This is a genomic window from Polaromonas potterensis (assembly GCF_033446725.1).
Lineage (GTDB): Bacteria > Pseudomonadota > Gammaproteobacteria > Burkholderiales > Burkholderiaceae_C > Polaromonas.
Window position 1 is genome coordinate 54,874 of sequence record NZ_JAWQLX010000003.1, and the last position, 56,223, is coordinate 111,096.

General features: G+C 63.2%; 54 protein-coding genes, 2 tRNA genes, 1 pseudogene and 1 riboswitch (2 of these 58 cut by a window edge). Of the genes and pseudogenes, 15 read left to right on the top strand and 42 right to left on the bottom strand.

Annotation, left to right across the window (positions count from 1 at the left end; all coding sequences use genetic code 11):
• Positions 1–23 carry the start of a Dabb family protein gene (locus tag R6254_RS06355; RefSeq protein WP_318405315.1) on the bottom strand. The gene continues 331 nt to the left of window position 1, outside the view, so only the first 23 of its 354 coding nucleotides appear in the window; its start codon is at positions 21–23; the stop codon falls past the left edge of the window.
• A 31-nt stretch (positions 24–54) separates the two neighbouring features.
• Positions 55–891 carry an intradiol ring-cleavage dioxygenase gene (locus tag R6254_RS06360; protein ID WP_318405317.1) on the bottom strand — a complete coding sequence of 279 codons (837 nt, stop codon included), beginning with the start codon at positions 889–891 and terminating at the stop codon, positions 55–57.
• Positions 892–1,143: 252 nt separating this feature from the next.
• Here R6254_RS06360 and R6254_RS06365 point away from each other — a divergent pair, with 252 nt between their 5' ends.
• Both R6254_RS06365 and R6254_RS06370 read left to right on the top strand, forming a co-directional pair.
• Positions 1,144–2,073: a LysR family transcriptional regulator gene (locus tag R6254_RS06365; RefSeq protein ID WP_318405319.1), complete on the top strand. Its 930-nt coding sequence runs from the start codon at positions 1,144–1,146 to the stop codon at positions 2,071–2,073.
• 1 nt (position 2,074) lies between these two features.
• Positions 2,075–3,781, top strand: a complete 1,707-nt coding sequence (locus tag R6254_RS06370) for an FAD-dependent oxidoreductase (protein ID WP_318405321.1) — start codon at positions 2,075–2,077, stop codon at positions 3,779–3,781.
• Between the two features lie 32 nt (positions 3,782–3,813).
• On the opposite strand, the gene R6254_RS06375 is transcribed toward R6254_RS06370, so the two are convergent.
• The 14 genes and pseudogenes from R6254_RS06375 to R6254_RS06440 form a co-directional block, all read right to left on the bottom strand.
• Positions 3,814–4,446, bottom strand: coding sequence for a tRNA-uridine aminocarboxypropyltransferase (locus R6254_RS06375; protein WP_318405322.1), 633 nt, complete (start codon positions 4,444–4,446; stop codon positions 3,814–3,816).
• Positions 4,447–4,453: 7 nt separating this feature from the next.
• Positions 4,454–5,062, bottom strand: a complete 609-nt coding sequence (locus R6254_RS06380) for a hypothetical protein (protein WP_318405324.1) — start codon at positions 5,060–5,062, stop codon at positions 4,454–4,456.
• A 55-nt stretch (positions 5,063–5,117) separates the two neighbouring features.
• A complete protein-coding gene (locus tag R6254_RS06385) occupies positions 5,118–6,179 on the bottom strand; it encodes a maleylacetate reductase (RefSeq protein ID WP_318405326.1) in 1,062 nt (353 codons plus the stop codon).
• An 8-nt stretch (positions 6,180–6,187) separates the two neighbouring features.
• Entirely contained in the window at positions 6,188–6,445 is a 258-nt protein-coding gene (locus R6254_RS06390; RefSeq protein WP_318405328.1) for an NAD-binding protein, read from the bottom strand.
• A gap of 202 nt (positions 6,446–6,647) precedes the next feature.
• Positions 6,648–7,064, bottom strand: a pseudogene (locus R6254_RS06395) (prephenate dehydrogenase/arogenate dehydrogenase family protein); the annotation flags it as partial.
• Positions 7,064–8,020 carry a Bug family tripartite tricarboxylate transporter substrate binding protein gene (locus tag R6254_RS06400; protein ID WP_318405330.1) on the bottom strand — a complete coding sequence of 319 codons (957 nt, stop codon included), beginning with the start codon at positions 8,018–8,020 and terminating at the stop codon, positions 7,064–7,066. The pseudogene R6254_RS06395 and the gene R6254_RS06400, both read right to left, overlap by 1 nt.
• A 66-nt stretch (positions 8,021–8,086) precedes the next feature.
• Positions 8,087–9,430 (bottom strand): amidohydrolase family protein, encoded by a 1,344-nt coding sequence (locus R6254_RS06405; RefSeq protein WP_318405332.1) that lies wholly within the window; start codon positions 9,428–9,430, stop codon positions 8,087–8,089.
• A 114-nt stretch (positions 9,431–9,544) separates the two neighbouring features.
• Positions 9,545–10,528 carry an NAD(P)-dependent oxidoreductase gene (locus R6254_RS06410; RefSeq protein ID WP_318405334.1) on the bottom strand — a complete coding sequence of 328 codons (984 nt, stop codon included), beginning with the start codon at positions 10,526–10,528 and terminating at the stop codon, positions 9,545–9,547.
• Positions 10,529–10,703: 175 nt separating this feature from the next.
• Entirely contained in the window at positions 10,704–11,714 is a 1,011-nt protein-coding gene (locus tag R6254_RS06415) for a Bug family tripartite tricarboxylate transporter substrate binding protein (protein WP_318405336.1), read from the bottom strand.
• A 114-nt stretch (positions 11,715–11,828) separates the two neighbouring features.
• Positions 11,829–12,557 carry an SDR family NAD(P)-dependent oxidoreductase gene (locus R6254_RS06420; RefSeq protein ID WP_318405337.1) on the bottom strand — a complete coding sequence of 243 codons (729 nt, stop codon included), beginning with the start codon at positions 12,555–12,557 and terminating at the stop codon, positions 11,829–11,831.
• A 42-nt stretch (positions 12,558–12,599) separates the two neighbouring features.
• Positions 12,600–13,583, bottom strand: coding sequence for a Bug family tripartite tricarboxylate transporter substrate binding protein (locus R6254_RS06425; protein ID WP_318405339.1), 984 nt, complete (start codon positions 13,581–13,583; stop codon positions 12,600–12,602).
• 117 nt (positions 13,584–13,700) lie between these two features.
• A complete protein-coding gene (pcaF, locus tag R6254_RS06430; RefSeq protein ID WP_318405340.1) occupies positions 13,701–14,906 on the bottom strand; it encodes a 3-oxoadipyl-CoA thiolase in 1,206 nt (401 codons plus the stop codon).
• Between the two features lie 71 nt (positions 14,907–14,977).
• Positions 14,978–15,619 carry a 3-oxoacid CoA-transferase subunit B gene (locus tag R6254_RS06435; RefSeq protein WP_318405341.1) on the bottom strand — a complete coding sequence of 214 codons (642 nt, stop codon included), beginning with the start codon at positions 15,617–15,619 and terminating at the stop codon, positions 14,978–14,980.
• 1 nt (position 15,620) lies between these two features.
• Entirely contained in the window at positions 15,621–16,337 is a 717-nt protein-coding gene (locus tag R6254_RS06440) for a 3-oxoacid CoA-transferase subunit A (protein WP_318405342.1), read from the bottom strand.
• Between the two features lie 92 nt (positions 16,338–16,429).
• Here R6254_RS06440 and R6254_RS06445 point away from each other — a divergent pair, with 92 nt between their 5' ends.
• Complete coding sequence (locus R6254_RS06445; RefSeq protein ID WP_318405343.1) at positions 16,430–17,245, top strand: IclR family transcriptional regulator; 816 nt, start codon at positions 16,430–16,432, stop codon at positions 17,243–17,245.
• Between the two features lie 110 nt (positions 17,246–17,355).
• Here R6254_RS06445 and R6254_RS06450 read toward each other — a convergent pair whose 3' ends face one another.
• Positions 17,356–17,577 carry a hypothetical protein gene (locus R6254_RS06450; protein ID WP_318405344.1) on the bottom strand — a complete coding sequence of 74 codons (222 nt, stop codon included), beginning with the start codon at positions 17,575–17,577 and terminating at the stop codon, positions 17,356–17,358.
• Between the two features lie 178 nt (positions 17,578–17,755).
• Here R6254_RS06450 and R6254_RS06455 point away from each other — a divergent pair, with 178 nt between their 5' ends.
• Positions 17,756–18,190, top strand: a complete 435-nt coding sequence (locus R6254_RS06455; protein WP_318405345.1) for a DUF1841 family protein — start codon at positions 17,756–17,758, stop codon at positions 18,188–18,190.
• A gap of 75 nt (positions 18,191–18,265) precedes the next feature.
• Here the strand turns inward: R6254_RS06455 and R6254_RS06460 are convergent, their stop codons facing one another.
• Positions 18,266–18,940 carry a c-type cytochrome gene (locus tag R6254_RS06460; protein ID WP_318405346.1) on the bottom strand — a complete coding sequence of 225 codons (675 nt, stop codon included), beginning with the start codon at positions 18,938–18,940 and terminating at the stop codon, positions 18,266–18,268.
• Between the two features lie 134 nt (positions 18,941–19,074).
• On the opposite strand from R6254_RS06460, the gene R6254_RS06465 reads away from it, so the two are divergent.
• The 6 genes from R6254_RS06465 (at position 19,075) to R6254_RS06490 (ending at position 27,934) form a co-directional block, all read left to right on the top strand.
• Positions 19,075–19,917, top strand: a complete 843-nt coding sequence (locus R6254_RS06465) for an AAA family ATPase (RefSeq protein WP_318405347.1) — start codon at positions 19,075–19,077, stop codon at positions 19,915–19,917.
• A gap of 4 nt (positions 19,918–19,921) precedes the next feature.
• Complete coding sequence (locus tag R6254_RS06470) at positions 19,922–20,161, top strand: hypothetical protein (protein WP_318405348.1); 240 nt, start codon at positions 19,922–19,924, stop codon at positions 20,159–20,161.
• Positions 20,158–20,754 (top strand): GNAT family N-acetyltransferase, encoded by a 597-nt coding sequence (locus R6254_RS06475; protein ID WP_318405349.1) that lies wholly within the window; start codon positions 20,158–20,160, stop codon positions 20,752–20,754. Before R6254_RS06470 ends, R6254_RS06475 begins: the two co-directional genes overlap by 4 nt.
• Positions 20,755–20,855: 101 nt before the next feature.
• Positions 20,856–22,070, top strand: a complete 1,215-nt coding sequence (locus R6254_RS06480; protein WP_318405350.1) for a vWA domain-containing protein — start codon at positions 20,856–20,858, stop codon at positions 22,068–22,070.
• Between the two features lie 20 nt (positions 22,071–22,090).
• The gene (locus R6254_RS06485; RefSeq protein ID WP_318405352.1) at positions 22,091–24,061 is read left to right on the top strand and encodes an autotransporter assembly complex protein TamA; all 1,971 of its coding nucleotides are present in this window, start codon (positions 22,091–22,093) and stop codon (positions 24,059–24,061) included.
• Complete coding sequence (locus R6254_RS06490) at positions 24,062–27,934, top strand: translocation/assembly module TamB domain-containing protein (RefSeq protein ID WP_318405354.1); 3,873 nt, start codon at positions 24,062–24,064, stop codon at positions 27,932–27,934. It abuts the gene before it with no gap.
• An 82-nt stretch (positions 27,935–28,016) separates the two neighbouring features.
• On the opposite strand, the gene R6254_RS06495 is transcribed toward R6254_RS06490, so the two are convergent.
• The 9 genes from R6254_RS06495 to R6254_RS06535 form a co-directional block, all read right to left on the bottom strand.
• Positions 28,017–28,092 (bottom strand) — tRNA-Arg (locus R6254_RS06495).
• A 235-nt stretch (positions 28,093–28,327) separates the two neighbouring features.
• Positions 28,328–29,221 (bottom strand): RNA polymerase sigma factor SigJ, encoded by an 894-nt coding sequence (sigJ, locus tag R6254_RS06500; protein ID WP_318405356.1) that lies wholly within the window; start codon positions 29,219–29,221, stop codon positions 28,328–28,330.
• Positions 29,222–29,225: 4 nt separating this feature from the next.
• Positions 29,226–29,660: a carboxymuconolactone decarboxylase family protein gene (locus R6254_RS06505; protein ID WP_318405358.1), complete on the bottom strand. Its 435-nt coding sequence runs from the start codon at positions 29,658–29,660 to the stop codon at positions 29,226–29,228.
• A 228-nt stretch (positions 29,661–29,888) separates the two neighbouring features.
• Positions 29,889–30,656 carry a 3-oxoacyl-ACP reductase gene (locus R6254_RS06510; protein WP_318405359.1) on the bottom strand — a complete coding sequence of 256 codons (768 nt, stop codon included), beginning with the start codon at positions 30,654–30,656 and terminating at the stop codon, positions 29,889–29,891.
• Between the two features lie 17 nt (positions 30,657–30,673).
• Positions 30,674–31,654, bottom strand: a complete 981-nt coding sequence (locus tag R6254_RS06515; RefSeq protein WP_412103119.1) for an ABC transporter substrate-binding protein — start codon at positions 31,652–31,654, stop codon at positions 30,674–30,676.
• Positions 31,651–32,430, bottom strand: a complete 780-nt coding sequence (locus R6254_RS06520) for an ABC transporter permease (RefSeq protein ID WP_318405360.1) — start codon at positions 32,428–32,430, stop codon at positions 31,651–31,653. The genes R6254_RS06515 and R6254_RS06520 overlap by 4 nt, the downstream gene beginning before the upstream one ends.
• Positions 32,424–33,173, bottom strand: a complete 750-nt coding sequence (locus R6254_RS06525) for an ABC transporter ATP-binding protein (RefSeq protein WP_318405361.1) — start codon at positions 33,171–33,173, stop codon at positions 32,424–32,426. The genes R6254_RS06520 and R6254_RS06525 overlap by 7 nt, the downstream gene beginning before the upstream one ends.
• A 7-nt stretch (positions 33,174–33,180) precedes the next feature.
• Positions 33,181–34,635 carry an acyl-CoA reductase gene (locus R6254_RS06530; protein ID WP_318405362.1) on the bottom strand — a complete coding sequence of 485 codons (1,455 nt, stop codon included), beginning with the start codon at positions 34,633–34,635 and terminating at the stop codon, positions 33,181–33,183.
• Positions 34,632–35,714, bottom strand: coding sequence for a LuxE/PaaK family acyltransferase (locus R6254_RS06535; RefSeq protein WP_318405363.1), 1,083 nt, complete (start codon positions 35,712–35,714; stop codon positions 34,632–34,634). The genes R6254_RS06530 and R6254_RS06535 overlap by 4 nt, the downstream gene beginning before the upstream one ends.
• A gap of 62 nt (positions 35,715–35,776) precedes the next feature.
• Positions 35,777–35,893, bottom strand: a riboswitch (TPP riboswitch).
• Positions 35,894–36,003: 110 nt separating this feature from the next.
• Here R6254_RS06535 and R6254_RS06540 point away from each other — a divergent pair.
• Positions 36,004–36,156: a hypothetical protein gene (locus R6254_RS06540; RefSeq protein ID WP_318405364.1), complete on the top strand. Its 153-nt coding sequence runs from the start codon at positions 36,004–36,006 to the stop codon at positions 36,154–36,156.
• An 8-nt stretch (positions 36,157–36,164) separates the two neighbouring features.
• On the opposite strand, the gene R6254_RS06545 is transcribed toward R6254_RS06540, so the two are convergent.
• The 6 genes from R6254_RS06545 to R6254_RS06570 form a co-directional block, all read right to left on the bottom strand.
• The gene (locus R6254_RS06545) at positions 36,165–37,964 is read right to left on the bottom strand and encodes an AMP-dependent synthetase/ligase (RefSeq protein WP_318405366.1); all 1,800 of its coding nucleotides are present in this window, start codon (positions 37,962–37,964) and stop codon (positions 36,165–36,167) included.
• Entirely contained in the window at positions 37,961–38,779 is an 819-nt protein-coding gene (locus tag R6254_RS06550; RefSeq protein ID WP_318405367.1) for an ABC transporter ATP-binding protein, read from the bottom strand. Before R6254_RS06550 ends, R6254_RS06545 begins: the two co-directional genes overlap by 4 nt.
• A gap of 6 nt (positions 38,780–38,785) precedes the next feature.
• Positions 38,786–39,967 carry an ABC transporter substrate-binding protein gene (locus R6254_RS06555; protein ID WP_318405368.1) on the bottom strand — a complete coding sequence of 394 codons (1,182 nt, stop codon included), beginning with the start codon at positions 39,965–39,967 and terminating at the stop codon, positions 38,786–38,788.
• A 46-nt stretch (positions 39,968–40,013) separates the two neighbouring features.
• Entirely contained in the window at positions 40,014–41,051 is a 1,038-nt protein-coding gene (locus R6254_RS06560) for a branched-chain amino acid ABC transporter permease (RefSeq protein WP_318405370.1), read from the bottom strand.
• A 90-nt stretch (positions 41,052–41,141) separates the two neighbouring features.
• Positions 41,142–42,020, bottom strand: a complete 879-nt coding sequence (locus tag R6254_RS06565; protein WP_318405372.1) for a branched-chain amino acid ABC transporter permease — start codon at positions 42,018–42,020, stop codon at positions 41,142–41,144.
• Positions 42,020–42,865, bottom strand: coding sequence for an ABC transporter ATP-binding protein (locus tag R6254_RS06570; protein WP_318405374.1), 846 nt, complete (start codon positions 42,863–42,865; stop codon positions 42,020–42,022). The genes R6254_RS06565 and R6254_RS06570 overlap by 1 nt, the downstream gene beginning before the upstream one ends.
• A 134-nt stretch (positions 42,866–42,999) precedes the next feature.
• Here R6254_RS06570 and R6254_RS06575 point away from each other — a divergent pair, with 134 nt between their 5' ends.
• On the top strand, positions 43,000–43,668 hold the full coding sequence (locus R6254_RS06575; protein WP_318405376.1) for a TetR/AcrR family transcriptional regulator: 669 nt from the start codon (positions 43,000–43,002) through the stop codon (positions 43,666–43,668).
• Positions 43,669–43,735: 67 nt separating this feature from the next.
• Here the strand turns inward: R6254_RS06575 and R6254_RS06580 are convergent, their stop codons facing one another.
• Together R6254_RS06580 and cysM are read right to left on the bottom strand one after the other, a co-directional pair.
• Positions 43,736–44,266: an NUDIX hydrolase gene (locus R6254_RS06580; protein WP_318405378.1), complete on the bottom strand. Its 531-nt coding sequence runs from the start codon at positions 44,264–44,266 to the stop codon at positions 43,736–43,738.
• An 87-nt stretch (positions 44,267–44,353) separates the two neighbouring features.
• Positions 44,354–45,256 (bottom strand): cysteine synthase CysM, encoded by a 903-nt coding sequence (gene cysM / locus R6254_RS06585; RefSeq protein ID WP_318405379.1) that lies wholly within the window; start codon positions 45,254–45,256, stop codon positions 44,354–44,356.
• A gap of 39 nt (positions 45,257–45,295) precedes the next feature.
• Here cysM and R6254_RS06590 point away from each other — a divergent pair.
• A tRNA-Leu gene (locus R6254_RS06590) sits at positions 45,296–45,380 on the top strand.
• 44 nt (positions 45,381–45,424) lie between these two features.
• Positions 45,425–46,618 carry a multidrug effflux MFS transporter gene (locus R6254_RS06595; RefSeq protein WP_318405380.1) on the top strand — a complete coding sequence of 398 codons (1,194 nt, stop codon included), beginning with the start codon at positions 45,425–45,427 and terminating at the stop codon, positions 46,616–46,618.
• A 20-nt stretch (positions 46,619–46,638) separates the two neighbouring features.
• Here R6254_RS06595 and R6254_RS06600 read toward each other — a convergent pair whose 3' ends face one another.
• Genes R6254_RS06600 through R6254_RS06630 form a run of 7 tightly spaced genes read right to left on the bottom strand, consistent with a single transcriptional unit; the run spans position 46,639 to position 55,224 of the window.
• Positions 46,639–48,120 carry an N-acyl-D-amino-acid deacylase family protein gene (locus R6254_RS06600; protein WP_318405382.1) on the bottom strand — a complete coding sequence of 494 codons (1,482 nt, stop codon included), beginning with the start codon at positions 48,118–48,120 and terminating at the stop codon, positions 46,639–46,641.
• Between the two features lie 48 nt (positions 48,121–48,168).
• Positions 48,169–49,173 carry an ABC transporter ATP-binding protein gene (locus tag R6254_RS06605; protein ID WP_318405384.1) on the bottom strand — a complete coding sequence of 335 codons (1,005 nt, stop codon included), beginning with the start codon at positions 49,171–49,173 and terminating at the stop codon, positions 48,169–48,171.
• A complete protein-coding gene (locus R6254_RS06610) occupies positions 49,170–50,195 on the bottom strand; it encodes an ABC transporter ATP-binding protein (RefSeq protein ID WP_412103120.1) in 1,026 nt (341 codons plus the stop codon). Before R6254_RS06610 ends, R6254_RS06605 begins: the two co-directional genes overlap by 4 nt.
• A gap of 23 nt (positions 50,196–50,218) precedes the next feature.
• Positions 50,219–51,115 carry an ABC transporter permease gene (locus tag R6254_RS06615; RefSeq protein WP_318405388.1) on the bottom strand — a complete coding sequence of 299 codons (897 nt, stop codon included), beginning with the start codon at positions 51,113–51,115 and terminating at the stop codon, positions 50,219–50,221.
• Positions 51,116–51,138: 23 nt separating this feature from the next.
• Entirely contained in the window at positions 51,139–52,074 is a 936-nt protein-coding gene (locus R6254_RS06620) for an ABC transporter permease (RefSeq protein WP_318405390.1), read from the bottom strand.
• Between the two features lie 49 nt (positions 52,075–52,123).
• Positions 52,124–53,713 (bottom strand): ABC transporter substrate-binding protein, encoded by a 1,590-nt coding sequence (locus tag R6254_RS06625; RefSeq protein ID WP_318405391.1) that lies wholly within the window; start codon positions 53,711–53,713, stop codon positions 52,124–52,126.
• A 44-nt stretch (positions 53,714–53,757) separates the two neighbouring features.
• On the bottom strand, positions 53,758–55,224 hold the full coding sequence (locus R6254_RS06630; protein WP_318405392.1) for a M81 family metallopeptidase: 1,467 nt from the start codon (positions 55,222–55,224) through the stop codon (positions 53,758–53,760).
• Positions 55,225–55,435: 211 nt separating this feature from the next.
• On the opposite strand from R6254_RS06630, the gene R6254_RS06635 reads away from it, so the two are divergent.
• Positions 55,436–56,223 carry the 5' portion of a LysR family transcriptional regulator gene (locus R6254_RS06635; RefSeq protein WP_318405394.1) on the top strand. Its footprint extends 112 nt past the window's final position, so only the first 788 of its 900 coding nucleotides appear in the window; the start codon lies at positions 55,436–55,438; the stop codon falls past the right edge of the window.

The following is a 56,223-nucleotide window of genomic DNA, read 5'->3' on the forward strand; positions in this document are numbered from 1 at the left end:
CACATGACGATGTGTTTGATCATGCGGCGCACCCGGCTGGTACCAAGCCCGGGCTCACTGCTTCGTGTCCGGGTTGAGGACAAAGTCGAAGTCGAGGTGATAAACCCCGTCGGCTTGTTTCACCCAGTCGGCCACCAGCGACTGGCGCACACCAAACACGGCGTCAGAGTCCAGGTAGTTGTCGCCGTTGCGAAACACATGCGTGACCAGCGTTTCATAACCCGGGGCCTTGATCATGAAATGCAGGTGCGCCGGCCGCCAGGGATGGCGATTCGTGGCACGCAACATGTCGCCCACCGGCCCATCGGCGGGAATGGGATAAGCCTCGGCCACGATGGTCTTGAAGTGAAAGCTGCCGTCGGCGCCCGACGCCAGCACACCACGCGCCTGGTGTTTTTTCAGCTCGGGGTATTGCACGTCGTAGTTGCCCTCGGCATCGGCCTGCCAGACCTCGATCACGGCACCGGCCACGGCCTCGCCGTCCAGGCCCAACACCCGGCCCCGCACCAGGCAGGGCTCGCCGGCCGCGCCGTTGGCCACGTCCGCGCCGTGGTCGTAGTGCGGCGCACCGTCGACGTGAAAGGGGCCAAACACTGTGGCCTCGGTGCAGCCTTGGGGTTTGTCGTTGTTCATGGTGACGGTCAGCATGGACAGGCCCAAGGTGTCGCTGAGCAGGATAAATTCCTGGCGTTTGTCGTCACATTTCTGGCCGGTGGCGGTCAGAAACTCAATGCCGGCCAGCCACTCGGCCTCGGTCAGTTTGACCTCGCGCGCAAACGCATGCAGGTGTTGCACCAGGCTGGTCATGAGTTCTTTCAGGCGCGCATCGGGCGTGCCGGCAAAACGCGCAATCACGGCCTGGGTGATGGTGTCCTGGTTCAGGTTGCGCATGCGCAGGCCTTTAGCCGAGCCGCCTCAAAGAAGGCTGATGCTCCCTCGGGGGGCAGCGCACCAATGTGAGCGTGGGGGTCCATACATTCCTTCGGGTTAGCTCTCTTGGCTGCAAATATAGGTGGCGGCGACAATTTGGAAAAGCGCGCTGGCGCAAATGACTTTTCCACGCGGTGGAAAAAAGAAGGCCAGCACCGCGCCACAATGCGGGCAGCCAACAACACATCGCATCAAGCATGCAGGAGACCGGGCGTGGATCGCTGGACTGAAATCGAACTGTTTGTGCAGGTGGCGGAAACCGGCAGCCTGAGCCGTGCCGCCGAAAGCCTGGATCTCTCGAACGCGGCCGCAAGCCGCCATTTGTCGGCGCTGGAAGAACGCCTGGGCGCGCGGTTGGTGGAGCGCAACACCCGCCGGCTCTACCTCACCGACACCGGCCAGGAGTTTTTCAGCCGCGCCAAAGGCATACTCGCCGATCTGAAAGACGCGGAGTCCGCGGTCAATGCCACGGCGCTGAACCCGACTGGCATGTTGCGCATCACGGCCTCCTTGTCGTTTTCACTGCACCACGTGGCGCCGCTGCTGCGCGAATACACGCAGCGTTACCCCAATGTGACCGTGCACATCGAGGCCGCCAACCGCTACCTGGACATCATTGACAACAACATCGATGTGGCGATACGCACGCGCGAGATCGAGCCCGACTCCAACATCACCATACGCCGCCTGGCCGAAACCCGACGTATCCTGGCGGCGTCGCCGCGTTATTTTGCGCAGCACGGTTTCCCAAAAACGCTGGAAGACCTGCAGCGCCACAAGCTGCTGATCTACACCTACGCCAACAACCCGAACGAGTTACGTTTCACACGTGATGGCGAAACCACCACGGTCACGGTCAAGGGTTTGCTGGAATCCAACGACGGCCAGATCCTGCGCACTGCGGCCCTGGACGGGTTGGGCATTCTGGTGCAGCCCAGCTACATCGTCTACAACGACATCGTGGCCGGCCGCCTGGTGCCGGTACTCGATGAATGGGACTTGCCGCGCCTGACCATCAACCTGGCTTATCCCAGCCGCAAACACCTGTCCGCCAAGGTGCGCACCTTCATCGACTTCGTCGCCGAACATTTCGAGAAGATGAACTACGAGCGCAAATGGACCGGGCGCTTCGGCGTTTACTGAGATGGCGGAGATTCTTCAGACCGACGTGCTGATCGCTGGCGGCGGCCCTTGCGGCCTGATGCTGGCCAATGAGCTGGGCCGGCGCGGCGTGTCCTGCCTGCTGCTGGACCCCAAGCCCGGCACGGCCTTCAACCCGCAGGCCAATGCCACGCAGGCGCGCACCATGGAGCATTTCCGGCGACTCGGTTTTGCGCAGGACATTCGCGCCCAGGGCCTGCCGGCCGATCACCCCACGGACATCGCCTACTTCACGCGTTATGTCGGCCATGAGCTGGCGCGCCTGCCCCTGCCCACCGCCGCGCAAGCCACCGAAAAAATCCGGCACCTGGGCGGCTCCTGGAGTGCGGCCGAGCTGCCGCACCGCATCTCGCAGAAATACGTGGAGGCCACACTGCGCCAGCAGGCCGAGCGCCTGCCCGGCATCGATATGCGTTATGGCTGGGCCCTAGAAAGTTTTGACGATGTCGGCACCCACGTGTTGGCGCAGGTGCGCGCCCAGGGGGCGACCGCGCCCACTGCCGTCCGCGCCCGCTACCTCGTGGGGGCCGACGGGGCGCGCAGCCTGGTCCGCAACACGCTGGGCATTGCCTGGGATGGCGCCAGCGGCATCAAGCGCGAGTTCATGGGCGGCAAGATGTTTGCCGTCTACCTGCGCGCGCCGGGCTTTTACGGCGCCCTGCCACACGCGCCGGCCTGGATGTACGTGTCCGTCAACGCGCAGCGCCGCGCCTTCATGGCCTCGGTCGATGGCCAGTCCGAGTTTGCCTTTCACGCCGCCGTGCATGCCGGCGAGGACGCCGAGGCCTGGACCGCCGATGACGCGCAGCGGATTTTCAACGAGGCCATGGGCACCGACCTGCCCATAGCGGTCCTGTCGGTCGGCACCTGGACCGCCGGGCATTCACTGGTGGCCCAGCATTTCCAGCGCGGGCGGGTCTTCATCGGCGGCGACGCGGCCCATTTGTTCACGCCCACCGGCGGGCTCGGCTACAACACGGCGGTGGAAGACGCCGTCAACCTCGGCTGGAAACTCGCCGCCGTGGTCCATGGCGCCGCCCCGCCGCAGCTGCTGGACAGCTACGAACTGGAGCGCCAGCCGCTGGCCATCCGAAACACCGCCTATGCGCAGCGTTTTGCCGACTCGGTCGGCATGTTCAACGCCTCGCCCCTGCTGGAGCACGACGATGCTGCCGGCCAGGCCGAACGCGAGCGCGCCGCCGACTACCTCAACCGCCATGTGCGGCTGGAGTTCAACATTCCCGGCGTGACTTTTGGCGGGCGTTACGACGACTCGCCGCTGATCGTCAAGGACGGCAGCACGCCGCCGCCGGATCAAGCCAGCAGCTACGTGCCCACGGCCAGCCCCGGCGGGCGGGCGCCGCACGCTTGGCTGGACGACGGCGCGTCGCTGTACGACCGCTTCAACTTCGAGTGGACCTTGCTGGTCCTGGGTGCTGATACGCCCGACACCCAGGCTTTTGTCGCCGGCGCGGCCGAGCTGGGGCTGGACCTGAAATTGCTGACGCAGTCGGCCCCTCCCCTGCGGGCCTTGTACGAAGCGCCGCTGGTCCTGATCCGCCCGGACCAGATCGTCGCCTGGCGCGGCAGCAATGCCGACCAGGCCAGGCAGGTGCTGGCCCAGGCGAGCGGCCACCCGGTGCACCAGGCGCCAGCAGTCCAGGCGCCGGATTCGCTACACCTTTCATAGCTGACTGCGCCCGTCCTTATTGGGCTAGAGGCCTATTTTCCTTGAAGATCCGGTCCGCACCGGTAGCTCAACTGCTGCGCCACAAAACCGTCAAACGCGGCCAGCAGCGGCTGGAATTTTTCCGCATCCCCCTCCAGTTGCGCCAGCGCGGCGCAAGTAGCTTCCAGCGTGGAGAGCTGATCCGGCGCATGGGCGCGGCGGATCCGGTAACTGGACGCCGGCATGTCCCGCAGCGAGAGGCGCGGCAGTTGTTGCAACAGCGGGTTGAGGTACAAGATCTTGCGGCTTTTGCGCCAGGTGCCATCCAGCACGATCAGGCGCAGTTTCGCAGGATCAGACAAACACGCCGGATCCAGCATCGGCGGCGTCGGCAGACCCAGCGCCTGCTCGTTCGCGATCTCCGGGTAGAGCAGCAGCTGGTGTTTCGGGCTGTCCGCCAGCAGTTGCGGGTCAAACACCTCACCCGTCAGCAGCTGGCTGTTCGGCAGGCTCAGCTGCAGCAGGCGCGCTGTGCCTTTGGTGTTGTCCACCTCCAGCGGATGTTGCAGGATCAAGACCTCGACCTGAAGCGCCAACGGCGTGATCCATGGGCAGATGCAGGCACTTTGCGGGCGCAGGCAGGCCGCGCAGTGCTGCCTTTTGTGAGTGGCGGCTGAAGTTGCCACCACGTGTTCAGGCGCCGACGAGGGCGCCATAAGCCTGGCGGGTCTCGGGGTCCACGGACGCCAGCAGCTGCGCATACGCGGTTTTGTGCCGGGCCAGCATACGTGCGGAGGCCACGGTTTTGGAGCGGCAGTACCAGTGGCAGGTGTGTTGCATCAAAAACAACTCGGCCGACACGGTGAAGGCCTTGTTTTTGGGCGAGCGCTGCGCCTCGTTTTTCACCGCGCGGTGGATGCCCTGGGCGTGAATCGCCAGGGCCTGGCGCAAATCGAAGGTGGCGGCGGGAAACAGCTTGTCGGCAAAAGGAATGGCCACAGCCAGTTTGCTCACACGGGTGCTGTCGGCATCCACTTTGGAAAAATCGGCCACAAAACGATCAAACTGGTCACACAAGGCCTGCTCGGAAGTAGCCAGCAGATTCCAGATTTGTGTCTGGCGCTCAGCGTCTTTTTCCCCCAGCGCGCGCAGATAACCGTCGGTCAGGCTTTCCATCAGTTTTTCGATCTGGTGTTGGCCCAGGTGGCTGCCCAGCAAGGCAATACGCCGGCCCTGGTCTTTGGATTTGAGTCGAAAAACAGCAAAGGCTGCCAGTACCAGCAGCAGAAAAATAATATCCATCACTACATTCAAGGGTCGATTGTTAAGGCCCAAGTGTAGTGGTCACCCGCCCGCCTTAAACCTTCGGCCGTGCGCCCTCAAACGCATCCTGCAGCAACTGGCGTATCGCCGTCCGCTCCAGCGGGCGCGGATTGGGGTACTGGTTTTGCATGGCCATGTCGCAGGCCTTGTCCAGGTCGGCCTCTTTCATGCCGATATCACGCAAGGCCACCGGTGCCCCGTTGTCTTTGGCCAGGTCAAACACCGCTTGCGCCGCGCTCTTGCCGCCCAGTGCGGCGGCAATGGCCTGCATGGCCTGGGGCGCCGCGGCCGCGTTGTAGGCCAGTACATGCGGCAGCACCACGGTATGGGTTTCGGCATGTGGCAGGTTGAAGCTGCCGCCCAGCGTGTGGCACAACTTGTGGTGCAAGGCCATGCCGACATTGCTCATCACGATGCCGCAGAGCCAGGCGCCGTACAGGGCGCTGCTTCGGGCATCGATGTCGCTCGCTACGGTTTTGATAGCTGGCAGCGCCCGCGCCATGGCGGTAATCCCCTCTTTGGCCATCAAATCCATGATGGGGTTGCTGTCCACCCCGTACAGGCCTTCGGCGGCATGGGCAATCGCGTTGATGCCGCTGGTGACACTCATGCGCACCGGCAGGCTCAGGGTCAGTTCGGGGTCGTAAATCACGGTGCGCGGCAACACCCGGATGTCCTTGCCGGTTTTTTTGAGACCGGCTTCGGTGATGCCATACACCGTGGTCATCTCCGAGCCGGCATAGGTCGTGGGAATGGCCAGAATGGGCAGGCCCGAGTCCAGCGCAATGGCTTTGCCCAGCCCGGTGGTGGAGCCGCCACCGATGGCAACCGCGCAATCGGCACCCAAGCGGCGGGCCAGTTCCCGCGCTTCCCGCGCGGTTTCCATCGGCACATGCATGACCGCGCGGTCAAACACCCCGACAGCACGCGGCCCCAACAGGTCGGCAATCATTTCGGCCGAGGCACGCTGCTCGGGGGTGGACAAAACCAGCGCCTTGCACGCGCCCAGCGTGTCAATCTCGCGGCCCAGGTGCTGCAGGCTGCCGGCGCCAAACACAACCCGACCCGCCTGGCCGTTGTAGATAAAGTTTTTCATGGCTTCACTTATAAATCAGTTGCCAAACCGGCGCTGCGCTCGACAGTTTTGATGATGGCCGCATAGTCTTGCTGGCCATCACCCTGGGCCAGGGCCGCAACCATCAGTTGTTGTGTCAGCGCGGTTTGTGCCAGCGGCACCTGCACGGCTTCGCCCGCACCCAGAATCAGATCCAGATCCTTGATCATCTGCACCACCGTGAAGGTCGGTGTGAAGTCGCGCGCGCTGAGCTGCACGGCCTTGGCCTGGACGATGGGTGAGGCCACCGCACTGGCCCCCAACCTGCCACATGTCCTGCCAGTTGAGTCCGCCCTTTCGCCCCAGGCTCAGGGCTTCTGCCAGCATGGCGCTGGTCTGCGCAATCATCAGGTTGACCACCAGTTTCATCAAGCGCGCCTGTTCGGCCTCACCCAGGTAAAACTGCTGCGGCCCGAACAGCCGGAGCAAGGGCAGCACCGCGTCATACGCGACACGCGGCCCCGAGACCATCACCGTGAGTTGCGCCGCCTCGGCCATCTTGTTGTTGCCGGACACCGTGCTGCGCAGATACAACACACCGGCCGCCGCCAGCACCTGGCCGGCTTCGGCAGAAACCGCTTGCGAGACCGTGCTGGTGTCCACATAAACCGCACCGCGTCGGACGGTGCGCGCCACCTGGGCCGCCACCTGGCGCAGGGCCGCGTCGTCGGGCAGCGAAGACAAGACCACGTCGGCACGTCCCAGGGCGGCATCCACATCGTCCGCGACCGACAGGCCTTGCCGGCGCGCAAGCTGCAGGCGTTCTTCGCTGGGGTCGCTGACCGTCACCGCATGGCCGGCCGCCTGCAGATGTTGGGCCATGGGCAAGCCCATCTTGCCCACGCCGACGACATGCACCACGGTCATCACTGGCCCTTGAGATTGGCCGCCTTGGCAATCCGCGCGGCGGCCTCGACTTCGGTCTTGATGAAGGCATTAAAGGCCTCGACCGACATCGGGAAGGGGTCGGCGCCCAGCTTGTTCATACGCTCCTTGACCTCGGGGTTGGCCATGGCCTTGATCGCTTCTTCGTGCAGGCGTTTGACCACGGGTGCGGGCGTGGTGCTGGCCACAATCATGCCGACCCAGAAGGTGTAGTCCGACCCCGGCACGCCGGCCTCGACCGTGGTTGGCACCTGCGGCAGGGACGGCGAACGATTCGGCGTGCTGACCGCCAGCGCCTGCAGCTTGCCGTCTTTCACCAGCGGCAGGGCCGAGGCCAGCGGTGCAAAAAACCAGTCGTTGCTGCCGCCTATGACATTGGTCATGGCCTCGGGCGTGCCTTTGTAAGGCACATGCAGGGCGTCAATGCCGGCCTGGAGACGGAATTTTTCCGCGTTGAGGTGGGTCGCGCTGCCCACACCGGCCGACGCGTAGTTGAGCTGGCCCGGCTTGGCCTTGGCGGCCGCCACCAGATCGGCCAGGGACTTCCAGCCTTTGGCCGGATTCACCACCAAGACGTTGGGCAGAGCCGCCAGCGGCGTGATGCCGGTCAGGTCCTTGAGGGTGTCGTAACCGATGGTGCTGTAAATCGCCGGGTTGAGCGCATGGCCCGAGGAATGCACCAGCACGGTGTAGCCGTCGGCCTCCCCCTTGGCGACCTGGCCAGCCGCAATGGTGCCGCCGGCACCCGGCTTGTTTTCGATCACGATGGGCTGGCCCATGCTTTTGCTCATGGTGTCGGCGATGCTGCGGGCTATCAGGTCGGTGCCACTGCCGGCCGTGAAAGGCACGAGAAACTTGATGGGTTTGCTGGGATAGCCCTGGGCCAGCGCGCCGCCCATGGCCAGCAGGCTGAGAACGAGAAGCGTGAAGCGTTTCATGGTGTTGTCTCCTGGGTTTAAGATAAAAACGGGTCTCCGCCCTTTAGATACAAGCGCAATCAGCTATTACTTTGATAGCGACAACGCTTTCGCGATTTTTTGTCCCGACGCCTGCAAGGCCGCCAGTTGCGGCGCCAAGTCCACGCCCAGCAACTGGCCGTGACGTTTTTTCCACTGCCCGGCCACCATCACGCTGTCGATGTTGGCCAGCGAGGTTTGCATCACCACCGAGTTGACCGGGTCATGCACCGGCTGCATGTTGAGGTCGCTCGCCCGTATCAGCACCAGGTCGGCCTGTTTGCCGGCCGCCAGCGAACCGATGCGGTGCGACTGCTGAAGCATGCGGGCGCCTTCGACCGTGACCCAGGACAGCGCTTCACGTGTCGTGATGGTTGAGGTCGGTGGAATCGTGCCGTGGGTTTCGCGGTAGGCGACGTTGTCCAGCGAGCGCTGTATGCCCAGCGCCACACGCGCCTGCGACAACATGTCGCCGCTGAGCACACTTTCCAGATCTACCCCCAGCGACGGTGCGCGGCCAAAGGCGCGCAGGCGGCCGGTCAGCGGGTGGCCGTGGCCCTGGCTCATTTCGCTTTCGGCCGCGGCGGAAAAACTCATGCCCAATTCGCAAAACCGCTTGAGCTGCACATCATTCAGCGCGTGACCGTGCACGATGTTGATGTGCGCACCCAGCAGGCCGGCGGCCTCCAGTTTTTCCCAGCCGTCGGGGGTACGCGCCGGCCCGCCGCCCTGGTGCAAGGAGGCAATCAGGCCCAGGTCTTTGGCCATGGCGAAGTCGTGCAGCGCGACCTCCAGCGTTGAATAATGCGGCCCCAGCACGGCCGCCTGCACACTCAGCAGCGGCTGGCCTTGCTGGGCCTTGAGCAGGCGTTCGATCTCGGCGCGAGGATGCGGCACTTCCCAGAACGGTGCCTGCCCTGGCTGCGGATCGGGCTTGGGCGTGCCGTGAAAAAAAGCCGCACGGATGCCGGAGGCCAGCAGGCCCGCAATCGCCGCGTCGTTGTGGGACGGTGTCGGGTTGTTGTGGCACCAGTCGGCCAGCGTGGTCGTGCCGCAATTGAGCTGGTTCAGCGAGCCCACCAAGGTGGCGATGTAGAGGTCATCCGGTGTGAACACCGTGGCCAGGCCGGCGTGCATTTTCTGAAAATACTCCAGCAAGGTCCAGTTGGCGGCCAAGCCGCGCAAGGCGGTTTGCCAGGTGTGCATGTGGGCATTGATCAGGCCCGGGATGATGATGTGACCCGTCGCGTCCACCAGCTGCGCATCATCGGCCTGGATGCGCGGCGCAATCTCGGTCAGGCTGTCACCCGTGACCAGGATGTCGCCCTGGGGCAGATCGCCCAGGGCATCCATGGTGACGATAGTAGCGCCGCGGATCAGGGTACGAGACATATCAAGACACTCCGCGCCAGATCGACGACATTGGTTTCGCCGCCGGGCCGCCCCAAGGCGAAACACGGCCCCCTCGGGGGGCAGGGAGCCACACGCAGTGGGCGACCGTGGGGGTCATGACTCCAATCCGTCACTCATCTTGACGTTTTCGGGCTTGAGTTCCAGGCCCGCATCCTTGGCGGTCTCCAGCAGCAACACCGCAAAGTCGATGTCCTCATGGCCACGCCCCACCATGCGTGCGACCGACTCGCGTGTGGCGGCGGCGGCCGGCATGGCCACGCCGTGCGCCCGCGCCGCACCCAGCCCCAGGTCCATGTCTTTCAGCAGCAGTTTGGGCGTGAAAGTGACCTGGTCGAAACTCAGGTTGGTGAGCATGGGTGTCTTGTACTTGGTGTACATGGAGCCCAGCACCGAGTCGTTGATGCTTTCCAGAAAGATATGGCGCGGGATGCCGGCTTTTTCGGCCAGCACCGTGATCTCGCAGAGGTTCTGGATGATCACGCCGAACATGGTGTTGTGGGCAATTTTCCAGATGCGTGCCAACTCGCCCTCACCCACCCACATGACCTTGCGGGCCATGGCCTGCAGATAAGGCTCGACTTCCGTGTACAGCGCCTTGGGGCCCGAAGCCACCTGCAGCAACTTGCCGGCCTTGGCCACCTTGGCATTGCCCGACACCGGCGAACACAGGTAACCGACACCCATGGCCTCCAGCCGCGCGCGGATGTCGGCCGAACCTTCCTGCGAGATCGACGAGCTGTCCACGACAATTTTCGGTTTGGCCGTGCCCGCCACCAGACCGCCCTCGCCGAACAGGACCTGCTTCAGATCGTCGGTGGTGGAGACCATGGTGAACACGATGTCGCAGCTGGCCAGGTCCTGCTTGCTGCCGACGATGGTGGCGCCATATTCGGCCAGCGGTGCGGCTTTGGACGCCGTGCGGTTCCACACACTCACTTCGTTGCCGGCCTTGATCAGGCGTTTGGCCATGGCCTCGCCCATGCGACCCAGCCCTATCCATCCGATGCGCTTGCTCATTGTGTTTTCCTTGTTCCTGTTGACGCCGGCCAGTGTGCAGCAGGGCCTGCCGGGGTTCAAGGAATCCAGCGGAAATCAGTTTTCCCTTTCGTGGAAAAAAGCGCCAAAAGAAAAGCCGCACCTTGTGCGGCTTGGGAGGGCGCTCAGGCGAGGAGAGGATGCGCTTGTTCGGACCGGGCGCAAGAATGCCGCAAGGCACTCTAGAAACCGGCGACGGCCCGGTGTTGCGTCAGTCTCAGTCCACGCTGGCGCCGGACTCGCGCACCACCTTGCCCCACTTCACAGCTTCCTTCTGGATGAAGGCGGAGAACTGCTCGGGCGTTTCGCTGTAGACCTCGGCGCCTTGCTCGTTGATTTTCTTCTTGACGTCGGCCTTGGCCAGCACCTTGACGATGGCGGTGTTCAGCTTGGCCACCACGGCCGGTGGTGTACCCGCGGGCGCGAACAGGCCAAACCACGAGGTCGCCTCGTAACCAGGCACGCCGGCTTCAGCGATGGTTGGCACATCAGGCAGCTCGGGCGACCGTTTGGCGGTGGTGACGGCGAGCGGCACCAGCTTGCCCGAACGCACATGCTGAATGGCCGAAGGCATGTTATCGAACATGATGGCGATCTGGTTGCCCAGCAGGTCGGTCACGGCCGGCGCGCTGCCCTTGTAAGGCACATGCTGCATGTCGACTTTGGCCATGGTCTTGAACAGCTCACCCGACAGGTGGATGGAGCTGCCGCTGCCCGAAGAGCCAAAGTTGAGTGTCCCCGGATTGGCCTTGGCGTAGGCGATCAGTTCCTTCACGTTCTTGAAGGGCTGCTTGGGGTTGGCCACCAACAAGTTAGGCACATTGGCCACGCGGGTCAGGGGTGCAAAGTCCTTGATTGGATCGAAGGGCATTTTTTTATACAGTGCCGCATTGATCGCGTGTGTACCGACCGTGCCCATGAACAGGGTGTAGCCGTCAGCTGGCGCGCGGGCCGCGGCCTGCCCGCCAATGTTGCCGCCCGCGCCAGCGCGGTTGTCGACGATGACGGACTGGCCCAGCTCTGTCGTCAAGGCCTGGCTCACGATACGCGCCAGGATATCGGTGGTGCCGCCTGCGGAGAAAGGCACAACCATGGTGATGATCTTGCTCGGGTAAGCCGCTTGTGCGGCGGCGGGCATGCTGGCCAACAAGCCGGTGCCCAGGGCCACGGCGGCGCTCAGGCTGCGCAGCGCAAATTGACGGCGACCAGAATTGGAAATGCGGGACATGGAGAAGTCTTTCTAGAGAAGGAGAGCGAAAGTCCCGGTCATGCGCCAACGGCTGATCTTGTGGATCGCAGGGTCGAAGCCGGGAAGGGAAAAGCCCCATCAGGAGCGAAAAAATCAGATAGTCGCCACACCCAAGGTGGTGCCACCGCACACATAAAGCACCTGGCCGGTCACAAAACCGTTGTCGGGCGACAAGAAGAACAGTGCCGCGCGCGCCACGTCTTCTACCGTGCCCATGCGCCCCACCGCAATGCTGTCCAGGATGCGCTGCGTTTGCGGCGCTCCCTCGGGGTTGCTCTTGCGGAACAGTTCGGTGGCAATCGGCCCGGGGCCAATGGCGTTGACGGTGATGCCGTCACGCCCCAGCTCCATGGCCAGGGTGCGCGTCATGCCTATCATGCCGGCCTTGGTGGCGGAGTAAACGATGCGGTCCGCCTTGCCCAGAGCGGCGCGTGAGGACATGTTGACGATGCGGCCCTGGCCCGAGGCGCGCAGGCTGGGCAGAAAGGCTTGCGTCAGCAGCATGGGCGCGCGCAGGTGCAGGCCAACCACGTCGTCCAGCGTAGCCGTCGTGGCGGTGTCTATGGTGCCGGGGCGGGTGGCGCCGGCGTTGTTGACCAGCGCCGTCACATGGTGCTTCGCTGCGATCTCGGCGGCGGCATCGCGCGTGGATGCTTCCTGGGTCAGGTCGGCCTGATAGGAGATGAGCTTCGGGTGGCTCCAGTCCGGCAGCACGTAGTCGAGGTTGACCACGCGGCGGCCTTGCGCCAGCAGCGCCTCGGCGATGGCGCGGCCAATACCGGAACTGGCACCCGTCACCACGGTCACTTCTTGCTTATTCATTGATTCTTTCTACTCTATGCATCACAACTAACGCCGCACGCCTCATTCAACCGTGGCGCCCGATAGCTTCACGATCTCGGCCCACTTGGCGCTTTCTTTCCTGATCAGGCCAGCATAGTCGGCGGGGCCACCGAGCATCGGAACCGCACCTTCGACGCCAAGCTTGGACTGAAATTCGACGCTCGCGGCGACCTTGAGAATCTGGCTGGACAACTCTTTAACCAGGGCATCGGGCGTGTTGTACGGCGCCAGCAGGCCGTAAGTCAGCGTGCTTTCGAATCCACCGAGGCCGGCAATGCCTGACTCGGCGATGGTGGGCACATCCGGCATGGAAGGCGCCCGTTTGCTTCCCGTCACCGCCACCGCCCGCAGGCGGCCGCTCTTGACCAGGGCGAGTGCCGGTGGAATGACGCTGAACATCATCTGTACCTGGCCGCCCACCAGGTCCGTCAGGCCTGGCGCGGTGCCCTTGTAGGGAATATGGTTGATTTTCACGTCGCTCTTTTGTTCAAACAGCTCGCCCGTCAGATGCCCTCCGGTGCCGCTGCCACTGGACGCGTAATTGAGGCTGCCTGGCTTCGATTTGGCTAAAGCCACCAGGTCGGCCACCGTTTTGACGCTTGACGAGGCCGGAACCACCAGCACCAGCGCTGACGACGCAAACATGGCAACAGGCGCCAAATCCTTTTGCGGGTCGTATTTGAGACCCTTGTACAGCGCCGGATTGATAGACACCGTGCCGGAATGCCCCAGCAACAGCGTCGCACCATCCGCCGCACTGCGCACCACCTGCTCGGTGCCCAGGTTACCGCCTGCGCCCGGCTTGTTCTCCACGATGATGCTCTGGTTACGCAACTCGCCCAGGCTCTTGGCCATCTGGCGGGCAAAGACATCATTGCCCCCACCGGGTGCAAAAGGCACGACGATTTTGAGGGGTTTGATGTTTTGAGCCCAAACGGGAACACAGACCGACGCGAGCGCGGCCAGCAACAGCTTGCGGCGTGATGCAAAGGTGTTGAAAAGCATGACTGTCTTCTTATCCATATGAAATCTGTAAATCAAATAGACCTCTAGCGCCCGTTCGACGGGCGCAGAAAGCTATTAATTCAATAGCAACCCAATCGCTGCCCATTGGCAAATCGATCAGATCCGCTCCAGAATCAGCGCAATGCCCTGGCCCACGCCTATACACATGGTGCACAAGGCGTAGCGGCCGCCGGTGGCGTGCAGGCGGTTGACGGCGGTGGTGACCAGACGCGCACCGCTGGCACCCAGCGGATGGCCTAGCGCAATCGCACCGCCCCAGGCGTTGACCCGGGCATCGTCGTCCTTCAGACCCAGCGCGCGCAACACAGCCAGGCCTTGCGCCGCAAAGGCTTCGTTGAGCTCGATCACGTCGAGCTGGTCCAGCGTGAGGCCGGTTTGCGCCAGCACCTTGAGCGTGGCGGGCGTGGGGCCAAAACCCATGATGCGCGGCGCCACGCCGGCCGTGGCCATGCCAACCACGCGGGCACGTGGTGTCAAGCCGTATTTGGCGGCACTGACTGCGTCGGCCAGCAGCAAGGCGCAAGCGCCGTCGTTCACGCCCGAGGCGTTGCCGGCGGTCACCGTGCCATCGGGGCGTACCACGCCTTTCAATTTGGCCAGCGCTTCCAGGCTGGTTTCGCGTGGGTGCTCGTCCTTGTCGACGACGATGGCGTCGCCCTTTTTCTGGGGAATCGTCACGCCCACAATTTCGCGCGCCAGGTGACCGGCTTTTTGCGCGGCCACGGCATTGAGCTGGCTGGCCAGCGCCATGCGGTCCTGGGCTTCGCGTTCGATCTTGAAGTCGGTGGCGACGTTTTCGGCGGTTTCAGGCATGGAGTCCACGCCGTACTGGGCCTTCATCAGCTTGTTCACAAAGCGCCAGCCAATGGTGGTGTCATACACGGCGTTGTTGCGGCTGAAGGCCGACTCGGCCTTTGGCATCACAAACGGAGCGCGGCTCATGCTTTCGACGCCGCCGGCGATCATCAGGCCGGCTTCGCCGGACTTGATGGCACGCGTCGCCGTGCCCACGGCATCCAGGCCGGAACCACACAGGCGGTTCAGGGTGGCGCCGGGCACCTCAATCGGCAGGCCGGCGAGCAAGGCGGACATGCGCGCCACGTTGCGGTTGTCTTCGCCGGCCTGGTTGGCGCAGCCATAAATCACATCGGTGACGGCCGCCCAGTCCACATTCGGGTTGCGCTGCATCAGCGCCCGGATAGGCACCGCGCCCAGGTCGTCGGCGCGCACGCTGCTGAGCGCGCCACCGTAACGGCCGAAGGGGGTACGGATGGCATCGCAGATAAAAGCTTGTGTGGTCATGATTGAAATTCCAGAGTCTGTGTTGGCCTGGCTCAGGCACAACGCAGGGGTGTTGAAGATATCTAAACGCCTTACACGGCGACAGGCAGGCCAAGCAGCTTTTCCAGCTCAGCGTGTTCCAGGCCGTCGACCTTGTCGATGAGCCTGAGGCCGTCCGGCGTGCATTCCAGCGTGGCCAGCTCGGAGTAGATGCGCTTGACGCAGGCGATGCCGGTGAGCGGATAGCTGCACTGCGCCACCACTTTGCTTTCGCCTTTTTTGGTCAGCAAGTCCATCATGACCCAGGTCTGCTTGGCGCCTATGGCCAGATCCATGGCGCCGCCCACGGCGGGAATCGCGCCGGGCTCGCCGGTGCTCCAGTTGGCCAGGTCACCGGTGCTTGAGACCTGGAAGGCGCCCAGCACACAAATGTCCAGGTGGCCGCCGCGCATCATGGCAAAGCTGTCGGCATGGTGGAAAAAAGCCCCGCCCTTGAGCAAGGTCACCGGCTGCTTGCCGGCATTGATCAGGTCGTAGTCTTCTTCACCTTCGGCCGGTGCCGGGCCCATGCCCAAAATGCCATTTTCACTGTGCAACACGACCTCGAGGCCGGCAGGAATGTGGTTGGCCACCAAGGTCGGCATGCCTATGCCCAGGTTGACGATCGCGCCGTCGTGAATGTCTTGCGCCACGCGGGCGGCCAGTTGGTCTTTGCTGCGTTTTTGGTAAGTCATGTCATGCGGCCTGTTTGATGCCGCCAGCCTGCGTGGCCACACGGTCAATTTTCACAATCTGGTGGACAAAAATGCCAGGAGTCACGATGTTCTCCGGATTCAGCGCGCCGAGTTCCACAATCTCATGCACGGTGGCCACGGTCTTTTTCGCGGCGGTGGCCATCACCGGGCCAAAGTTGCGCGCCGCCATGCGGTAAGTCAGATTGCCCCAGCGGTCGCCCTGCTCGGCCTTGATGAGTGCTAGGTCGGCGTAAATCGGCATCTCCAGCACATAATGCTTGCCCTTGATTTCACGGGTTTCCTTGGCCGAACCATCGGCGTTTTTGGCCAGTTCCGTGCCATAACCGGTGGGCGAGAAAAATGCGCCTATGCCGGCGCCCGCGGCGCGAATACGCTCGGCCAGATTGCCTTGTGGCACCAGCTCCAGCTCCAGTTGGCCGCTGCGGTACAGGGCGTCAAAAATCTGGCTGTCAACCTGCCGCGGAAAACTGCAGATCACCTTGCGCACGCGGCCGGTCTTGAGCAGCGCCGCCAGGCCCACCTCGCCGTTACCGGCGTTGTTATTGACCACCGTCAGGTCTTTGGCGCCCTGCGCTATCAGCCCATCAATCAATTCACTGGGAATGCCGGAGGTGCCAAAGCCCCCAATCAGCACGGTGGAACCGTCTTTCACGTCCGCCAACGCATCGGCAATCGAGCGGGCAATCTTGTTGATCATGAAGCTGTCTCCGCAATAAGGATCAAAAAAAGAAATTTGTTCTTATGTAGAACAAATGTTCGTATAATGAATTTTAGGAGATTTTCCCCACCATGGCAATCGCAGCATCGCCCCGGAGTCCTGACCAGCAACCCGGCCCCACGCCGGGTGACAGTTATGTCCAGTCTTTTGCGCGTGGGCTGGAGGTGATCCGCTCCTTCAGCGCCCAGTCGCCCCAACAAACGCTGAGCGAAGTGGCGGCGCGCAGCGGGCTGACACGTGCCGGCGCGCGGCGCATTTTGCTGACCCTGCAGACACTGGGTTACGTGGACAGCGACGGCAAGTATTTTTCACTGACGCCGCGCATTCTGGACCTGGGTTTTGCCTATCTGTCGTCCATGCCCATCTGGAACCTGGCCGAGCCGGTGATGGAAAACCTGGCTGAAGCGGTCAGGGAGTCATGTTCGGCCGCGGTGCTGGATGGCACGGACATTGTGTATGTGCTGCGTGTGTCCACCCACAAGATCATGAGCATCACGTTAGGTGTCGGCTCGCGCTTGCCGGCTTATTGCACGTCCCTGGGTCGGGTCTTGCTGGCCGCCATGCCGGAAGAACAAGCCATGGCCCGCCTGAAAGCCTCCCGGCCCGAAGCGCTGACCCGGCACACGGTCACCGACCTGGACGCGTTGCGCCAGAAACTTGCGCAAACCCGCAAGCAGGGCTGGTGCCTGGTCAACCAGGAACTGGAAGAAGGCCTGGTATCCATGGCTGCACCGATTCAGGATAGGCTGGGACGCACGGTGGCGGCGCTGAACATCAGTGGCCAGGCCAACCGGACCAGCGCCAAGGTCATGCAGGACACCATGTTGCCGCAATTGCTGGCCGCGGCGCAGACCATCTCGCGCCTGCTCAGCGTTCAGCGAAACTGAGTCAGTCGCCCCCACGCTGGCCACTGCGTGCTGCGCTGCCCCCCGAGGGGGTGCATTTTTCCTTGGGGCGGCCCTGCGGAAAAACCTCCCCACGCTTGCTGCCCGTGAAATCAGGGCTTGCGGCCGCCCATCACCAGCGCCACGGCGCCCAGCAAGACCGCACCCATGCTCAGCCATTGCGGAATTGTGATCGACTGCTTTTCCTTGACGGTCAATTCAATCGGGCCAATCTTGGCTGCCGTGGTGTCTTTGGTGAAACTGAAGCCGCCGGTGAAAAAGCCGGCCAGCCCGAGCACGATTAAAACAACGCCTGTGATTCTGATTGGATTCATGAAGGTCTCCTCGCCGGGTGATGAAATGGACCGGCGCACGCTTGCCGGGATCGCGCTGCCGTGGACGTAATCTACGCGATGGCCCGCCCAAAGCGCGTAGGACATGGCCGCCTGCCGCGTTCCCGTGCATGAAACACCACACCACCATCGGACATAGACCCCGTGCTACGCTTACCGCATGTTCACACCTTCGCAAGCCGATGTTCGCCGGTTTTTCTGCTCTGTTTATGCCAAAGCCAGCTCAGGACAGGCGCTGGAAGCTATTGAAATCATAGCGAGTCAATGGATAGAAGAACATCCCGAATACCATGCCGACTTCGCCGATGCCGACGCAGCGCTGGAAAAAATGTACGACGTGGAGGCCGGCAAAACCAATCCGTTTTTGCACATTTCCATGCACCTGTCGATCAGCGAGCAGTGTTCTATCGACCAGCCGCGCGGCATCCGGCAGGCGGTCGAGTTGCTGACCGCACGGCGCAACTCGCTGCACGAGGCGCACCACGAAACCATGGACTGCCTGGGCCAGATGGTCTGGGAAAGCCAGCGCGCCGGTCGCCCGCCCGACGGCGCGGCCTATATCGACTGCGTGCAGCGCCACGCCACGCGGGACTGAGGCGGCTTGCCGCATGCGTTTGACCCATGAAAAAAGCCGCTGAATCAGCGGCTTTTTTGATGATGCGGCGGGGACTCAGCGCTTCAACCGGAACTCGCTCTGTGGCACAACCTTCAGGTCGCCTTCCACGGACGACAGGTACTTGGCCAACTGCTTGAGTTCGGCATTGCTGTACTGCTTGACCATGCCCGCCATGATGGCGTTGCCGCGACCCACTTTGGGGTTGTTCTCGAACTTGTAGGACTTCAGCGCCACAAACAGGTAGTCCGCATGCTGACCACCCAGTTTGGGGTAGCTGGGGTCAATCGGCTTGCTGAAATCGGCACCATGGCAGGACGCGCAATTGGCCTTGTTCAGCAAGGCAGCCACTTCAGGGCTGGGCGTTTTGGCGGTTCTGGCCACCGGGGCGGCATCTTGCGCCAAGCCGTGCTGGCTGTAATAAGCGGCCAGATCAGCGATGTCCTGGTCGTTCAGAGAATCGGCGATGCCGCGCATCGACGGGTGCTTGCGCTCACCCTTTTGATAAGCATGCAGGGCGGCAGAAATGTATTTGTCGCTTTGGCCCGAAATCATCGGCACCTTGTAGACCTCGGGGAAGCTGGCCTGGTAGCCCTTGATGCCATGGCAACCGATACACATGGCATTTTTTGCCTCGCCGGCCTTGGCATCACCCTTGATGTCTTGGGAATGGGCTGCAACCGTCACAAATGAGACAGCAACGGCAAATATCGTGGTGAACAGCTTATTCATTTTGCGCGCACAATCAGGTGAAAATTTGTTATATAAAACAGCCATCGATTATATCTGGGCCTGCTGCGGCAAAGTCCTGACCCCGCTCAATCACCGCAGATTCGCTTCTTCCCAAGCTCACTTCGCCATCCACCATGAAATTCCAAGGCTCCAAAAACTACGTCGCCACCCAGGATTTGATGCTTGCCGTCAATGCCTCCGCCACTCTCAAAAAGCCTCTGCTGGTCAAGGGCGAGCCCGGTACCGGCAAGACCATGCTGGCCGAGGAAGTGGCCGAAGCGCTGAAGCTGCCACTGTTGCAATGGCACATCAAATCCACCACCAAGGCGCAGCAAGGCCTGTATGAATACGACGCGGTGTCGCGCCTGCGCGACTCGCAACTCGGCGACGCCAAAGTCAAGGACATCCACAACTACATCATCAAAGGTGTGCTCTGGCAGGCCTTCACGGCCGATGAGCCGGTGGCGCTGCTGATTGACGAGATCGACAAGGCCGACATTGAATTCCCCAACGACTTGCTGCGCGAGATCGACCGGATGGAGTTTTACTGCTACGAGACCCGCGAGCTGATCAAGGCCAAACACCGGCCGCTGGTGTTCATCACCTCGAACAACGAAAAAGAACTGCCTGACGCGTTTTTGCGCCGCTGCTTCTTCCACTACATCAAGTTCCCCGATGCCGACACGATGAAACAAATCGTGGACGTGCATTTCCCCGGTCTGAAAAAAGAGTTGCTGGCCGCGGCCATGAAAACCTTTTACGACGTGCGCAACCTACCCGGCCTGAAGAAAAAACCGTCTACCAGTGAACTGCTGGACTGGCTCAAGCTGCTGGTGGCCGAAGACATCCCACTCGAAGCTTTGCAAAGCAAGGAAGACAAGGTGGCCGTGCCGCCGCTGGTCGGCGCGCTACTCAAAAACGAGCAGGACGTCACCTTGTTTGAAAAACTGGTGTTCATGCAGCGCCACAACCGCTAAAGCCATGGCTGCCGACACCCCCAAACTCCTGCTTGAAGGCCTGTCCGATGCTGTCGGTTTTGTCGGCGGGGCCTTGATCGGCTTCTGGCTGGGCCGTTTTTTCGGCTTCGATATTTTTGCGTCCGGTTATGGCAACAGCACCATCGCAGGCATCGTTTTGGTGGGCCTGGGCGGCGGCCTCGGTCTGCAAATAGCGCGGCGCTGGCGCCGTGCGCAAGAAAAAAAGCGGAGCAAAGACGCATGAGTTTTGTCCAAGCAGTCACACTTTCCGACCGGGGCGTGGAGCTGGTGCCCCTGGCGCTGCAACACGAAGCCGGCCTGCGCGCCGCGGCCGCTGACGGCGAGTTGTGGAATCTGCGCATCACCTCCGTGCCCGAGCCGGAACAGACACGCACCTACATCGAAGACGCCCTCGAGGGCCGTGAAGCCGGCCACCGTTTTGCCTTCGCCGTGCGCGACCAAGCCAGCGGCACCGTGCTGGGAACCAGCAGCTACCACGACATCTTGCCGGCCGTGAAACGTGTCGAGATTGGCTACACCTGGTACGCCGCCCGTTGCCAGCGCACCCATGTCAACACCACCTGCAAACTCCTGCTGCTGACGCATGCTTTTGAGACTCTGGGCAGCCACGTGGTCGGCTGGCGCACCGACAACTTCAACCACGCCTCACAACGCGCCATCGAACGCCTGGGCGCCAAAAAAGATGGCGTGATCCGCGGCAACGCCTTGCGGCGCGACGGCACCATTCGTGACACGGTGATGTACAGCCTGCGTTCCGGCGAATGGCCGGAGGTCAAGGCGCAGCTGCTGTATATGCTCGACAAGCCCCGCAAGTAATATGGCCCCCACGCTTTTCACTTCGTGTAATACGCTGCCCCTAAAGGGGGCTGTTTTCCCTTGGGGCGGCCCGGCGGAAAAACTCAGCGGAAAATAACACCATGCTGATCGACTTTTTCTACACACTGCGTTCCGCCAAGCTGCCGGTCTCCGTCAAGGAATACCTGATGCTGCTCGAAGCGCTGCAGGCCGGTGTGGTCGGGCCCAACAGCGGCAAGCTGGACGGCGAGATGGGCGAAGGCGCCTACAAGATCGACGATTTCTACTACCTGAGCCGCACGGTGCTGGTGAAGGACGAAAAACACTACGACAAGTTCGACCGCGCCTTTGCGGCCTACTTCAAGGGTGTGGAGATGATTGCCGACTTCACCAAGGACATTCCGCTGGAGTGGCTGCGGAAAAATCTGGAGTTGGAGCTCAGCCCCGAAGACAAGGCCAAGATCGAAAAGATGGGCTGGGACGAGCTCATGGAAACGCTGAAAAAGCGGTTTGAAGAGCAAAAAGAACGCCACGAAGGCGGCAGCAAGTGGATAGGCACGGGCGGCACCTCGCCGTTTGGCGCCAACGGCTTCAACCCGCAAGGCATACGCATAGGCCAGGAAAAAAGCCGCAACAAAAGCGCGGTCAAGGTCTGGGACCAGCGTGCCTACAAAGACTACGACGACACGCAGGAGTTGGGCACGCGCAACATCAAGGTGGCGCTGCGCCGCCTGCGCAAGTTTGCCCGTGAAGGCCATGTCGAAGAACTGGACCTGGACGACACCATCAAGTCCACCGCGGCCAATGCCGGCTGGCTCGACATCAAGATGGTGCCGGAGCGCCACAACAACGTCAAAGTGCTGCTGCTGATGGACGTGGGCGGCACCATGGACGAACACATCAGCCGCGTCGAAGAGTTGTTCTCGGCCACCAAGACCGAGTTCAAACACATCGAGTTTTATTACTTCCACAACTGTGTTTATGACTTCATGTGGAAGAACAACCGCCGCCGTTTCAGCGAAAAGTTTCCGACCTGGGACATCATTCGCAAATACAACAAGGATTACAAGCTGATCTTTGTCGGCGACGCGACCATGAGCCCCTATGAAATCCTGCAGCCGGGCGGCAGTGTCGAATACAACAACGAGGAAGCTGGCGCGGAATGGATGCAGCGGCTGACCAACGCCTTCCCGAAATTCGTCTGGATCAACCCCGAGCCGCAAGGCGTCTGGCAATACCGCCAGAGCATCAGCGTGATCCAGCAACTGGTCAACCAGCGCATGTACCCGCTGACCATCAAGGGACTTGAAGAGGCGATGCGCCTGCTGTCGAAGTAGCGCTCAAGTAAACTGGAAAGGTGACCCCTTCCAGCATTTACCGCGCCTGGAGAGCGGCAGGCGCGGCATCGATTGCCGCTCTCGCCCTTTTCCTCCTGGCTTCTGCCGCCGCAGCGCAAACAGTCGCGCCTGCCCCGCCGGTGACCGCCACCACGCTCGCCCCTTCTGGTGCAGCCCAGACCGCACCGCCCCCCGAGCCGCCACCCGCCAGCGTGACCCTGCCGCCCACACCGGAAGGATCGGTCGGGCCGACCGACGCCGGCAGCGACGTCACGGCCTTCGATATCCGCATCGAGGCGCCGCCCGAGTTGCAAGGCATGCTGGAGCGCCACCTCCAGCTGCAGCGCTACCGCGCGGTCACCGACCTCGACGACGCCGAGCTGGCCCGACTGGTGGTGCTGGCGGAAGGTGACGTGCGCAACCTGGTCGGCACCCTGGGTTACTTCAGCCCCGACATCCGCATCACCCGCAGCGCGCCAGCCAACCAGCGGCCAACCATCGTGGTGACGGTTGTGCCCGGCGAAGCCACCCAGATCGCCAAGGTCGGCATGGCCTTCATGGGCGACATTGGCGATTCCCCGGACCCGCAGGCGCAATCCCAGCGCACATCCATCGAGCGCAACTGGCGCCTGCCGGTCGGTCGGCGTTTCACGCAGGACGCCTGGGACAGCGCAAAAACCCAGGCCCTGCGCGAACTGGTGGCCAAGCGTTATCCGGCGGGCGACATTTCCTACAGCCTGGCCGACGTGGATGCGCCCGCGCGCAGCGCCCAATTGAGCCTGACACTCAACTCGGGGCCACTCTACCGTTTGGGGCCGCTGCAGGTCAGCGGCGTCGAGCGTTACGACCCGTTGCTGGTGCAGCGCCTGGCGCAGCTCACACCCGGCGACGTCTACGACCAACGCCAGCTGACGGACGCGCAGCAACGCCTGGCCGCCAGCGGCTACTTTGACTCTGTCTCTATTTTTGTGGACCCCAAGAGCGACCCCGCCGCCGCCCCCGTACAGGTGCAGGTGCGTGAAGCCAAGTTGCAAAAAATCGTTCTCGGTGTGGGTCTGACCACCGACAGCGGGCCACGCGCCTCCATAGAACACACCCACAACAATGTGTCGGGCCTCAACTGGCGCGCCACGACCAAACTCCAGCTGGAGCGCAAATCGCCGTTTGCGCAAACCGAGTGGACCACCATTCCCGACGCAGACAACTGGCGCTGGGTGGCCCTGGGCCGCGCCGAACGGCTGGACGACGGCGCCCTCATCACACGGGCGCAGCGCCTGCGCGTCGGGCGGGCGCAAAACACCCAGAACATCGACCGCAACTTCTACCTGCAATACGACCGCGCGAGCATCCAGGGCAGCGGCGTCAACTCAACGACCGACGTGGGCACTGGCGACGGCTCGGCAATCACCGCCAACTTCGCCTGGGCCGGCCGTTATTTCGACAGCCTGCCGTTTCCGCGCCGAGGTTATGGCATCGGGATCGAGTTCGGCGCCGGCACCACCCTGGGCACGCACCGCTACCCCTTCACGCGCACCAACGCGCGCTGGATGGGCATTTTGCCGCTGCAGCGCGACCGCATTGCGCTACGCGCCGAAGTTGGTGCCGTGTTGGCCAGCGATGAGGCGCGTGTTCCGGCCACGCAGCTCTTTCGCACGGGCGGCGACACCACTGTGCGTGGTTATGGTCTGCGTGACATCGGCATCACCCTGCCCGGCGGGGTGGTTGGACCGGGGCGCTACATGGCCGTGGCGAGCGCCGAATGGCAACGCCCCATCATGAAAGACGGACTGCCCACCGACTGGGAAAACACCGTGTTCATCGACGCCGGCAACGTCGCCGACAAGGCCGCCGACCTGCGCAACCAGGTCGCGGTCGGTGTGGGTACCGGCGTGCGCTGGAAAAGCCCCATCGGTCCCCTGCAAATCGACCTGGCCTACGGCGTCCGTCCCAAAAAATTCCGGCTGCACATGAACGTGGGGTTTGTGTTCTAAATGAAAAAGCCTCCTCCCCTCGCCACAACCCGCGCAAGCGACCCGCCACGCCGCCCGCGTTGGCGTCGTGCCATCCTCGCGGTTCTGGGCACCGTGGTGCTGGTGCCGGCCGGCTTGCTGGGCGCCGCCTGGTGGTGGTCGGGTACCGAAGGCTCGCTCGCCACTGCCCTGGCTTGGGCCGCCCGCTCGCAGCCTCTGGTTGTTGAACAGGTCAGCGGCGCGCTGCGCACAGGCGGTCGCGTGGGCCGTCTGCACTGGCAGGACACCGCCGGCTTGCGCGTGACGGCCACCGACGTCGTGCTGGCCTGGCATGCGCGATCGCTGTTGTCGGGACGCCTGACGCTGGCACGTTTTTCGGCCGCCTTGCTGCGTATTGACGACCAGCGTCCAGCCACGGCACCGTCCGGGCCGCCGCCGTCGTTGCGTCTTCCCCTGCCCATCACACTCGATACGTTTTCCGCCGACCGCATCGAATGGGTCGGCCCGCCGGCGGTGGAGGTCATCGGTCTGCGCGGGCGTTATGCCTACAGCGGCAGCGAACACCAGTTGGACCTGGCCAACGTGCAAGTGGCTGGCGGCCGCTACCAGGGCCGGGTTCGCATCGCGTCTAGCGGCGACATGGCCGTTGACGCCCAACTGTCCGGTGCGCTGGAAGCCGACGTGCCCGGCAGCACCACCCGCCTGCCCCTGGCCCTGGAGGCCACGGCCAAAGGCCCGCTGGCCGAGCTGCAGGTGGCGGCCGCACTCCGCATCGACGGCGCCGCCGCGCCAGGACTGCGGCCCGAGGCCCAGGCCACGGCACGCGTGATGCCCTGGGCGGTGCAGCCGTTGCCAGAGGCCCAAGCCACGTTTCGCGACCTCAATGCCGCCATGTTCTGGCCCGACGCACCCCGCACACAACTGACCGGCAACGCCAGCGTGAAACCCGGCAGCACCGACACCTGGCAAATCACCGCCGCTCTGCGCAATGCCCTGCCCGGCCCCTGGGACCAGCAGCAGCTGCCGTTGGCGCAGTTGCAGGCGAGCGGCGAATGGCGTGGCAGCCAGGTCTTGCTGCAGTCCCTCGACGCGCAACTGGGCGGCGGCCGCTTGCAGGCCAGCGGGCAATGGATGGCAGGCACGTCGTCGGCCACAGCGGCCAGTGGCTGGAAAGTGGATGCCAACTTTCAGGGTATCAACGCGGCAGCGCTCCATACACAGTTGGCCCCGCAAGCTGTCACCGGTACGGCCGCGGCAAGCAGCAACGGCGACGCTATCATTTTCGACACCAAGCTGCAGGCCGCTGCCGACACCCGCCCCCAAAACAAGCCCCTCGCGCAGCTGCGCCTGCGTGACCTGCTGGCCCGAGGCACCTGGCATCCCCGGCAAGCGGGCGGCACGCTGGATCTCGCAGCATTGCAACTGCGCACCACCGATGCCGAGCTCAATGCCTCCGGCCAGTTCCAGCCCAAGGCGCAGGGCGGCAAGGGTCAGCTGAAGTTCACCGCCCCCGGCCTGCAGGCCAGCGTACAAGGCGAGTTGCACCCCACCCGCGGCGCTGGCCAGCTGACCCTGCAGGCAGGCGACGCCAACCAGGCCTTGCGCTGGCTGCGCACCCTGCCCGGCCTGGGTGCGATGCTGAAAACAGCCGATACGCAAGGCCAGGGGGACGTGCGCGTGGACTGGCAAGGCGGCTGGAAGGATCCCCAACTCAACGCAAAACTGACGCTGCCCTCGCTGGACTGGGCCAACACGGCAGCCGGCAGCACGCCAGCACCTGCGCTGAAACTACGCGCCGTACAGGCCAGTCTCAACGGGCGCCTGAGCCAGGCCCAGTTAGCGCTGCAGGGACGCGCCGAAAGTGGTACACGGCGTTTCGGATTAAGCCTGGCGGCTGAAGGTGGTGCGGCGGGCGCAGCGCGCAACTCACCTTGGTCGGTCACGGCCTGGCAGGCGCTGGTCAAACAACTCAAGCTGTCGGTGGAAGACCCGGCGCTGGGCGCTGGCGCCTGGCGCATCGAGTCTCAGCGCGACTTCACACTGCGCGCTTCGGCGGCAACCTTCGAGGCCGGCGCCGGACAAGCCTTGCTGATCGCCCCCACGTCCGCTGGCAGCGCAGCGCCCTCACAAGCCGTGCTGGCCTGGCAACCGGCGCGCTGGCGCCCCGGCGAAATCACCACCGCCGGCACGCTCAAGGGTTTGCCGCTGGCCTGGATCGAATTACTCGCCGGCCCGCAACTGGCGGGCGCGGGCCTGGCCGGCAACCTGGTGTTTGACGGCGAGTGGGACGCTTTGATCGGCCCGACCCTGCGCCTCAACGCCGTGCTGGCACGCAGCAGCGGCGACCTCACCGTCCAGGCCGAAGACGGCCAGGGCACGGCCAGCCGTGTGGCGGCCGGCATTCGCGATGCACGCCTGACGCTGCGCAGCGAAGGCGAGGCCGTGACCCTGGCCTTGCGCTGGGACAGCGAACGTGCCGGCAACGCCGAAGGCCAGTTGCGCACCCGCTTGCAGCGAGCGGCGCCGCCCACGGCCAAAGCGCCACCAGGCCAGGGCGGCTGGACCTGGCCCGCCGACGCACCCCTCAACGGCCAGTTGCGCGCCCAGTTACCGCGCATAGGCGCGTGGTCGGTGCTGGCGCCGCCGGGCTGGCGCTTGCGCGGCTCACTGGGTACCAGCCTGACGTTTTCCGGCACACGCAGCGCGCCGCATTTGGCGGGCGAGCTACGCGCCGACGACCTGGCGCTGCGCTCGGTGGTCGACGGCATCGAATTCGGCAACGGCCGGCTGCGCGCCACGCTGGACGGCACCCGCATGCGCATCAGCGAGTTCACGCTGCAAGGTGCGGGCGACAAAGGCACGGGTGGCCTGCTCACCGCGCAGGGCGAGGCCGGCTGGGTCAACGGCAAGCCGCTGGTGACACTCAGCGCCCGGCTCGACAAGCTGCGCGCCAGCATACGCACCGACAGGCAGCTGACGGCGTCGGGCCAGTTGCAGACCCGCCTCAACGACCAACTGATGGAAGTCACCGGCGCCTTGCGTGTGGACCAGGCGCGTATCCTGCTGCCCGACGAAGGCCGGCCCGAGCTGGGCAGCGACGTGCTGGTGCGTAATGTCGGTGGCGCCGCTTTGGGCAAACAGGCCCCCGCCCAAGCCGCCCCCACCGCCGAAGCCCGCCCGGACCCGCGCAAAGTGAGAATCGCGGTGGACCTGGACCTGGGCAACGACTTCCGCATCGAGGGCAAAGGCCTGGACACCCGCGTGCGCGGCACCCTGGCGCTGTCCGGTGAATCGCTCACCGCGCCGCGGCTGGTCGGCACCGTGCGCACCGTCGGCGGACAATACCGCGCCTATGGCCAGCGCCTTGACGTCGAGCAGGGCGTGCTGCGATTTACCGGCCCCATCGACAACCCCGCGCTGGACATTCTGGCTGTGCGACCCAACATGACACAGCGTGTGGGTGTGCAGATCATTGGCACCGCCCTGCTGCCCACCGTGCGCCTGTACGCCCAGCCCGAGATGTCCGATTCGGAAAAATTGTCCTGGCTGGTGCTAGGCCACGCCGGCGCCAGCGGCGGCGCTGAAGCCGCCTTGCTGCAACAGGCGGCGCTTGCCCTGCTCGGCAGCAAAAGCGGCAGCCCCTCCGGTGGGCTGGCCAGCGCGTTCGGGCTGGACGAATTGTCCTTCGGCAGCGGTGAAAACAGCGCCAGCGGCGGCGCCATCACCCTGGGCAAACGCTTCTCGCGCAACTTCTACGCCGCTTACGAACGCAGCCTGTCGGGCGCCTTCGGCACGCTGTTCGTGTTTTACGACCTGTCCAAACGTTTTACCGTGCGGGCACAAGCGGGCGACCAAGCGGCGGTGGACCTGATCTACACCTTCTCTTACGACTGAAGGGCTTGGCTAGCGAGGGAGTGATTCAAGCGCCAACCTGCCTAAGGGCTAAACCGTGTGGCTGATCGCGTTGAATAAAAGATGGTGCCCTTGGCAGGAATCGGACCTGCGACCTATCCCTTAGGAGGGGATCGCTCTATCCACTGAGCTACAAAGGCAGACGCGTAGTTTACCAAGGCGGGCGACGGGGTGCGGCCCCCATGCACATGCGCCTGGCTCGTCCAGGTCGCGAAATCCGAAACCGCACGGGCGGAGCCGCTTTCTGGTCATCAGCGGGCCCCTAAAAATAGCTATCTTTTTAATAGCTGCTTACGCCTGCCACATAAGGGCCGGAGGCCTGAAAAACCTGCAAAACGGCGTTTCCGGCTCGCGTCCCGCCGCAGCGTGGCATCCTCATGACAAGACCTCCGGCCCGAAGGCCAGCCCGTCGAGCTTGTCGGGATTGCGCATGATGTAGATATTCGTGGCCTGGCCTTCGTCGTTGTAGGCGAAGGTAATGGCCGTTACGATCTCGCCGTTCATGCGCAGCTGTATGGCGCGGCCGCCATTGATCTCGCAGGGCTGCCATTCGTAGGCGGCCCAGTAACGGCCCAGCTGACCGGCGATGAGGGCGAGCACGCTGCCCTTGCCCTGTATGACGCCCTCGATGGACGCAACCTTGCCGCCACTGTCGGCGCAGAGGGCAATGTCTTCAGAAAGCAGGTTGGCCAGGGAGTCCGTGCTGCCGGCGGTGATGGCTTCGCGAAAAGCGTCCAGCAGGCCGTTCTGCACCTGCGGTGCGGTGACGTGCCGTACCTTGTCCTGCGCGATGCTGGCATGGGCACGCGAGACCAGCTTGCGGCATGCGGCCTCTTCGATACCCAGCATGCCGGCCACCTCCGGGTAAGGCGTGTCGAAAATCTCGCGCAGCAGGTAGGCCGCACGTTCTTTGGGCGTCAGGCGCTCCAGCAACAGCAGGAAAGCGGTGTTGAGCGACGAGACCAGCAACGCGTGCGTTTCGGGCGTATCGCCGATGCTGGTCTGGATCGGCTCGGGCAACCAGGTGCCGATGTAGTCGACGCGGCTGCGCTGCGCGTCCCGCAGCATGTCGATGCAGTGCCGCGTGCAGAGGGTGGTGAGCCAGGCGGCCGGCGTGTCTATGGCCGCGTGGTCAGCGCCCTGCCACTTCAGGAAGGTGTCCTGTACAGCGTCTTCCGCATCGGCGCGCGAGCCCAGGATGCGGTAGGCCAAGCCAAACAGGTGGCGGCGCCGTTCCTCAAAGATGGTCGTGGTGTCAGCGCCGGGCATGGGTTCAGTGTCCTGAAATCTGGATGCGGTTCCAGAGGTTGATCATGGCAATGGTACTGGTCAAAACGCTGATCTCCTTGTCGCTGAAAACAGCGCGCAGCCGGGCACGCAGCGGGGCGTAGTCGGTTTTGGGGTCCAGCACGGTCAAGGCCTCGGTCCAGGCCAGAGCGGCTTTCTCGGCCTCACTGAAGTCGCTGACATGCGTCCAGACAACCAGCCGGTCCAGCCTGTCGTTGCTTTCCCCGTCTTGCCGGGCTTCGCGTGTATGCATCTTGACGCAAAACGCGCAGCCGTTGATCTGCGATGCCCGTAAATGAACCAGGTGGTGAATGGTCTTGCTGAAACCGTGGCGGTCCACGGTCTCACGCACGTTGATCAGGGACTGAAAGACATCGGGAATGGTGAGGTCGTGGCGGACGGGGGCTGTGGTCGTGCTCATGGTGTTTCCTTTAAAAGTTGGAGGTGACACCGTATTGACGATTCAGCTTGGCCATTTGTGACGCGTGCCCCCCAAAAAACCTGAATCAACCCTGATTCAGGCCCTGGGAGTACGGCAGCTTGCGCTGTTTGACCCGGCTCGGGCACGATCAGTCGCTATATATTTAATAGCTTCTTGCGCCCGCCCGATATGGGATAGAGCCTCAAAAGGCTTGTAAATACCAGCCCCTCACCGCATCACCAGGCCACCATCCACAAACAGCGTCTGCCCGGTCATGAAGCCGCTCCAGTCGGAGGCGAGGAACAAGACCGGTCCGGCCACGTCCTCGGGCGTGGCGATGCGGCGCAGCGGGGTCTGGGCGATGAGCATGTCCCTGACTTCTTCCTTGGTCTGCTGACTGGCCGCCGTGGGGTAGACCAGGCCGGGGGCCACGCAGTTGACGCGTATGCCCAGCGGGCCCAGTTCGGCCGCCAGGTTGCGGCTGAAGCCGATCAGCGCGGACTTGGCGGTGGTGTAGTCGTGGTAGGGCACGCTGGGGCGTTCCACCAAGTCACTGGCCAGGTTGATGATGGCGCCCTGGCTGCGTTTTTTGAAATGTGGCAGCACCGCCTGACAGACATTGAAGGTGGCGCGCACGGCGCCGTCCAACTGCTGCTGGTAATCCGCCCAGTCCAACTCCCAGAACAGCTTGCGCTGCTCGGGATCAAAGCTGTAGGCCGCAAAGGCGTTGTTGACCAACACGTCGATGCGGCCGGTCTCGGCCAGCACCTGCGCCACCAGGGTGTTGACGGCAGCGGCGTCGCTGACATCCGCCTGCAGCGCCCAGGCGTCACCGCCCAGTTGTTGGCAGTCGGCCACCACAGCCTCGGCTGCGGCTGCGTTCTGCAGGTAATTGACAACCACCAATGCGCCTTCGGCAGCGAAGGCCCGCGCGATGGCAGCACCTATGCCCCGGCCGGCGCCGGTGACCAGCACAACTTTGCCTTTGAATTTCATGGTGTGGCCCGTCCTGCTTATTTTGGCGGTAGCAGGTCTTGCATGATCACGTCCGAGGCCTTGACGTCGCGCTGGATCAAGCCCAGCTTTTTGTAGCTGTCGGCGGCTTTCTGAAACATGGCCATGTCCAAGGCCCCCAGGCCACGCGCCTGCGTGGTGGCCGACACGCTGGCGAGGTTGCGCAGTTGAATCACCTCGCGGTTGATCGCCGGGTTCTTGCCGTCGATGGCGCGCTTGGCAGCCAGTGCCGCAGCCTCGTCGGGGTTGGCGATCATCCAGGCCATGCTGTCGCGGTAGCCGGCCAGGAACCGTTTGAGCACGTCTTTTTTGGCCTGGTATGTCGCCTCCGTCACCACAAACAGGTCGCTCGAAATATTCAAATGATCACGCACCGCCATGACATGGACCTCACCCAGGCCTTTTTGCCGGCCGACCAGCAGGCCGGTGTCGGTGGCGGCGGTGGCATCGACCTGGCCCTGCATCAGCGGCGCGAAGTTGAGCAGGCCGGTCACCACGATGGTGACGTCGGCTTCGGTCAGGCCGGCTTGTTGCAGCAGCACCAGCAGGTTTTGCCGCGTACCGCTGGACAGGCTGTAGACACCGATCTTCTTGCCTTTGAGGTCGGCCGGTTGGGTGATGTTGCTGCCTTTGAGCGAGACCACGTTGAACACGTTTTGCGGGTAAATGTCATAAATCGCGCGCAGCTTCTCGCCCTTGTCCAGCGCGGCAAAAAAGGAGCCCGGGTCGGTAAAGGCCACGGTGGCCTGGCCGGTCAGCATGTTGCGGATCGCGTCGCCGCCGCCGGCGCCCGGCACGTAGCCGAGGTCTATGCCTTTGGCCTTGAAGAAACCCTTGTCTTCCTCGACCAGCAGGTTGGTGATCTCGGTGATGGGCTGGCTCCAGCCGGCCACGACAACTTTGTCGGCGGCCTGTGCCATGCCGCAGGCCAGCAAAGCCGTGGCGGCCGCGGCGCGAAGAAGAGAGGTGATGCGCTTCATGTTTGAGTCCTTGTCTGATTTTTTAAATGAGGCCAGAGCAGCAACCGCTCCAGGCCGATGGCCAATTGATAAACGAGCAAACCCAGCACGGTGATGAGCAGCAGCACGGCAAACATCAGGGGTGTGTCCATCATTCCCTGCGAGGCAATGATCAGCGCACCCAGACCTTTGCTGCCGCCAATAAATTCGCCCACCACCGCGCCCACGAGGGCCAGCACCACCGCCACGCGAAAGCCGGCCAGGATGACCGGCAGGCCCGAAGGAATCTTCAGGCGCAGCAGGGTTTGCAGGCGGGTGGCGCCCAGCATGCGAAACAGCTCCAGTTTGCGCGGGTCCACCTGCTGCAGGCCGGTGAGCATGTTTTCCATCAGGGGAAAGAAGCAGATCAGCGCCGTGATCACCACGGTCGAGGTCATGCCAAAGCCAAACCAGACGATGAACAGCGGTGCCAGCGCCAGCTTGGGCACCACCTGGCTCACCACCACATAGGGAAACAGCAGGCGCCGCAGAAAGGCCGACTCACCCATCACGATGCCGCCCAGCAAACCTGCGGCAGTCCCGATGGCCAGACCGAGCAACAACTCGCTGCCGGTGTGGAGCAGGTGTGGCCAGAAATAACCGCTGCGAAGGCCGGTCCACAAGGCATCCCAGATCACCGACGGGGCCGGCAACACCAGGGCCGACAGGCGGGAGCCGCGCGCCAGCAGTTCCCAGGCCAGCACCAGGGCGACAAACAGCGCCCCGCTCGCCAGACGACTCAGGCGCTGACTCAACATGACACCAGCCCATCCATCGCATGGCGCACCCGGGCGCACAGGGTGTTGAAGGCCGCGCCGTAGCGCAGGTCGTGATGACGCGGCCAGGGGAGATCAACCGGCAGGTCTTCGGTGATTTTCCCCTCGCTCATCACGGCCACCCGGTCGGCCAGGTAGACCGCTTCGGTGATGTCATGCGTCACGAAAAATACCGTGGTGTGTGCCAGGCGGCAGATGCTCAGGAGGTCGTCCTGCAGCTCTTCACGCGTGATCGCGTCCAGGGCGGCGAAAGGCTCGTCCAGCAGCAAGAGCGAAGGCGCCAGCAGCAGCGCACGGGCGATGGCCACCCGGCTTTGCTGGCCACCCGACAGTTCGGTCGGAAACCGTTCGCCAAAACCGGACAGCCCCATGAGGGACAGCAGCTCGTCGGCACGCGTCCGATCGGCCGGCAGGGGTTTGCGTTGCAAGGTGACCGGCAGCAACACGTTGTCCATCACCGTCTTCCATTCCAACAAGGTCGGCGCCTGGAAGACAAAGCCCAGCTGGCTACCCGGCTTGCACAGCGCCTGCCCGTCCACGCTGATCTGTCCGGCATCCGGCCGCAACAGGCCCGCCGCCAGCTTGAGCAGCGTGGTCTTGCCGCAGCCGCTGCGGCCGACCAGGCTGTGCACCTCGCCGCGCGCAATCTGCCAGTCCACCTGGCTCACCACATTCGGGTAAGCCGGGTAGCTGTAACTCACCGCACGCATGTCGAGAAAAGTCATGGCGGCCCTAGTCGACATAAGGCGCGAAGGTTTCCGAGGCGGCTTCCGCCGATACCTCGACGTCCACCATCTGCACCAGATCCAGCAGGCTGAAGCGCCCGTCATGGTGCCAACCGGCCTCGGGCGAGCTCATCTGGCCCAGCGCGCAGATACGTGTCACGCCAGCGCGGCCGAGTTGTTCGGCCAGTGCAAACAGCTCGCGCGGCGCGGCAGCCACACCCACGGTTTGCAGGAAAGCCCGGTGCGGTGCCAGCAGCGGGAGCACGTCGGCCAGCTGGTCCACCGCCACCACCCGTATGCTGCGGTTCAGCGCGCTGGGGGCCAGCGGCTGCAAGCTGTTGTTGTAGACCACGGTCCAGTCGCCCTCCCCCGCCACATCCGGGCCCTCTGGCGACAGGCTCACGAATTCTTCCGCCTGGCGCCAGCCGGCGAGGTCGGACGCTTCGGACAAGCTCAGGGTGCGCCGTGGGTATTTCTTTTCAAAGGCCGAGAGTTCATGCGCGAGATAACGCGAAAATTCATCGGGGCTGATTTTTCCGCCACGCTCCACGTAAAACACATGCGGCGAATAACAGCCTTGCTGGTCGTAACGCATCACGTCGTAAGCGGCCTGCTGGGCGGTCTTGATGGCCTTGCGCGCATCCAGCGCCTGCCTGGCGACGATGCCAAAACTGAGCTTGTGGCCGAAGGGCAGAAACCGCGTGCTGATGGGCACCTGGCGCCGCAGCTGTTCCAGCGCGGTGTTGCCGCCGTAGGCCAACACCAGATCGGCGTGTTTGAAAAATAAGCTCTCACGTGCCTCGTCCCCGCCTTTCCACCAGACCACCGCCAGGCAGTCGGCCAGCCCCGGATTCACTTCGACCAGCAACTGCGCCATCCAACCGGCCAGCAGCGGCTCGGCACTGGCCACCTTGCCCACCGTGCCCGACTTGACCAGCAGGCCGGAGATCAAACTCCAGAGGCACAGGCCGGGCACATTGCCGGCCCAGACATGCACCGCCACATCGGCACCGAAGGCTTTGGAAAAGCCGCCCTTGGCGCGCGGCGCAAAGTCGTCCAGCAGCTGCGGGTTGCCGAAGTCTTCGACCAGGAAACGCTGGAGCTGCGGCTTGCGGAATGTTTTCAGGTAACCCGTGAGGCCGAGACGCACCATGTCAGCGTCGTAACCCGTCACCAGCGGCAACAAGGTGTTGGCCTTTTGCCGCCAGGGGTCTTGCGGGTCCAGCAAACGTGCGATGGCGCGGTCGATGATGTCAATGATTTGCGCCACCGTCAGCGACTTCAAATACGAACGGCTGGCACTCCGCACCCGCGCCATCAGGGCCACCGTCTGTTCTTGCGTCAGGACGGGAACCGCGACCTCCAGCGTGTCGTGTTTGCCCTCGAATCTCAGCGTCTGCCACAACACGTCCCCGGCTTGCAGGCCCGGCAGGTAGCCAGCGGTTTCGCGCAGCAGTGTCATGCCGTGGCCGCCTGCAAAAACGCCTGCACCGCCAGCGAACAACCCTTGGCCGCGCTGCCCTCTGCACGCCCCAACAGCAAAAAGCCGCCGTCCACCGCGACCCCCACGTCCTCGGTCAGGAGGGTGGTGACGGAATTGAAATTGGCCAGGTCGCAGTGCGCCAGAATGCCCTGCTCGCCGCGCGGCAGTTCCTCGCCGCTCAGGGGTTCGACCACGCGGGTGCGAATCCAGTGCGGACCGGATTTGACCGACGGCAGCACGGCGTTGCCCGCGTCGTAAAACTGCGTGCTCAGTTCGGTCATGCCGTACATGTTGATGCACTGGCTGGCGGCGATGCCCAGCACGCCAGAAAGCTGCGCATAAAAATCCGGCATGGACAGCTCGCGCGACTGGCCCTTGAAGCCGCCGGTGTCCAGCACACGGCTGCCCGGCGGCAGGACAAAGGTTTTGCCCAGGCGCTGCAACTCATCCAGCAGGTGCACAAAGCTGTAGCTCGCACCCAGCAGCGCATAAGGCTCGCCGCTCTGCTGTGCATTTTCCAGCTCGGCGATCAGGCGCGTGTGGTCCAGGCCGTCTTGCGTCAGCAGGTAGTGGCTGCCGTCCGTGCCGAACTCACGCAGCGCGAGCGCCAGGTAGTGGGCCAGCGAAGAATTCGGCAACAAGCTTTCATCCGGGAACAAAAGGCCCATGCGGATTTTTTGATCGCTGCCGTGCATGAAACGTTGCCGGAAATTGCGGATCATGGAGTCGTCATACACCGCCAGTGTCGGGTGATGGTGTTTGCCCTTGACCTCGGCCTGCGTGGTGCCGCTGGTCATGAAGGTGCGCTCGGCCTGCTCCGCAGGGATGCAGCTCAGGGTCAGCGCCTTGAACGCACTGATGGGCACGGCCGGGATGTCGCGCCAGCTTTTGACGGTGCGTAGGGTTTTGCCGCGTTGCTGGCAAAAGCGCTGGAAAGGCAGGTTGTTCTGGTATTGATGGGCGAACAACGCGAGGGCCTGTGACTCAAACGCGTCTTCTGACGGGTGGTCGGCGGCCAGGTAGGCCTGCAGGTCAGCGATCAAAGGAGAAGAAGCCATGCGTCACACTTTCGGTTGCCTGTTGAAAAACAAGTGCTCCGAAAGATGTGCCACGCCCACTGGGGGTGTCTGGCAGCTCTCCTTACGTCGGTATGAACCGATTCAAGTTCGCGGGTTTGGTTCTGACCATCTCAGCCACCCTTGCTGTCACCAGCAAGGCTGCACCCCGGAGCAGGTCAAATTCTAGCGGAATGCGGCCGGCGCGGCCAAACGGCGCATCCCAGGCAGATGCCAGCAGGGTCAAGCGTATGTGGCCCCCGCCACAGACACCGGCGGGTGGCGGAGGCACATGGATCGCTACCCTATTGATAGCTGTTTGCGCCCGCTGGATAAGGGCTGGTGGCCTGAAATGCTTGTAAAAATAGCCGGCCGACCTGTTGTCACCCGCAACATCAAAACCGCTGTCGCGATTGGCCGCCGGGTCCACCGCCAGCGCGCCTGACCAAAACCCTAGTGGTACAGCGCCTCGATCTCGGCCGCGTAGGTCTTGTAGATGCTGGAGCGCCGCACCTTCATGGTGGCGGTGACTTCGCCATCGTCGTGGTCCAGTTCCTTGGTCAACAAATGAAACTTGCGGATTTGCGACACCTGGGCCAGGCGCTGGTTGCCCTCGCCAATCGCGGCATCAATCAGTTGACGCACCTGCGGCAGCTCGACCAGCGAACGAAAGTGGGTGAAGGCAATACGCTGGGCCTCGGCCCATTTGCCCACGGTCTCGTAGTCAATCATCACCAGCGCACCAACAAACTTGCGCCCCTCGGCCACGATCACACATTCCTTGATGTAAGGACTGCCCTTCATGGTGTTTTCGATCTCGGACGGTGTGAGGTTTTTGCCGCCCGCGGTGATCATGATGTCTTTCAGGCGGTCCACGATCTTGAGCTGGCCGCGCTCCTCGCGCACCACATCACCGGTATGCAGCCAGCCGTCCCGAATGCTGTCGGCCGTGGCCTCGGGATTTTTGTAATAACCGGCAAACACCATGTCGCCGCGTAATTGCAGTTCGCCCTGTTCGCCAATGCGATGCTCCACACCCAAGATGGGGATGCCCACCGTGCCAATCACCACGTCACGCGGATCATGACCCAGCACCATGCCGGTGGATTCGGTCAAGCCGTAGACCTCGATCAGCGGAACACCCAACACGCGGAAGAAGCGCACCACGTCGGGCGGAATCGGCGCCGCACCGGTCAGGGCGATACGCACCTGGCGCAGGCCGATGAAGTTTTGCAAGGCGCGAAAGATCGCCCAGTAGCTGACCCCGAAGGTGAACCTGTCGGCCAGGCTCCAGGCGCTGCGCGGCTTCTCGGCCAGCGGCTGGCAGGCGGCATACGCCGTGTCGAACAACTTGCGGCGCAGGCCGCCGGTTTCCTGCAGCTTGATGCTGATGCTGGCGTGTAATTTTTCCCAGATGCGCGGCACACCGAGAAACAAGGTGGGCGCAATTTCCCGCAGATCTTCCTGCACCGTGCGTATGGATTCGCCGAAGTGGACCTGGGCGCCGGTGTACATGGGCACAAAGGTCGTCAACATCTGTTCGGCCACATGGCACAGCGGCAGGTAGGACAGGTGCGTGGTCTGGTCCGTGATGCCCAGGCGCTCGAGGATGCCGGGCACCACGCCGCGGATATTGCGGTAGGAAATCATCGCGCCCTTGGGTTTGCCCGTGGAGCCCGAGGTGTAAATCATCAGGCCTATGTCGTCCAGTTTCTGGCGCGCCAGGGCGGCGTCGATCAGCGCGGGCTGGCCGGCCGCGGCGCCGGCTTTTTCGACTTCGTCAAAGCTCACGATCAGGCCACGCAGCTCGGGCGCAAAGCTGCGCAGCCCCTTGGTTTCCATGACCACAATCTTGCGCAGGCGCGGCAACTGGTCCAGCGCTTCGAGCACCTTGTCGGTCTGCTCCTGGTCTTCGCAGACCATGATTTCAATGTCGGCGTGGGCGACCACATAAGCCACCTCGGGCGACGGGCTGGTGGGGTAGACCCCCACCGCTACGGCGCCTATCAGGCCCGCGCCCATCTGCGCCAGCACCCATTCAATGCGGTTCTCGGACAACACCCCCACATGGCCACCGTCGGACAGACCCAGGCCGCGCAGGCCCAGGCCGAAATGGCCGGCGCGCCGGTAATAACAGTCCCAGGTGAACGGTTTCCAGATGCCGAAGTCTTTTTGCCGGATGGCAATACGCTCGGGCATGGCCCGTGCGCGTTCGCGCAGCATCTGTGGGAGCGTCAATTCGGGAAGCTTCATGACAGCCAACGCTTGCGGCGCTTGTAATGTTTGATGTTTTTGAAGCTGCGGGTCTCGCCGCCCCCCCCCATGCCGAGGTAAAACTCGCGCACGTCGGGGTCACTCGCCAGACGTTCGGCCGTGCCGTCGATGACAATTTTTCCGTTCTCCATGATGTAGCCGCTGTGCGCCACGGCCAGCGCCACGGTGGCGTTTTGTTCAACCAGCAACATGGACACACCACGCTCGGCATTGATACGCGCGATGATGCCGAAGATGTCTTCGACCAGCTTGGGACTCAGGCCCAGCGAGGGTTCGTCGAGCAGGATCAGTTGCGGCTGGGCGATCAGCGCCCGGCCTATGGCCAGCATCTGCTGCTCGCCGCCCGAGAGGTAACCGGCCAGGCCTTTGCGCCGCTCGTGCAGGCGCGGGAAATAGCTGTAGACCAGGTCGAAGTCAGGCTTGAGCTCCGGCCGGCCGGTCAGCGCGTAGGTGGCGGCGACCAGGTTTTCTTCGACCGTGAGGTCTTCGAACACGCGCCGCCCTTCCATCACATGTGACAGGCCCTGACGCACCAAATGCTGAGGCTGCAGCCGCGCCGTGGATTGGCCGTTGAACAACACGCTACCGCTCTCCAGCGCCCCGTCCTCCAGTGCCAGCAGGCCCGAAATCGCTTTCAGGGTGGTGGACTTGCCGGCGCCATTGCTGCCCAGCAAAGCCACAATCTGGCCGCGCGGCACGGCCAGCGACAGGCCACGCAAGGCCTGCACCACCTTGTTGTAGATGACCTCGATGTTGTTGACTTCGAGGACGTGGTCCGTGTGCGGCAAGCTCATGGCAACTTAGAGCGCGATCCAGTCGGAGGCGGCGACCATTTTTTGTGTCTTCATGTCGGCCTTGTAGACGCGGCCCACAGGAATCGAGTTGCCTTTGATGGTGATGGGCACGCCGATCAGGCCACCGGTGTCGAAGTCCTTGATGCTGTTGAGCGCGGCCTTGAGGTTGCTGCCGGTGAGCGGTTTGCCCGCGTCCAGGCAACGTTTGGCCGACTCGGTGAACAACATGGCGGCGAGGAAACCCTGGATGTAGGCCGTGCTCTGGTACTCGGGGCGCAAAGCGCGGATCTTGTCCAGCATGGGCGACTTGGCCGAGGTGTCGTAGTAATAACGGTAAGGCATCACACCCATAAACCCATCACCGGCCTCGCCCATCTTCATGACGGTGGAGCTGTCCATGGTCCAGAAGGTGCCCATCCACTTGCTGGTCATGCCCATTTGTTTGCCCTGGGTGATGAACTCGGGGATGGGCGCAAGGATGTAGCCGTGGAAGATGGTGTAGTCTGGCGCGGCGCGGCGTAACTTGATGACTTCGGTGGACACGTCCACGCTGCCGGCGGGGGTCATGATTTTCACAGGCACCGTCAGGCCCAGCTTCTTGGCCAGCGCTTCACTGGAGTCGATCGGGTCGCGGCCGAACTCGGAGTCGGAATAGACAAATGCGACCTTGGCGCCCGGCTTTTCCTTGGCGATGTGTTTGAGCAGGATGCCAAACATCTCGGTGTAGTCGGGGCCGACCAGGAACTGATTGGGATATTTTTTCGGGTCGTTGAGTTCGGTGGCGAAAGAGGCACCTGTCATCAGCGTGGTGCCGGTGCGCTCCAGCTCGGGGTTGATGGTTTTGGAAAAAGCCGTGGAGTCCCCGTAGTAGAGGTTGACCTTGTTCTGGCTGGTGATTTTTTTGTACGCAGCCACCGACACATCGACCTTGTAGCCGGTGTCTTCGGGCACATAACGCAGCTTGCGGCCCTTGATGCCGCCGGCGTCGTTGACCATCTTCACGTAGTCGCCAATGCCCAGGTTGATACCCACACCGGCGAAGGCAAACACGCCGGTCATGGGAATCGAGCCGCCGATGACGATGTCTTCGCCGCCGGCCTGGGCATGCGCGACCAGGGGAGCGGCCAGGGTGGCGCCGGCGGCCAGCAGCAGCGAGCGGCGGCGTTGCGAAGTCAGGGATTTCTGCATGTTTGTCTCCTTCATGGTTGTCGTTACCCCGGTGGCCGGCAGGGCATCAATTACGGAATGGCCACAGGTGAAAAAATCGGCGGATACGCCGCCACACTTCTGCGAGCCCCTGCGGCTCGAACACCAGAAATCCAATGATCAGCAAACCAAAAATAATCGTGCGTACGGGCGACAGAAAAACCGTGAGCTCGGTGCCGCCGGGCAACAGGTCGACCACCAGCTTGAGCAGCTCGGGCACCATGGTCATGAACACCGCGCCCAGGATGGCGCCAAGGATGGTGCCCATGCCGCCGACGATGATCGCAGCGAGAAAAAAGATGGACATCAACAGCGGAAAACTCTCGGGTGTGACCACGCGGAAAAAGTAAGCCCACAGGCCACCCGCCACACCGGCGTAAAACGAGGACAGGCCAAAAGACAGCAGTTTGTAACGCAGCAGCGGAATGCCCAACACCTCGGCCGAAATGTCGCGGTCGCGGATGGCGATGAAGGCGCGGCCCACACGTGTGCGGAACAGATTCGCCGCGCCCAGCAACATCAGCAGCGTGACCGGCACGATCACCCAATAGAGCCGGAACGAGGTGTCCAGCGCCGCGCCAAAAATTTTGGCCGGTGGCACGGTCAGTCCGGCGGTGCCGCCGGTGAGCGCCATATTCGCAAACAGAAAGTGCGCGATGAAAGACGCCGCAATGGTGGCAATCGCCAGGTACAGGCCTTTGACACGCAAGGAGGGAATGCCCACCACCAGGCCGCCCAGCATGGCGACAAACCCGCCGGCCAGGATGTTGAGCAAAAACGGCGTGCCAAAACGCAGCTCCAGCACCGCCACGGTGTAGGCGCCCAGGCCCATAAAAGCCGCCTGACCCAGGCTGACCAGGCCGGTGTAGCCGGTGAGGATGTTCAGCCCGGAGGCACTCGCCACGTTGATGCTGACCAGGCAGGCCAGGTACAACCAGTAGTCGCTGGCCATGAAGGGGAAGAGCAGCAGCAAAGCCGCGGCCACGACCAGCCAGACTTTTTTAGTGCGCGAGTCGAACAGCGCCGCGTCGGCGGTGTAGCTTTCTTTAAGCGTGCCGATGCGCATCAGGACTCCCGCCGGGCCGCCCCAAGGCAGGCCTGGGCCCCCTCGGGGGGCAGTGAATACACGAAGTGATGAACGTGGGGGCGCATGTATTTAGAGTCTTTCGATCTCGTGGGTGCCGAACAGGCCGTAAGGGCGGATCATGAGCACAAGGACCAGCACAATAAATGTTGCCAGCAGTTTGTATTCACCACCCAGGTAGCTACCCGCCAGGGCCTCCACCAGGCCGATGAACAGGCCGCCGACCAGCGCGCCCAACACGCTGTCCAGCCCGCCCACGATGACCACCACCAGCACCGACAGGCCGAACACGCCCATGGATGAGGAGATGCCGCCTATCGAACCCACAATGATGCCGGAGACGGCGGCGATCATGGCGGATGCCACCCAGGCCAGCGAAAACACACGCGGCACGTTGATACCCATCGAGTAGGCGGCCGCCTGATCGGACGCCGTGGCGCGCAGCGCCACCCCGCCGCGCCAGAAACGGAACACCAGCAGCACCGCGGCAATAAACACCAGCGCCATCATCGCGCCCCAGAACACCTTGGGCGCCAGAAAAGCCTCGCCCACCATGATGGGTGTGCTGGGCATGAAGTCGGGCAGGCGGCGCTGATCGGCGGTCCAGATCAGCTCCACCAGCCCCACCAGCACCGAGCCCAGGCCCACGGTGACCATAAAAACGGAAATCGGCGGCTCGCCCAGCAGTGGCCGGATCATGGTGCGTTCAATCACCGCGCCCAGCAGGCCGGCGCCCAGCACGGCGGCCGGAATCGCCAGCCACAGCGGCAAGGCAAAGGTGGCGGCGAAGGTGAAGAACAAATAGGCGCCCACCATCAGCAACTCGCCGATGGCGATGTTGACCACCCGTGTGGCCTTGTAAACCATCACAAAGGCCAGCGCGGCCAGCGCATACAGCCCACCACCGGACAGGCCGGTGAGGCAGATTTCAAACAGGTAGGCCCAATCCATCAGACCACTCCCGCCAGGGCCTGGAATTTCTGGCGCAAGTCGCCAACGTCGCCCGAACCCAGGTAGGCGCGAATCACTTCGGGATCGGCCTGCACGGCGGCCGGTGCGCCCTGGGCAATCACCTGGCCGAAGTTGAGCACCACCACGTGGTCGGACAAGTCCATGACCATGCCCATGTCGTGCTCCACCATCAGCACCGTCACACCCCACTCGGCGCGTACGTCGAGGATAAAACGCGCCATGTCTTCGGTTTCTTCGCGATTCATGCCGGCCACGGGTTCGTCGAGCATCAATATCTCGGGCTGCATGGCCAGCGCACGCGCCATCTCCACACGTTTTTGCAAACCGTAAGGCAGCGCTGACACCGGCGCATGGCGGATGTGGTCGATCTCGAGAAAATCGATGATGCGTTCCTCGATGTCGGCACGCAGCGCGGCCTCTTCGCGGCGCGCTCGCCCCCTATAAAACAGCGCGTCCAGCACATTGGTTTTCAGGTGGGCGTGGCGGCCGAGCTTGATGTTGTCCAGCACCGTCATGCCGCGAAACAGCGCGATGTTCTGAAAGCTGCGGCCCAGGCCCAGCTTGGCGCGCTGCGGCGCCGGCACATGGGTGATGTCCTGGCCCTTGAAATAGATGTGGCCGGCCGTGGGCCGGTAAAAACCCGAGATGGTGTTGAACAGCGACGTTTTGCCGGCGCCATTGGGGCCTATGACAGCGGTGATGGAGCCGGCCTGCACCTCAAAACCCACACCGGTGAGCGCCTTCACACCGCCAAAGGCCAGCGAAACGCCGTCAACCTGCAACAGGGGCGGTGCGGCGGGGCCGCTGCGGGAAGTGATGTCCATCGATGTTTGGGAAATGAGGGTTTGTGCGGGGCGAAGGACCACTACTCTTACGTAAACTGCTTACTCACGAGTAGAGTTTGTGATCTGCCAGCCCAATCCAACATCCGGACTTACCCGCAAGCGTTTTCCCCAGCATGGTTTCAAAAATTCCCCGCCCCGCGCGCCCTACCCCTTCCGCCTCACCGTGGGCACTGGCGCCCGCCCGCGAACTGCAGCGCCAGGCCAAACGCGACGCGGTCTTGCAAGCAGCGGCGCAACTGTTTAATGAACGCGGTTTTCACGCCACCTCGCTCGACGACATCGCGGCGCGCCTGCACGTGAGCAAACCCACGCTGTATTACTACGTGAAGAACAAGGACGAGATCCTGTTTGAGTGTGTCCACACAGGCTTGCAGATGATGCAGGCCGGCATCGAGGAGACACGCCGCCAGGGCGGGACCGCCGTCGAACAACTGATGGCCTGTATGCGGATTTACGGACGCATCGTCACCATGGACTTCGGCATGTGTTTGATCCGCATCGGCGAAGACCCCTTGCCGCCGGACAGCCGCAAGGAATTGCGCCGACTGAAGTCGGCCATCGACCTGGAGTTTCGCCGCCTGATCACGGCCGGCATTGCGGAAGGGTCGCTGGTGGCCTGCGACCCGAAAATAACCGCGTTCACGATTGCAGGCGCCTTGAGCTGGATTGGCCGCTGGTACCAGCCGGACGGGGACTATTCCGCCGAAGAGATCGTGAACCAGATCATGAACACCTTGCTGCGCAGCATCGTGCAGCCCGAGGCGCTGGCATCACCGCGCTAGTCGCTATATTTTTAATAGCTGGTAGCGCCCGTCACGTATGGGCTAGAGGCTTAAAAAGCTTAAGCCTTCAAGCCCGCTTCGCCCATTCAACAAACTCCGGCGTGTAACCTTTGGACGTCAGGAAATCGGCCATCGCATAACCGGTGCCAGCCGGCCAGCACTTGACATCTTCGTGGGCATACAGCTTGTAGTCCACCAGCTCGGGTGAGAGCCTGACCTCGCCATGGCCGACCGCGCTGTAGGCAATGATGATCTGGTTCATGCGCTGGAAGTCATACACACCGATCAGCTTCAGGTCGGTCACGTCGAGGTTGGTTTCTTCCTTGACCTCGCGGGTGATGCCGCCTTCCGGCGTTTCGCCGGCCTCCATGAAACCGGTGATCAGCGCATACATCTTGCTGGTCCAGGCCGCGTTCCGCGCCAGCAAAATTTTGCCCTGGTGTTCAATCACCGCCGCCAGCACCGGCGTCGGGTTGTTCCAGTGGGTGTAGTCGCAGGCCGGGCAACGCAGGCGCGCTTTTTCGCCGCCGTCTTCCATCTGGGTGACCAGCGCGAGCGAGGTCGCGCAGCTGGGGCAAAACTTGAATTCGTGGCTCATGACAGGGCACCTTGCTCGCTATTTTATTGATAGCTGCTTGCGCCCTGGGGACCAGGGCTACAGCCACTTTTTTCTTAAGAAAATCCCTCAGGCTGGGAAAACGCCGGTGGACAGGTAACGGTCGCCGCGGTCGCAGACGACAAACACAATCACCGCGTTTTCCACGGTTTTGGCGATCTCCTGCGCCACCCAGCAAGCACCGGCCGCCGAGATGCCGGCAAAAATGCCTTCTTCACGCGCCAGGCGCCGGCACATGTCTTCGGCATCGAGCTGGCTGACCAGCACGGTTTCGTCAATGTGGCGGGGATCATAAATTTTTGGCATGTAGGCCTCTGGCCATTTGCGGATGCCGGGAATACGTGAACCTTCGCTGGGCTGCGCACCAATGATGCGAATTGCCGGGTTTTTCTCTTTCAAGAACCGAGACACACCGGTGATGGTGCCGGTGGTGCCCATGGCACTGACAAAGTGGGTGACTTTGCCGGCTGTGTCGGCCCAGATTTCCGGACCCGTCGTTTCGTAATGGATGCGCGGGTTGTCCTCGTTAGCAAACTGGTCCAGCACCCGGCCCTTACCGTCTTGGGCCATCTGTTCGGCGAGGTCACGCGCGTGTTCCATGCCGCCGCTTTTGGGCGTGAGGATCAGCTCGGCGCCAAACGCCTTCATGGTTTGCGCGCGTTCGATCGACAGGTCTTCCGGCATGATCAGCACCATGCGGTAACCCTTGATGGCCGCGGCCATGGCCAGCGCGATGCCGGTGTTGCCGGAGGTCGCTTCGATCAGGGTGTCGCCGGGCTGGATGTCGCCGCGCTCTTCCGCGCGTTTGATCATCGACAGGGCGGGCCGGTCTTTCACCGAACCGGCCGGGTTGTTGCCTTCAAGCTTGCCCAAAACCACGTTGTTGCGCTGGGTGTTGACGCTGGCCTGGATGCGTTGCAAGGCCACCAAAGGCGTTTTGCCAATGGCGTCTTCAAGAGTGGGATAAGTCATACCCTGCACTGTGCCATAATTTGGGTCTCCACTTATTCAGCCCGGGTGGTGAAATTGGTAGACGCAGGGGACTCAAAATCCCCCGCCGAAAGGCGTGCCGGTTCGATTCCGGCCCCGGGCACCAGATCCAGGCCCTTCCACACAACGTGGAAGGGCCTTTTCTATTCCATGAACACACACTTCCTGCGAACCGCCCTCGTGCTCGGTTTGTTATCGGCCATTGGGCCGTTCGCCATCGACATGTATTTGCCGGCCTTACCGACCATAGGCCAGAGCCTGGACGCGTCCGTGGGCGCCGTGCAGGCCAGCCTGATGGCGTTTTTTATATCGCTAGGCATAGGTCAGATCATTTACGGCCCGGTCTCCGACATGGTGGGCCGCAAGCCGCCGCTGTATTTCGGCCTGCTACTTTTCGCCGCGGCCAGCATAGGCTGCGCGCTGGCACCCGACATCCAGACCCTGGTGGTGCTGCGTTTCATCCAGGGCCTGGGCGCCTGCGCCGGCATGGTCGTGCCACGCGCCGTGGTGCGTGACCTGCACACCGGCCACGACGCGGCGCGGCTGATGTCGCTGCTGATGCTGGTGTTCAGCGTGTCGCCCATCCTGGCGCCGCTGGCCGGCAGCCTGCTGATCGAATTCCTGGGCTGGCGCAGCGTGTTCTGGGCCGTCACCGCGGCGGCGGTGTGTGGCCTGGTGCTGCTGGCCACCAGCCTGCCAGAAACCCGACCGCCCGAACAACGGGTGGACAGCAGCGTGCGCAGCGCCCTGGCGGCCTACGGCGTCTTGCTGCGCGATCGGCATTTCATGGGCCTGGTGTTGATCGGCGCCTTCGGCCTGTCCAGCTTTTTTGTCTACCTGGCCAACTCCGCCTTTGTATTGATCGACCATTACGGGCTCACGCCGCGGGAATACAGCCTCGCCTTCGCGGCCAATGCAGCCTCCTTCATCGGCGTGTCGCAGTTCACCGCCCGGTTGAGTTCACGTTTCGGACTGGTGCCGGTGGTGAAAGTGGCGGTGATCGGTTTTGCGACCGTGATGGCGCTGCTGCTGGTGTTCAACCTGCTGGGGATGGATCAGCTGGCCGTGATGCTACCGCTGATGTTTATCGGCTTCGGTTTCCTGGGCCTGGTGGTGCCCACCACGGCCGTGCTCGCGCTGGACGACCACGGCGACATCGCCGGCACGGCCTCGGCGCTGATGGGCACGCTGCAGTTTGTCACCGGCGCGCTGATGATGGCGCTGGTCGGCCTGTTTGTGGACGGTACGGCCCGGCCCATGGTGGTCGGCATCGCCGGCTGCGCGCTGGCCACCCTGCTGTTCACACGCGGCACTTTGGGCACCAGCCAGGCCAACCGCCTGTAAACAGCCAGCCGCTGAAAGCCTCAGGCCTTGTCGGTGCGTATGCCTGCGCCGTCAGTCGGCGTGCGGGTGATGACCTGGCCACTGCGTGCGCCGCTGTGCACGCCATCACACCAGGTCAAGACGCCGTTGACAATCACGGCGTCGATGCCTTCGGCCGGCCGGGTCGGGGTGTCGTAGGTGGCCATGTCGCGGATGGTGGCGGCGTCAAAAATCACCACGTCGGCATGTTGACCCAGCTGCAGGGTCCCGCGCTGGTGCAAGCCGAAGTTACGCGCCGTCAGGCCCGTCATTTTCCAGACGGCGGTTTCCAGGGGAAACAGGCCGATGTCCCGGCTGTAATGACCCAGCACACGCGGAAAAGTACCCCACAGGCGCGGATGCGGTTTATCGCCCAGCGCCAGGCCGTCGGAGCCGATCATGGTTTCGTCAAAGGCCAGGATGCGCTGAACGTCGTTCTCGTCCATCATGAAATAAATGGCGCTGCCGGGCTGCAGGCGGCGTGTCGCTTCTTCGCCGTCCACGCCCCACTCGGCCGCAATGTCCTTGAGGTCGCGCCCGGCACATTCGGGGTGCGGCTCGCTGGACGCGATCAACACACGGGTGGCCGTGGCGCTGCGGCCGGCGCGGATCATGGTGGAGCTGGCGGTGTAGGGGTAACAATCCAGCGACACACATTGGTGTTTCATGGTTTCCTGGATAAACGGCAGGGTGATGGCCGTCTTGCCGAAGTTGTGGCTGTTCTGCACCTTGTGGTGCGAAATGACGACAGGAATAGCCAGCTCACGGCCGATGTGGAAGCTTTCTTCCAGCGCGTCCATGACCTGGTCCGCCTCGTCGCGCATGTGGGTCACATACAGCGCCTTGCGCGCCGTCAGCGGGCGTCCCACCGCGATGAGTTCTTCTGTCGTGGCTTTCACCGCGGGCGGGTAAAACGTGCCGGTCGACATGCCGATGGCGCCGGCCTGCATGGCTTCCTCGACCAGGGCCTGCATGGCGGCAATTTCCCCGGCCGTGGCTTCGCGGTCCAATTCGGACATGGTGACGGCGCGCAAGGTCGAGTGCCCGACCATGGCGGCCACGTTCACCGACGACGGTGTGGCGCGCAGCGCATCGAGGTAGGCGGCAAAGGTGGTGAAGCGGCCCTCGTCCGGCAGGTCCAGCAGGCTCAGCGGCATGGGCAGGTCCATGCCGGGCCGAAGCGGCGCGGCGCTGATACCGCAGTTGCCCGCGATCACGGTGGTCACGCCCTGGGAAATCTTGAACACCATGTCGGGCTGCGACAGCGCGGCCTGGTCGTCATGCGTGTGCGAATCGATGAAGCCGGGGGCCACGATGCGACCGGCGGCGTCGATGGTTTGGGTGGCCTGGGCCTGGCCAAGGTCGCCGATGGCGGCCACGCGGCCGGCCAGAATGCCGATGTCGGCCTCGAAACGCGGGGCCTTGGTGCCATCAATCACAGTGCCGCCGCGAATGATCAGGTCATAAAAAGAAGTGTCTGTCACGGCAGGCTCCTGTCGGGGTATTCTGAAAATGATGGGCTCTTGGCCTGCTCACCTGAAATGGCAGGCCACCCACTGGCCGCCGGCCGAGGCGGACGGCCGGGGACTGAGTTCGGGTGTTTTTTCCTTGCAGACCGGCTGGGCCTGCGGGCAGCGTGTGTGGAAGGTGCAGCCGGAAGGCGGGTTGGCCGGACTGGGCGGATCGCCGTGCAGCAGGATGCGCCTGGCCGGCGTGCGCGGGTTGGGCACGGGCACGGCCGACAGCAAAATCTCGGTGTAGGGATGGCGCGGCGCGGTAAACAGCGTGTCACGGTCGGCCACCTCGACGATGTGCCCCAGGTACATCACGGCGACCCGGTGGCTGATGTGGCGGACCACCGCCAGATCGTGGGCCACAAACAGATAGGCCATGCCGAATTCCTGCTGCAAATCCATCAACAGGTTCACGACCTGGGCCTGCACCGACACGTCCAGCGCGGAGACCGGTTCGTCGCAAACAATCAGTTTGGGGTTGAGCGCCAAGGCGCGTGCAATGCCCAGGCGCTGACGCTGACCGCCCGAAAACTCGTGCGGGAATTTCTTCGCCGACTCGGGCCGCAGGCCGACCTTGGAAAACAGCCATTGCACACGTTCCTCGCGCTCCTGGCCGGTGGCCAGGCCGAAGTTGCGCAGCGGCTCGGCCACGATCTCGCCGGCCGTCAGGCGCGGGTTGAGCGAGGCGTAAGGGTCCTGGAAAATGATCTGCATGTCGCGCCGACGCTGGCGCATGGCTTCCTTGGACAGACCGGTCAACTCCTCGCCGTCGAGCTGCACCGAGCCCGAGGTGGGTTCGACCAGGCGCAGCACCGACTTGGCGGTGGTGGTCTTGCCGCAACCTGACTCTCCGACCAGCGACAAGGTTTCACCCTTCGCCAGGCTGAACGACACGCCGGCCACGGCCTGGATGGGACGCGGCGACGGCCCAAACCAGCGCCGCGGTCCCAGGTAGTTTTTCTTGAGATTTTCAACCTTGAGCAGCGGGGTCGCTGGCTTAGTCTGTGCGGTGCTCGCGGTCATGCGCTCAACTCCTCGGTGTTCATCCGGTTTTCTTCCACCGCAAAACAGGCCACGACATGGCGTTCGCCCTGGTCACTGAGGCCAGGCGTTTCCGCGCGGCAACGCGGCTGCGCATAACTGCAGCGCGCGGCAAAAGCGCAGCCGCGCCCCAGTTCATGCGGCGCCGGCACCATGCCGGGAATTTCGGCCAGGCGCGTGCCCTGGGTGTTCATCGAAGGCATGGAGGCCATCAACAAACGGGTGTAAGGATGCAGCGGCCGGTCGAACAGGTCCAGCACGCTGGCCTCTTCAACCTTGCGGCCGGCGTACATCACCACCACACGGTCACAACTTTCGGCCACCACCCCCAGGTCGTGCGTGATCATGATCACGGCCATGCCCAGCTCTTTTTGCAGGCGCTTGATGAGGTCAATGATTTGCGCCTGGATGGTGACATCCAGCGCCGTCGTGGGTTCGTCGGCGATCAGCACCTCGGGGTTGCAGGCCAGGGCCATGGCGATCATCACGCGCTGGCGCATGCCGCCCGAGAGCTGGTGCGGGTACTCGGCCACACGCCGCTCCGGCTCGGGAATCTGCACCAGGCGCAACATCTCCACGGCGCGTTGCATGGCTTCCTGGCGGCTCGCCTTCTGGTGCAACTGCACGGTCTCGGCGATCTGCCGGCCCACGGTGAGCACCGGATTAAGCGAGGTCATGGGCTCCTGGAAAATCATCGAGATGCGGTTGCCCCGGATGCCTCGCATCTCGCGCTCGCTCAACGCCAGCAGGTCCACACCCCGGTAACGCACCGCCCCCGTATGCCGGCCCGGCGGCGTGGGCACCAGGCGCATGATGGACAGCGCCGTCACACTTTTGCCGCAGCCCGACTCGCCGACCACACCCAGGGTTTCGCCGGCGTTGACACTGTAGGAGATGCCGTCGACCGAACGCACCGTGCCCGACAGCGTGTTGAACGTGGTGCAGAGGTTGTCGAGTTCGAGCAAGGGCGGCGCTGCCGCGCCGGAAGGGGTTGATGGCTTCATGGTCATGGTCCTTCTCGCCTGCATCACAGCCGGCGCGCCAGGCGCGGGTCCAGCGCATCGCGCAAACCGTCACCCAGCATGTTGATGGCCAGCACCGTCAATGCCAGCAGGAGGCCGGGGTAGAGAATGATGTGAAACGCCACGGCCACGAAGTTGCGGCCCTCGGCCATCATGTTGCCCCAACTGGGTGTCTGCCCGGGCACACCCACGCCCAGGAAAGACAACGTGGCTTCGGTCAAGACCGCGGAGGCCGCCACAAAAGTCGCCTGCACCACCAAGGGCGCAACAATGTTGGGCAGGATGTGGCGGTACAGAATCACCGGCAGGCGCGTACCCACCGCGTGTGCCGCTTCCACGTAGAGCTGCTCGCGCAAGGTCAGCGCCAGCGAGCGGACCAGCCGCACCACGCGCGGGATTTCCGGGATGGTGATGGCCACAATCACCGTGGTGAGACTGGCGCGAGTGACAGCCATCAGCGCGATCGCCAGCAGGATGCCGGGAATCGCCATGAGACCGTCCATCACCCGCATGATGATGCCGTCGCTCCAGCGCACAAAGCCGGAAACCAGGCCCAGCACCACACCCACCACCATGGACAGCAAGGCCACGGAGATGCCCACAATCAGCGACACCTGGCCACCCCAAACAGCGCGGCTGAACACGTCGCGCCCCAGGGCATCGGTGCCGAAGTAGTACTCGGCCGAGGGCGGTTTCATGCGCAACATCGGATCGATGTTTTGCGGATCGTGCGTGGCAATCCAGGGCGCGGCCACGGCAATAACAGCCACCACGATCAACAGCAGCGCGCCGAGAATCAACGTCGGGTTTTTGCGGACCCAGCGCCAGCGTCCTGGCACAAAGGGGGCGTCGGCCGCAGGCGCCGCGGCCGACGCCGCAGGGGCGGTCAAGGTAGAGGACATGAAGGGTTCCGGAAAAGGTGGCGTCAATACTGGATGCGGGGGTCGAACAGGCGGTAGCTCAGGTCGATCAGCAAATTGATCAGGACGTAAACCCCGGCCGACAGGAGCAGCACACTCTGGATGACGGGGTAGTCGTGGTGCTGCACCGAATCGATGACCAGGCGCCCGATGCCGGAAATCGCAAACACGGTTTCAGTCACCACCACGCCGCCTATCATCAACGCGATGCCGACGCCCACCGTGGTCGCAATCGGAATGGCCGCATTGCGCAGCGCATGACCCAGCACCGGCAACACACCCAGCCCCTTGGCGCGAGCCGTGCGGATGTAGTCTTCCTGCAGCACCTCAAGCACGGTGGCCCGCGTCATGCGGGTGATCAGCGCGATGTAGACCAGCGCCAGATTGACACAAGGCAGCACCAGACCGAGCAACCAGGGCCCCACGCCTTCCGACAAGTGGGTATACCCCTGCACCGGGAACAGCGGAATCTGGATGGCAAAGGTGTATATCAGCAGGTAACCCACCAGGAACACCGGCACCGAAAAGGCCAGCACGGCGAACACCATCACCAAACGGTCTACCCAGCTGCCAGCGCGGTAGGCGGCCAGCGTGCCCAGCGGCACGGCGACACAAATCGTCAGCGACATGGTCAGTGCGGCGATCGACAGGGTCGGCTCCAGGCGTTGCGCCAGCAATTGCGTGACCGGCACCTGCGTGAAGATGGACGTGCCCAGGTCACCCGACAGCAGCCGACCCATCCACAGAAAAAACTGCCGCCACAGCGGCTGGTCCAGCCCGAGAGCCACCCGCAGGTTGGCGATGTCCTCGCCGGTGGCGAGATCGCCCGCAATCAGCGCGGCCGGGTCGCCCGGCGAGAGGTGAATCAGCAGGAACACCACCAGCGACACCACGGCCATCACCGGCAGGGTCGCCAGCAGCCGACGAATCAGGTAGTTCATGCCCGGACGCTGCGCGAAAACAGGCTGGCGGCGGAGTAGTCAATCCGCATCATTTGTCCATCACCCAGACATTGGGCATGCCACCCCACATCTTGTCCGCGCCCTTGAGTTCCTTGCGTGCCGCCGCTGCGGGCGAGAACTGACCGAGGTTGATATAAGGCACGACTTCATAAGCGCGGCGATGGAAGGCTTCCAGCAACTCGCGGCGCTTGGCTGGCACGGTTTCCCGTATCCAGGCGGCACGTAACTCGTCAAGCGGCTTGTCGCACGGCCAGCCTGGCAAGGTATTCCCGCAGGCAGCGCTCAGGTAGGTGCTGACGATGGGGCTGTTGATGGCGAACTCATTCGCCACGGTGGCATAGGCGCTCCAGCCGCCGGCTTCGGGCGCATCACGCTTGGCGCGCCGCGCGCCTATGGAAGACCAGTCCATGGTCAACCCCTCCACATTGAGGCCTATGCTGCGCATGGTTTGCAACATGGTCAGCGACAACGCGTTCAGGTAAGGCACGTCGCTGGTCATCAGCAACACCACTTTTTCGCCCTTGTAACCCGACTCGGCCAGCATCTGCTTGGCCTTGGCCAGGTCCGGCGTGCGGTAGGCTTCAGAACCGACCGGCGTGTCGTTGGCGCTGCCGCAGATGAAATAGGTGGCGCAATAACTCATGCGCATGTCCAGCGGGTAACCCATGGCGGCGTTGAAGCGCTCCTGGCTGACGGCCTTGAGCAGGGCCTGGCGCACCTTGGGGTTGTTGAACGGCGGGTGCAACTGATTCATGATCAGCTGTGCCTGCTGCGTGCTGCTGGCCATCAGTTTCACATTGGCGTCACTGCGCAAGGGCGCTATGTAGTCGGGCGGCACCTGCTCCACGTAATCGACCTCACCGTTCTTGAGCGCGGCGATGGAACTGTTGGCGTCAGGCAGGTACAACCACTCAACGCGGTCGAAGTTCGATTTTTTGCTGCCGGCCAGGCCGCTGGACGGCTCGCTGCGCGCCACATAGTGCGGATTCTTGACAAAAACCACCTTGTTGCCAGGCCGCCATTCGTCTCGTTTGAAGATAAAGGGGCCGGAGCCCAGCACTTCATTGATAGGCGCGGTGGTGGGCAGCTTGGCCAGACGCTCCGGCATCACCACAGGCGGAAAACCGGAGGGCTTGGCCAGCGCGTCCAGCACCATGCCAAAAGGCTCTTTCAATGTGAGCCGGAAGCTGCGCGCATCAACCACCGTCCACTCGGCACCGGCGGCCTTCAGGGCACCGCCAAAGGTATCACGCAAACTCCAGCGCTGGATCGAGGCCACGGCATCGGCCGAGGTGACGGCGCTGCCGTCGGAAAACTTCAGGCCCGGGCGCAGGGTGAAGGACCAGTCCTTGCCGTCTTTGGACGTGGTGTACTTCTCCACCATTTGCGGTTTGGGCTGGCCTTTGGCGTCCTGCGCAAACAGGGTGTCGTAGACCATGTAACCGAAGTTGCGTGTGATGTAGGCGGTGGTAAAGGTCGGGTCCAGGATTTTCACATCGGCATGGGCGACAAATCGCAAGGTCTTGGTCTGCGCCTGCGCAGGCGCAACCCCGGCCAGCAAAGTGCCAAGCAACAAAGCCCCTATCGTTGCCAAATGGGCAGGGATACGTCGATTCATGGGTGAAAACTCCATAGTCAAGAAGGATCGGAAAAGATGCTGCGCTAGACCAGTGTCGGCGTGGCGATGTCGTCCAGCGGCCAGATGGGGCGCCTGATCTTGCCATAAGGCAAGGTGGACAAATGCGGCGTGGCGGCCCCCGGCGCACCGACGTAAACCACCTGCCGTGTCACCTTGGCGAAAGATGCATGAAAATGCTGGGCCGATTTGACGACGATGATTTTTTTTGCCGACAGATCGCAACCAAGCTGGGTGAACACATCGGTGTCCATGGCCTGGTTGCGCAAGGTGATGAGCAGGATCTCGATGCCACACGCCTCGACCAGCGCGGCGTCACCCACGGACGTAGGCGCACCGGCCAGTCCCGTCATGATGAGATCGCTGTGCAAAGCCTTGACCGTGCAGTCCAGATCCATGGGATCACCCGACATCGGGCTGATCTTGCCACCTATACGCAGCATGAGACGCGCGCCAACACCGGCCTCAAAGGCAATACGCGCAGCAACCGGATCCCAGATCGGGCCGATGGCCACGTTGACAATGCCGCGCTCGACCATGCGCCGCAGAATGAACGTGGAGTCTCCAGCCGCACCGCTGCCGGGATTGTCGGCCCGATCGGCCAGCACCACCGGACCGTCGTCAAACGCCAGCGCCTCGTCCAGCGCACTGTCGACGTCGGGGTAACGCACGGCCAGGCGCTCGCGCATGGCAATCAGTTCCTGGGCCAGTTGCAAGGCCAGCGCATCGGCCTTGGCCTGATCCCCATCCGTGTACACCAACACCTTGGTGCCCATCTCCGGCACATCCCCCAAGGAAAAACCATGGCCGATGGAGATGGACAACACGCCGTCTTTGCCCTCCAGCGCCTGAATGCGCTGCACGAAAGACTTCGCGGGATCACGCGTGGTGTGCACCGGCACCACCATGTGGCAGTCCGCCACCGCGTGCACGGGCCGGATGCGCCCTTGTGCCTTGGCCTCACACAGCGCCACCAGTTCGCGTGCCCGCTCGACGATGTCGGTGTGCGGGTATTCCTTGAAGGCCACCAGCATGTCGGCACTGTCCACCATCTCGCGAGTCAGATGCACGTGCGGGTCCAGCTCGGCGCCGACCACCACGCCCGGGCCCACGATGACACGCACGCGCTGCAGCAGATCGCCCTCGCAATCGTCATAACCATCGGCCACCATGGCGCCATGCAGGCCCAGCAAAACCATGTCCACGGGCAAGGCGGCGCGCAAATCGGCCAGCAGTTCCTCACGCAGGGTTTCGTAGGCTTCGCGGGTCACGGTGCCGCTGGGTTGCGCGCCGGCGACCATGCCTTCGATCAAGGTCCAGCCTTTGGCGGCGCCGACTTCGCGTGCCACCCACAAGGGGCCGGCGAAAACCGTCAACTGGTCCGGATGCTGGCCGGCGGGGAAATAGCCCCTGTCCTTGAACGAGGCCAGGCCGGTGGGCATGGGGCCGAAGGTGTTGGTTTCCGTCGCCAGGGAGCCGCTGAATACACGCATGGAGGTCGAATCGTTGTTGTAAATCAAGAGTGCGTCGGTGCGGACGGATGCGGTGTGCAGGTCGACCTTGCCCGGCAATGAAAGATCAGTGTAGGGGGCGAATGAAAAGCCCGGTAATTCCTTTTAAGCTGCAGTCCATTACAAAAGGTAATGAGCTGTGTAGATATGATTCCGGCTTTTATCGCGGACTCGCAACAAGGAACGGCCACTCATGCGCTTACGCCACATCGAGGTCTTCAACGCCATCATGCTCACCGGCAGCGTCAGCGGCGCCGCACGCCTGATCAACGTGACGCAGCCGGCCGTCAGCCGCACCTTGCAACACGCCGAAATTCATCTGGGTTTTCCCCTGTTCCGCCGCGACAAGGGCCGGCTAACGGCCACCGCCGAGGCGCAGGCACTGTATCCGCACATTGAACGCCTGTTCGCGCAAATCAATGACGTGGACCGGCTGGCCGCCGGTCTGCGAACGTCCAGTGACCTCAGTGAATTACGCATCGTCACCGTGATGGCTCTGACTTATGAAATCCTGCCACGCGCCCTGAAGGCTTTCCGCGCCAAATACCCGTCCGTGGCGATCCATGTCGAAGCCCAGCACTCGCCCCAGATCATGAGCGCCCTGCTGCTGCGCGAAGCCGATGTGGGTTTTGCTTTCAGCCCCGTTCCGCACCCCGGTTTGATCCAGGAGCCGCTGGCCGATGGTCAGATGGTGTGTGTGGCGCCGCGCGGCCTGCTGCCCAAGGCCACGCTGCGCAAAAAGACGGTGGCTCTGGCCGAATTAACCGAAACCCCCATGATCGGACTGGCCAGCCATGACCCGGTCGGCCTGGGTGTCAGCCAGGCTTGCCGTGAAGCGGGCATCGGCCTGCAGAGTGTGGTCACGGTCCAGACTTACCACGCCGCCTTGGCCATGGCGCACCACGGCCTGGGCGTGGCGCTGGTGGATGACTGCACGGCGCTGTCGGCCGACGCCAGCCTGGTGGACGTACTCACGCTGGA

Excerpts from the sequence above, each read along its gene's own strand:
- R6254_RS06360 (WP_318405317.1), bottom strand. The coding sequence starts at position 891 with ATGCGCAACCTGAACCAGGACACCATCACCCAGGCCGTGATTGCGCGT.
- R6254_RS06370 (WP_318405321.1), top strand. The coding sequence starts at position 2,075 with ATGGCGGAGATTCTTCAGACCGACGTGCTGATCGCTGGCGGCGGCCCT.
- R6254_RS06380 (WP_318405324.1), bottom strand. The coding sequence starts at position 5,062 with ATGGATATTATTTTTCTGCTGCTGGTACTGGCAGCCTTTGCTGTTTTT.
- R6254_RS06385 (WP_318405326.1), bottom strand. The coding sequence starts at position 6,179 with ATGAAAAACTTTATCTACAACGGCCAGGCGGGTCGGGTTGTGTTTGGC.
- R6254_RS06400 (WP_318405330.1), bottom strand. The coding sequence starts at position 8,020 with ATGAAACGCTTCACGCTTCTCGTTCTCAGCCTGCTGGCCATGGGCGGC.
- R6254_RS06405 (WP_318405332.1), bottom strand. The coding sequence starts at position 9,430 with ATGTCTCGTACCCTGATCCGCGGCGCTACTATCGTCACCATGGATGCC.
- R6254_RS06415 (WP_318405336.1), bottom strand. The coding sequence starts at position 11,714 with ATGTCCCGCATTTCCAATTCTGGTCGCCGTCAATTTGCGCTGCGCAGC.
- R6254_RS06420 (WP_318405337.1), bottom strand. The coding sequence starts at position 12,557 with ATGAATAAGCAAGAAGTGACCGTGGTGACGGGTGCCAGTTCCGGTATT.
- R6254_RS06425 (WP_318405339.1), bottom strand. The coding sequence starts at position 13,583 with ATGCTTTTCAACACCTTTGCATCACGCCGCAAGCTGTTGCTGGCCGCG.
- pcaF (WP_318405340.1), bottom strand. The coding sequence starts at position 14,906 with ATGACCACACAAGCTTTTATCTGCGATGCCATCCGTACCCCCTTCGGC.
- R6254_RS06435 (WP_318405341.1), bottom strand. The coding sequence starts at position 15,619 with ATGACTTACCAAAAACGCAGCAAAGACCAACTGGCCGCCCGCGTGGCG.
- R6254_RS06440 (WP_318405342.1), bottom strand. The coding sequence starts at position 16,337 with ATGATCAACAAGATTGCCCGCTCGATTGCCGATGCGTTGGCGGACGTG.
- R6254_RS06445 (WP_318405343.1), top strand. The coding sequence starts at position 16,430 with ATGGCAATCGCAGCATCGCCCCGGAGTCCTGACCAGCAACCCGGCCCC.
- R6254_RS06450 (WP_318405344.1), bottom strand. The coding sequence starts at position 17,577 with ATGAATCCAATCAGAATCACAGGCGTTGTTTTAATCGTGCTCGGGCTG.
- R6254_RS06455 (WP_318405345.1), top strand. The coding sequence starts at position 17,756 with ATGTTCACACCTTCGCAAGCCGATGTTCGCCGGTTTTTCTGCTCTGTT.
- R6254_RS06460 (WP_318405346.1), bottom strand. The coding sequence starts at position 18,940 with ATGAATAAGCTGTTCACCACGATATTTGCCGTTGCTGTCTCATTTGTG.
- R6254_RS06465 (WP_318405347.1), top strand. The coding sequence starts at position 19,075 with ATGAAATTCCAAGGCTCCAAAAACTACGTCGCCACCCAGGATTTGATG.
- R6254_RS06470 (WP_318405348.1), top strand. The coding sequence starts at position 19,922 with ATGGCTGCCGACACCCCCAAACTCCTGCTTGAAGGCCTGTCCGATGCT.
- R6254_RS06475 (WP_318405349.1), top strand. The coding sequence starts at position 20,158 with ATGAGTTTTGTCCAAGCAGTCACACTTTCCGACCGGGGCGTGGAGCTG.
- R6254_RS06480 (WP_318405350.1), top strand. The coding sequence starts at position 20,856 with ATGCTGATCGACTTTTTCTACACACTGCGTTCCGCCAAGCTGCCGGTC.
- R6254_RS06490 (WP_318405354.1), top strand. The coding sequence starts at position 24,062 with ATGAAAAAGCCTCCTCCCCTCGCCACAACCCGCGCAAGCGACCCGCCA.
- sigJ (WP_318405356.1), bottom strand. The coding sequence starts at position 29,221 with ATGCCCGGCGCTGACACCACGACCATCTTTGAGGAACGGCGCCGCCAC.
- R6254_RS06505 (WP_318405358.1), bottom strand. The coding sequence starts at position 29,660 with ATGAGCACGACCACAGCCCCCGTCCGCCACGACCTCACCATTCCCGAT.
- R6254_RS06510 (WP_318405359.1), bottom strand. The coding sequence starts at position 30,656 with ATGAAATTCAAAGGCAAAGTTGTGCTGGTCACCGGCGCCGGCCGGGGC.
- R6254_RS06515 (WP_412103119.1), bottom strand. The coding sequence starts at position 31,654 with ATGAAGCGCATCACCTCTCTTCTTCGCGCCGCGGCCGCCACGGCTTTG.
- R6254_RS06520 (WP_318405360.1), bottom strand. The coding sequence starts at position 32,430 with ATGTTGAGTCAGCGCCTGAGTCGTCTGGCGAGCGGGGCGCTGTTTGTC.
- R6254_RS06525 (WP_318405361.1), bottom strand. The coding sequence starts at position 33,173 with ATGACTTTTCTCGACATGCGTGCGGTGAGTTACAGCTACCCGGCTTAC.
- R6254_RS06530 (WP_318405362.1), bottom strand. The coding sequence starts at position 34,635 with ATGACACTGCTGCGCGAAACCGCTGGCTACCTGCCGGGCCTGCAAGCC.
- R6254_RS06535 (WP_318405363.1), bottom strand. The coding sequence starts at position 35,714 with ATGGCTTCTTCTCCTTTGATCGCTGACCTGCAGGCCTACCTGGCCGCC.
- R6254_RS06540 (WP_318405364.1), top strand. The coding sequence starts at position 36,004 with ATGGATCGCTACCCTATTGATAGCTGTTTGCGCCCGCTGGATAAGGGC.
- R6254_RS06545 (WP_318405366.1), bottom strand. The coding sequence starts at position 37,964 with ATGAAGCTTCCCGAATTGACGCTCCCACAGATGCTGCGCGAACGCGCA.
- R6254_RS06550 (WP_318405367.1), bottom strand. The coding sequence starts at position 38,779 with ATGAGCTTGCCGCACACGGACCACGTCCTCGAAGTCAACAACATCGAG.
- R6254_RS06555 (WP_318405368.1), bottom strand. The coding sequence starts at position 39,967 with ATGCAGAAATCCCTGACTTCGCAACGCCGCCGCTCGCTGCTGCTGGCC.
- R6254_RS06560 (WP_318405370.1), bottom strand. The coding sequence starts at position 41,051 with ATGCGCATCGGCACGCTTAAAGAAAGCTACACCGCCGACGCGGCGCTG.
- R6254_RS06565 (WP_318405372.1), bottom strand. The coding sequence starts at position 42,020 with ATGGATTGGGCCTACCTGTTTGAAATCTGCCTCACCGGCCTGTCCGGT.
- R6254_RS06570 (WP_318405374.1), bottom strand. The coding sequence starts at position 42,865 with ATGGACATCACTTCCCGCAGCGGCCCCGCCGCACCGCCCCTGTTGCAG.
- R6254_RS06575 (WP_318405376.1), top strand. The coding sequence starts at position 43,000 with ATGGTTTCAAAAATTCCCCGCCCCGCGCGCCCTACCCCTTCCGCCTCA.
- R6254_RS06580 (WP_318405378.1), bottom strand. The coding sequence starts at position 44,266 with ATGAGCCACGAATTCAAGTTTTGCCCCAGCTGCGCGACCTCGCTCGCG.
- cysM (WP_318405379.1), bottom strand. The coding sequence starts at position 45,256 with ATGACTTATCCCACTCTTGAAGACGCCATTGGCAAAACGCCTTTGGTG.
- R6254_RS06595 (WP_318405380.1), top strand. The coding sequence starts at position 45,425 with ATGAACACACACTTCCTGCGAACCGCCCTCGTGCTCGGTTTGTTATCG.
- R6254_RS06605 (WP_318405384.1), bottom strand. The coding sequence starts at position 49,173 with ATGACCGCGAGCACCGCACAGACTAAGCCAGCGACCCCGCTGCTCAAG.
- R6254_RS06610 (WP_412103120.1), bottom strand. The coding sequence starts at position 50,195 with ATGAAGCCATCAACCCCTTCCGGCGCGGCAGCGCCGCCCTTGCTCGAA.
- R6254_RS06615 (WP_318405388.1), bottom strand. The coding sequence starts at position 51,115 with ATGTCCTCTACCTTGACCGCCCCTGCGGCGTCGGCCGCGGCGCCTGCG.
- R6254_RS06620 (WP_318405390.1), bottom strand. The coding sequence starts at position 52,074 with ATGAACTACCTGATTCGTCGGCTGCTGGCGACCCTGCCGGTGATGGCC.
- R6254_RS06625 (WP_318405391.1), bottom strand. The coding sequence starts at position 53,713 with ATGAATCGACGTATCCCTGCCCATTTGGCAACGATAGGGGCTTTGTTG.
- R6254_RS06630 (WP_318405392.1), bottom strand. The coding sequence starts at position 55,224 with ATGCGTGTATTCAGCGGCTCCCTGGCGACGGAAACCAACACCTTCGGC.